The 45,605-nt window shown below is 72.0% G+C and carries 39 protein-coding genes and 2 riboswitches (1 of these 41 running past the window's edge); of the genes, 23 read left to right on the top strand and 16 right to left on the bottom strand.

Annotated elements, in window-relative coordinates; translation table 11 throughout:
* Positions 1–227 precede the first annotated feature (227 nt).
* Positions 228–902 carry a thiamine phosphate synthase gene (gene thiE / locus ACWD38_RS11940; RefSeq protein WP_184483391.1) on the bottom strand — a complete coding sequence of 225 codons (675 nt, stop codon included), beginning with the start codon at positions 900–902 and terminating at the stop codon, positions 228–230.
* Positions 903–977: 75 nt separating this feature from the next.
* A riboswitch (TPP riboswitch) is annotated at positions 978–1,087 on the top strand.
* Between thiE and thiO the strand changes: the two genes are divergently transcribed.
* The 3 genes from thiO (at position 1,077) to thiG (ending at position 3,161) form a co-directional block, all read left to right on the top strand.
* Positions 1,077–2,210: a glycine oxidase ThiO gene (thiO, locus tag ACWD38_RS11935; protein WP_450124044.1), complete on the top strand. Its 1,134-nt coding sequence runs from the start codon at positions 1,077–1,079 to the stop codon at positions 2,208–2,210. Its footprint overlaps the riboswitch before it by 11 nt.
* The gene (thiS, locus tag ACWD38_RS11930; protein WP_184483387.1) at positions 2,201–2,401 is read left to right on the top strand and encodes a sulfur carrier protein ThiS; all 201 of its coding nucleotides are present in this window, start codon (positions 2,201–2,203) and stop codon (positions 2,399–2,401) included. The genes thiO and thiS overlap by 10 nt, the downstream gene beginning before the upstream one ends.
* A 1-nt stretch (position 2,402) precedes the next feature.
* On the top strand, positions 2,403–3,161 hold the full coding sequence (gene thiG, locus ACWD38_RS11925) for a thiazole synthase (RefSeq protein ID WP_184483385.1): 759 nt from the start codon (positions 2,403–2,405) through the stop codon (positions 3,159–3,161).
* Between the two features lie 346 nt (positions 3,162–3,507).
* Here the strand turns inward: thiG and ACWD38_RS11920 are convergent, their stop codons facing one another.
* The 3 genes from ACWD38_RS11920 to thiC all read right to left on the bottom strand — a co-directional run bounded on the left by ACWD38_RS11920 (position 3,508) and on the right by thiC (position 8,477).
* Entirely contained in the window at positions 3,508–5,475 is a 1,968-nt protein-coding gene (locus ACWD38_RS11920; RefSeq protein WP_184483383.1) for an FUSC family protein, read from the bottom strand.
* Between the two features lie 254 nt (positions 5,476–5,729).
* Positions 5,730–6,593, bottom strand: a complete 864-nt coding sequence (gene thiD / locus ACWD38_RS11915) for a bifunctional hydroxymethylpyrimidine kinase/phosphomethylpyrimidine kinase (protein ID WP_450124043.1) — start codon at positions 6,591–6,593, stop codon at positions 5,730–5,732.
* A 234-nt stretch (positions 6,594–6,827) separates the two neighbouring features.
* A complete protein-coding gene (thiC, locus tag ACWD38_RS11910; protein ID WP_184483379.1) occupies positions 6,828–8,477 on the bottom strand; it encodes a phosphomethylpyrimidine synthase ThiC in 1,650 nt (549 codons plus the stop codon).
* Positions 8,471–8,596, bottom strand: a riboswitch (TPP riboswitch). (Overlaps the previous gene by 7 nt.)
* Positions 8,597–8,721: 125 nt before the next feature.
* Here thiC and ACWD38_RS11905 point away from each other — a divergent pair.
* Together ACWD38_RS11905 and ACWD38_RS11900 are read left to right on the top strand one after the other, a co-directional pair.
* The gene (locus ACWD38_RS11905) at positions 8,722–9,015 is read left to right on the top strand and encodes a hypothetical protein (RefSeq protein WP_450124048.1); all 294 of its coding nucleotides are present in this window, start codon (positions 8,722–8,724) and stop codon (positions 9,013–9,015) included.
* Positions 8,948–9,331 carry a Uma2 family endonuclease gene (locus ACWD38_RS11900; protein ID WP_450124042.1) on the top strand — a complete coding sequence of 128 codons (384 nt, stop codon included), beginning with the start codon at positions 8,948–8,950 and terminating at the stop codon, positions 9,329–9,331. The genes ACWD38_RS11905 and ACWD38_RS11900 overlap by 68 nt, the downstream gene beginning before the upstream one ends.
* Positions 9,332–9,334: 3 nt before the next feature.
* Here ACWD38_RS11900 and ACWD38_RS11895 read toward each other — a convergent pair whose 3' ends face one another.
* Complete coding sequence (locus tag ACWD38_RS11895) at positions 9,335–9,916, bottom strand: peptide deformylase (protein ID WP_450124041.1); 582 nt, start codon at positions 9,914–9,916, stop codon at positions 9,335–9,337.
* Between the two features lie 366 nt (positions 9,917–10,282).
* On the opposite strand from ACWD38_RS11895, the gene ACWD38_RS11890 reads away from it, so the two are divergent.
* Together ACWD38_RS11890 and ACWD38_RS11885 are read left to right on the top strand one after the other, a co-directional pair.
* On the top strand, positions 10,283–10,615 hold the full coding sequence (locus ACWD38_RS11890) for a DUF3263 domain-containing protein (protein ID WP_246458483.1): 333 nt from the start codon (positions 10,283–10,285) through the stop codon (positions 10,613–10,615).
* Complete coding sequence (locus tag ACWD38_RS11885; RefSeq protein ID WP_184483371.1) at positions 10,615–11,256, top strand: LytR C-terminal domain-containing protein; 642 nt, start codon at positions 10,615–10,617, stop codon at positions 11,254–11,256. The genes ACWD38_RS11890 and ACWD38_RS11885 overlap by 1 nt, the downstream gene beginning before the upstream one ends.
* A gap of 376 nt (positions 11,257–11,632) precedes the next feature.
* On the opposite strand, the gene ACWD38_RS11880 is transcribed toward ACWD38_RS11885, so the two are convergent.
* The 5 genes from ACWD38_RS11880 to moeA form a co-directional block, all read right to left on the bottom strand.
* Positions 11,633–13,855: an AAA family ATPase gene (locus ACWD38_RS11880; protein ID WP_184483369.1), complete on the bottom strand. Its 2,223-nt coding sequence runs from the start codon at positions 13,853–13,855 to the stop codon at positions 11,633–11,635.
* Positions 13,856–14,464: 609 nt separating this feature from the next.
* Positions 14,465–15,400 carry a CDP-diacylglycerol--serine O-phosphatidyltransferase gene (pssA, locus tag ACWD38_RS11875; RefSeq protein ID WP_184483367.1) on the bottom strand — a complete coding sequence of 312 codons (936 nt, stop codon included), beginning with the start codon at positions 15,398–15,400 and terminating at the stop codon, positions 14,465–14,467.
* Positions 15,397–16,134 (bottom strand): phosphatidylserine decarboxylase, encoded by a 738-nt coding sequence (locus ACWD38_RS11870; RefSeq protein WP_184483365.1) that lies wholly within the window; start codon positions 16,132–16,134, stop codon positions 15,397–15,399. Before ACWD38_RS11870 ends, pssA begins: the two co-directional genes overlap by 4 nt.
* Before the next feature lie 722 nt (positions 16,135–16,856).
* Positions 16,857–18,818: a M48 family metalloprotease gene (locus ACWD38_RS11865; protein WP_184483363.1), complete on the bottom strand. Its 1,962-nt coding sequence runs from the start codon at positions 18,816–18,818 to the stop codon at positions 16,857–16,859.
* Between the two features lie 104 nt (positions 18,819–18,922).
* Positions 18,923–20,167, bottom strand: coding sequence for a molybdopterin molybdotransferase MoeA (gene moeA, locus ACWD38_RS11860; protein WP_450124040.1), 1,245 nt, complete (start codon positions 20,165–20,167; stop codon positions 18,923–18,925).
* 99 nt (positions 20,168–20,266) lie between these two features.
* Between moeA and ACWD38_RS11855 the strand changes: the two genes are divergently transcribed.
* The 5 genes from ACWD38_RS11855 (at position 20,267) to ACWD38_RS11835 (ending at position 27,612) form a co-directional block, all read left to right on the top strand.
* Positions 20,267–20,935, top strand: coding sequence for a TIGR00266 family protein (locus ACWD38_RS11855; RefSeq protein ID WP_184483359.1), 669 nt, complete (start codon positions 20,267–20,269; stop codon positions 20,933–20,935).
* A gap of 283 nt (positions 20,936–21,218) precedes the next feature.
* Complete coding sequence (locus ACWD38_RS11850; protein WP_184483357.1) at positions 21,219–21,422, top strand: cold-shock protein; 204 nt, start codon at positions 21,219–21,221, stop codon at positions 21,420–21,422.
* A 135-nt stretch (positions 21,423–21,557) separates the two neighbouring features.
* Entirely contained in the window at positions 21,558–22,865 is a 1,308-nt protein-coding gene (locus ACWD38_RS11845; protein WP_184483356.1) for a protein kinase domain-containing protein, read from the top strand.
* Between the two features lie 301 nt (positions 22,866–23,166).
* Positions 23,167–24,804, top strand: coding sequence for a chaperonin GroEL (gene groL, locus ACWD38_RS11840; RefSeq protein WP_184483354.1), 1,638 nt, complete (start codon positions 23,167–23,169; stop codon positions 24,802–24,804).
* A gap of 783 nt (positions 24,805–25,587) precedes the next feature.
* Positions 25,588–27,612 (top strand): beta-N-acetylhexosaminidase family protein, encoded by a 2,025-nt coding sequence (locus tag ACWD38_RS11835; protein ID WP_184483352.1) that lies wholly within the window; start codon positions 25,588–25,590, stop codon positions 27,610–27,612.
* A 6-nt stretch (positions 27,613–27,618) separates the two neighbouring features.
* Here the strand turns inward: ACWD38_RS11835 and ACWD38_RS11830 are convergent, their stop codons facing one another.
* Positions 27,619–27,966, bottom strand: coding sequence for a PspC domain-containing protein (locus tag ACWD38_RS11830; protein WP_184483350.1), 348 nt, complete (start codon positions 27,964–27,966; stop codon positions 27,619–27,621).
* A 144-nt stretch (positions 27,967–28,110) separates the two neighbouring features.
* Here ACWD38_RS11830 and ACWD38_RS11825 point away from each other — a divergent pair, with 144 nt between their 5' ends.
* The 9 genes from ACWD38_RS11825 to ACWD38_RS11785 all read left to right on the top strand — a co-directional run bounded on the left by ACWD38_RS11825 (position 28,111) and on the right by ACWD38_RS11785 (position 38,067).
* The gene (locus ACWD38_RS11825; RefSeq protein WP_184483348.1) at positions 28,111–28,668 is read left to right on the top strand and encodes a suppressor of fused domain protein; all 558 of its coding nucleotides are present in this window, start codon (positions 28,111–28,113) and stop codon (positions 28,666–28,668) included.
* Positions 28,669–28,920: 252 nt separating this feature from the next.
* Positions 28,921–29,799 (top strand): AAA family ATPase, encoded by an 879-nt coding sequence (locus tag ACWD38_RS11820; RefSeq protein ID WP_184485828.1) that lies wholly within the window; start codon positions 28,921–28,923, stop codon positions 29,797–29,799.
* A 184-nt stretch (positions 29,800–29,983) separates the two neighbouring features.
* Positions 29,984–31,171, top strand: a complete 1,188-nt coding sequence (locus ACWD38_RS11815) for a vWA domain-containing protein (RefSeq protein ID WP_184483346.1) — start codon at positions 29,984–29,986, stop codon at positions 31,169–31,171.
* On the top strand, positions 31,164–32,276 hold the full coding sequence (locus tag ACWD38_RS11810; protein ID WP_184483344.1) for an XdhC family protein: 1,113 nt from the start codon (positions 31,164–31,166) through the stop codon (positions 32,274–32,276). The genes ACWD38_RS11815 and ACWD38_RS11810 overlap by 8 nt, the downstream gene beginning before the upstream one ends.
* Positions 32,277–32,389: 113 nt before the next feature.
* Positions 32,390–32,923, top strand: a complete 534-nt coding sequence (locus ACWD38_RS11805) for a DUF4232 domain-containing protein (protein ID WP_184483342.1) — start codon at positions 32,390–32,392, stop codon at positions 32,921–32,923.
* A gap of 197 nt (positions 32,924–33,120) precedes the next feature.
* The gene (locus ACWD38_RS11800) at positions 33,121–33,669 is read left to right on the top strand and encodes a (2Fe-2S)-binding protein (protein WP_184483340.1); all 549 of its coding nucleotides are present in this window, start codon (positions 33,121–33,123) and stop codon (positions 33,667–33,669) included.
* On the top strand, positions 33,666–36,095 hold the full coding sequence (locus ACWD38_RS11795; RefSeq protein ID WP_184483338.1) for a xanthine dehydrogenase family protein molybdopterin-binding subunit: 2,430 nt from the start codon (positions 33,666–33,668) through the stop codon (positions 36,093–36,095). The genes ACWD38_RS11800 and ACWD38_RS11795 overlap by 4 nt, the downstream gene beginning before the upstream one ends.
* The gene (locus ACWD38_RS11790; protein ID WP_450124039.1) at positions 36,092–36,946 is read left to right on the top strand and encodes an FAD binding domain-containing protein; all 855 of its coding nucleotides are present in this window, start codon (positions 36,092–36,094) and stop codon (positions 36,944–36,946) included. Before ACWD38_RS11795 ends, ACWD38_RS11790 begins: the two co-directional genes overlap by 4 nt.
* Before the next feature lie 179 nt (positions 36,947–37,125).
* On the top strand, positions 37,126–38,067 hold the full coding sequence (locus ACWD38_RS11785; RefSeq protein ID WP_184483334.1) for an SRPBCC domain-containing protein: 942 nt from the start codon (positions 37,126–37,128) through the stop codon (positions 38,065–38,067).
* A gap of 9 nt (positions 38,068–38,076) precedes the next feature.
* Here the strand turns inward: ACWD38_RS11785 and ACWD38_RS11780 are convergent, their stop codons facing one another.
* The 4 genes from ACWD38_RS11780 to ACWD38_RS11765 form a co-directional block, all read right to left on the bottom strand.
* Positions 38,077–38,754, bottom strand: a complete 678-nt coding sequence (locus tag ACWD38_RS11780) for a GNAT family N-acetyltransferase (protein ID WP_450124038.1) — start codon at positions 38,752–38,754, stop codon at positions 38,077–38,079.
* Positions 38,755–39,044: 290 nt separating this feature from the next.
* The gene (locus tag ACWD38_RS11775; RefSeq protein WP_184483330.1) at positions 39,045–40,040 is read right to left on the bottom strand and encodes an o-succinylbenzoate synthase; all 996 of its coding nucleotides are present in this window, start codon (positions 40,038–40,040) and stop codon (positions 39,045–39,047) included.
* Between the two features lie 193 nt (positions 40,041–40,233).
* Positions 40,234–40,827, bottom strand: a complete 594-nt coding sequence (locus ACWD38_RS11770; protein WP_184483328.1) for a suppressor of fused domain protein — start codon at positions 40,825–40,827, stop codon at positions 40,234–40,236.
* 161 nt (positions 40,828–40,988) lie between these two features.
* The gene (locus tag ACWD38_RS11765; RefSeq protein ID WP_450124037.1) at positions 40,989–42,650 is read right to left on the bottom strand and encodes a DNA repair helicase XPB; all 1,662 of its coding nucleotides are present in this window, start codon (positions 42,648–42,650) and stop codon (positions 40,989–40,991) included.
* A 555-nt stretch (positions 42,651–43,205) separates the two neighbouring features.
* Between ACWD38_RS11765 and ACWD38_RS11760 the strand changes: the two genes are divergently transcribed.
* Both ACWD38_RS11760 and mdlC read left to right on the top strand, forming a co-directional pair.
* Entirely contained in the window at positions 43,206–43,709 is a 504-nt protein-coding gene (locus ACWD38_RS11760; protein WP_450124036.1) for an LppU/SCO3897 family protein, read from the top strand.
* Between the two features lie 69 nt (positions 43,710–43,778).
* The gene (mdlC, locus tag ACWD38_RS11755) at positions 43,779–45,368 is read left to right on the top strand and encodes a benzoylformate decarboxylase (protein WP_450124035.1); all 1,590 of its coding nucleotides are present in this window, start codon (positions 43,779–43,781) and stop codon (positions 45,366–45,368) included.
* Positions 45,369–45,597: 229 nt separating this feature from the next.
* Here the strand turns inward: mdlC and ACWD38_RS11750 are convergent, their stop codons facing one another.
* A protein-coding gene (locus ACWD38_RS11750) for an ABC transporter substrate-binding protein (RefSeq protein WP_450124034.1) crosses the window boundary here: on the bottom strand, positions 45,598–45,605 show its end. The gene runs 1,000 nt beyond the window's last position; 8 of the gene's 1,008 nt are visible here — the last part of the coding sequence; its start codon lies off the right edge, out of view; it ends in the stop codon at positions 45,598–45,600.

Genomic DNA, 45,605 nt, shown 5'->3' with positions numbered 1-45,605 from the left:
GGTGGGGTGGCGGAACCTCAGCTGCTTGCTCGCTGCGGGATCTTTTTCCCGAGTGGCTCCGCCACGAGGGAAAAAGCTGTCCTCGCGAGCAAGCAGCTGAGAACCCGCGGCGGTGCCGGTGGGCAGGGTGGTCGCTGCTCAGCGGCTTCGCCGCTGACAGGACAACGACCACGCCTCGTGGCGGGGCCACTTCGGAAAGGGGGCCGAAGCTGGAAGAACGCTCGCCGTCAGGTCGGGAGGCCTGCTCGGAGTGATTCGGCGGCGGACTGGGGGTCTTCGGCTTCGGTGATCGCGCGGACCACGACGATTCGTTCCGCGCCTGCCGCGACCGCTTCGGCGAGGTTCGCGTGGTCCACGCCGCCGATCGCGAACCACGGCCTGCCGTGCCCGCGGTGCTCCGCGGCGTGGCGCACCAGCTCCAGCCCCGCCGCCTCGCGGCCCGGCTTCGTCGGCGTCGTCCACACCGGGCCGGTGCAGAAGTAGTCCACGCCCGGTTCCGTGGCCGCCGCGTCCGCCTGCACCACGTCGTGCGTGGAACGGCCGATCACCACCTCGTCGCCGACGATGCGCCGCGCCGCCGGCACCGGCAGGTCGTCCTGACCCAGGTGCAGCACGTCCGCCTCCGCGGTCAGCGCCACGTCCGCGCGGTCGTTCACCGCCAGCAGAGCGCCGTGCCGCACGCACGCCTCCGCCAGCACCTCCAGCGCGGCGAGCTCCTGGCGCGCCTCCAACGGCGCGCCGCCGGAGGTCTTGTCCCGCAGCTGGATGATGTCGACGCCGCCGGACAACGCGGCCTCGGCGAACTCGGCCAGATCACCCCGCTCCCCGCGCGCGTCGGTGCAGAGGTACAGCCGTGCGTCGGCGAGCCGCGTGCGGATGCCGTAACCGTCCAATCCGGGCATGCCCCCAGGGTATCCGCAGCGGGGGAGGGCACCGGCCGGATGCTGACCTCACCTGGCGGAGTGAGTACGGTGGGTGGTGGTCCGCACGGGAGTCCGGAGAAGAACCGGACTGAGAGGGGGCGACCGCCCCGACCGTCGAACCTGATCCGGGTCATGCCGGCGCAGGGAGCGTAGATGTCGCAGCAGTCAGCCGTCACCGTCGTGGGCGGCGGGATCATCGGTCTCGCCGTCGCGTGGAAAGCCGCGCGCGCGGGGCACCGCGTCCAGCTCGTCGACGCCGGTGAACGCGCCGCGTCGTGGGTCGCAGGTGGCATGCTCGCGCCCGTCGCCGAAGCGTCCCCCGGCGAGGAGGAACTGCTCGAACTCGGCTCCGACTCGCTGCGGCGCTGGCCCGAGTTCGCCACGGAACTGGCCGCGGACTCCGGCCTGCCCACCGGACTGCGCCGGGAAGGCACGCTCGTCGTCGGCGTCGACGGCGCCGACCGCGCCGAACTGGACATGCTCGCCGACCACCTCGCGTCCCGCGGGCGCAGCGTCACCCGGCTCACCGGCCGGGAACTGCGCCGCGCCGAACCGTCGCTCGGCCCAGCCGTGCGCCGCGGCCTGGAAGTGCCGGGCGACCTCGCCGTGGACAACCGGGTGGCGCTGGCCGCGCTGCGGAAGGCGGCGGCAGCGGCGGGCGTCGACTTCCGCGACGGGCGGGCGCTGCGGGTGCGGCCCGGCGCGGTGGAACTCGCCGACGGCACCGCGCACTGCGACGTCGCGGTGATCGCCGCCGGCGCCCGCTCCGGCGAGCTGCACCCCGGGCTGACCGGGCGAATCCGGCCCGTGAAGGGGGAGGTGCTGCGGCTGCGGGCGCGCGCCACGGCGCTGCCGCCCCCGACGCGGACCGTGCGCGGACCGGTGCACGGCAGGCAGGTCTACCTGGTGCCGCGCGACGACGGCGGACTCGTCGTCGGCGCCACCCAGTACGACGCGGGCTACGACCTCGACGTCACCGTCGGCGGAGTGCGGGACCTGCTCGCGGACGCGGAACGGCTGGTGCCGGGCCTCGCCGAGTACGCGCTGGTCGAAGCCATCGCCGGACACCGGCCCGGCACGCACGACAACCTGCCGCTGATCGGCGAGCTGGAACCCGGCGTGCTCGCCGCGACCGGGCACCACCGCAACGGTTTCCTGCTCGCACCGATCACCGCCGACGCGGTGCTCGCGGCGCTGTCCGGCGCGGAACCCCCCGCGACCGCCGCCGACCCCGGGCGAGGCGCGCGGCCCGTTTCCCACGACAGAGGAGGGCAACCGTGCAAGTAGTGATCAACGGATCGGCTCGGCCGGTGGACGAGGACGCCACGCTCGCCGCGGTGCTGGCCGAGTTCGGCGTGCCCGAACGAGGAGTCGCCGTCGCCATCGACGGAACCGTGGTGCCCAGGGCCTCCTGGGCGGCCACCGAACTGCACGACGGCGCCGCCGTCGAAGTGCTCACCGCGGTGCAAGGAGGCTGACGTGGACGATCCACTGGTGATCGCCGGGCGCGAGTTCGGCTCGCGGCTGATCACGGGAACCGGGGGCGCAGCGAACCTGTCCGTCCTGGAACGCGCGCTGCTGGCCTCCGGCACCGAGCTCACGACGGTCGCGATGCGCCGCGCCGACGCGGGCGGGCGCACCGGCGTGCTCGACCTGCTGCACCGGCTCGGCATCGAAGCGCTGCCCAACACCGCGGGCTGCCGCACCGCGGCGGAAGCGGTCCTCACCGCGCAACTGGCGCGGGAAGCCCTGGAGACGAACTGGGTGAAGCTGGAAGTCGTGGCCGACGACGACACCCTGCTGCCCGACCCGGTGGAACTGCTCGACGCCGCCGAACAGCTCGTCGACCAAGGATTCGTGGTGCTCGCCTACACCAACGACGACCCGGTGCTGGCGACCCGGCTCGCCGACGCCGGCTGCGCGGCCGTGATGCCGCTGGGCTCGCCGATCGGCACCGGCCTCGGCATCCGGAACCCGCACAACATCGAGATGATCGTGTCCCGCGCGACCGTGCCGATCGTGCTCGACGCCGGCATCGGCACCGCCTCCGACGCGGCGCTCGCGATGGAACTGGGCTGCGACGCGGTGCTGCTCGCCAGCGCCGTCACCCGCGCCCAAGACCCGGAACGGATGGCCGCCGCGATGCGGTCCGCCGTCGAGGCCGGTCGGCTCGCCGTCGGTGCGGGCCGGATTCCCCAACGCTTCTGGGCCACCGCCTCCAGCCCCGCACGTTCTTGAGGGGGAATTGCCCGCCCGGTCGTTTTGCTCGGGTGGTCGGGTGGCGGAACCTCAGCCGGTCTCTCGCTGCAGGATCTTTTTCCCAAGTGGCTCCGCCACGAGGGAAAAAGCCGTCCTCGCGAGAGACCGGCTGAGAACCCGCGGGTGGGCCACTTTTTTGACGTGGGCTATGTGCTTCGCACATACGGGCACGGCTTCGCCGCAAGGCAGGCGGGACTTCGTCCGCCCACTGCACGGCTTCGCCGCGAGGCACGGCCTTCGGCCGCGAAGCAGGCGTGCTTCGCCGCCCACGGCACGGCTTCGCCGCCCATGGCAGGGTTCGCTGGGAAGGCGGGGGCTTTCGGGGTCAGCGGATTCTGAGGCGTTCTGTTCGGACGAAGTTGATGGTGTAGCTCTTCCAGGGTTCGTTGCCGAGGGTCTGGTCGATGGCGGCGCGGGCGTGCAGCGCGTTCTCGACCAGCGAGCTGGCCAGCAGTTCCGTGGCGGGGGCGCCGGTGGACTGGATGTCCGGGATCTTCGCCGTGCTCCGCCCGCTGAGCAGCTGGTCCACCGCCTTGAGCGCGGGCACCGCGACCGCCCGCTCGTTCTCGGGGCGGAACGCCAGCGTGGCCACGTCCTGGCGCAGCGCGTCCAGCGCGGTCGCCGCCGCCCGCGTCGCGTCCTTGTCCTCGTCGGACTCGGGGTCGTCCAGCAGCGCGGGCATGCCCAGCAGGTCCTGGGTGCGGCGCAGCGCCAGCACGTGCGCGGAGCGCATCGCGGCGTGCACGTCGTGGCCCTGACCGGCGGCGCGCACGCTGCGCAGCAGCTCCGACACCGACCACACGGTGGAGCGGATGGCGCCGCGCACGTCGGGGACCATGCTGCTGGGCAGCACGATGAAGCTGATGTAGCCCACGCCGAGCGCGATGGCGGCGCCGACGGCGGTGTTCGAAGCGAAGCTGATCGCGATGTTCGCCAGCGGGCGGTCCAGCCGCATCGCCTGGTCGATCACGGTCACGACGATCAGCGAGCTCAGCAGCACCTGGTAGTCGGTGCGCAACCGTTCCACCCCGAGCAGCATGCCCGCGACCACCACCGGGACGAGCAGGTAGACGCCGGGCAGCACGGTGATCAGCACCGACAGCATGACCACGCCGAGCACGGCGCCGCCGGTGCGTTCCAGCGCGCCGTTCATGCTGTCCCGAGCGGCGGGCGCGAGCACCACGTACAGCCCGAGCAGCAGCGTCGAGGCCGACGGGTCGTGCAGCAGCAGCACGATGACCATGCCGACGCCGACGGCGAGCGTGCAGCGCAGCGCGTGCCGGAACAGCGAGGAGCGCAGCGACAGGTGCGCCTTGATCCCGCCGAGGGCCCGCTGGCGGCGGCCGCCGGGAGCGGGCGGGCTGGCCGCGGCCTCGGTGCGCTGCACGACGGCGCCGCGGATGCGGTCGAGTCCCTCGTTCATGCCGCGCACCGCTTCGGGCAGGTCCTGCCGCCCGCCTTCGGCGACGACGGCCTGCGCCGGGTCGACGCGCGCCATCGCGGGCAGTCCGCTGCACGCGCGGGAGCGCACGGCGCGGGCGAGTTCGGCGGCGACGAGGTCCGCTTCGACGACGATGCGGTGCAGGCGTTCCGCTTCGACCCGATCCGCCTGCTGCGCCTGGGCCAGCAGCGTTTCGCGGGCGGCGCGGAACCGGGCGGCACCGGCGAGCACCTGGCCGAGCCACGTGCTGGAGCCGTCCGCGCGCCACGCGCTCGCCGCGATCTCCAGCACGCCCGGACCGGGTTCGAGCAGGGTGCGGGACACGGCGTGCCGGGTGGCGCGGGTGGGGTCGCCGATCCCGATGAGCACGCGCAGGACCAGCGCGAACACCGCGCCCGCCGCGGTGGACAGGAACAGCATCCACGCGGGCTGCCCGGCGCCGATGCCGGTGGTGGTGGCGACGAGGGTGGCGGCGGCGAAGGTCTGGCCGCTGACCCGGTACTGCTCGCCGAGCGCGGGCAGCATGCCGGAGCCGAACACGACCGCCGCGACCAGCAGCCCGGCCAGCACCGGGATGCCGTCCAGCAGCGGCCCGACCGCCATCACCAGCACGAGCGCGGGCCCGAACCACGAGAACCGGTGCAGGTCCGAGCGCAGCGACTGGCCCCCGGCGGCGACCAGCGCGAACACGGCGGTGAGCCCGCCGATGAGCGCGGGCGTGCGCAGGTCGAGCAGCCAGCCGACGGCGGTCGCGGCCACCGCGGTGACCAGCACCGCCATTGCGTACTGGCGTTGTCTGAGGTCGGGGGCACCGGCCTCGGTGTTCAGCCCGGCGATCAGCCGGTTCTTCATGGTCGTCCACCCGGATGCTGCCACGGCGGTCGCTTCGCTCCTGACGTTCTCGTTGCGTGTGCGGGGGGCAGGCGCAGCGCGCGCGTCGCCGGTGCTCACCGGCGGGGGCTGCCGCATGCCTCACGCTTTATGTCGACGAAACCCGCCTTGTGAGTTACCCGTGGCGTTGAAAATCACCCGATCCGGTAACTCAAGTCTCGATTTCGGCCTGTTCCGTGGTCGAGCCCGTCTCAACTACGCGTCTGTCCGCCGGATCAGAGCGAGCGCGGGCTCACCCGCCAGAACGTCGACACCGGCCCCACGCCCGAGCCGAGCGGGTACGCGTGCTCCACGCTGCGCGTCACGAACCGCTTGCCGGCGGCGACGGCGTCCGGCATCGACGCGCCCTTCGCCAGCGCGGCCGTGATCGCCGAGGCGAACACGTCGCCCGCGCCGTGCGTGTGCTCCGTCGAATAGCGCGGGCCGGGCAGCGGGATCGCGTCGGTGCCGTTGAACAGCAGGTCCACGCACTCCGGGTCGTCGAGCAGGTGGCCGCTCTTGATCAGCACCCAGTCGGGGCCGAAGTCGTGGATCGCCTTCGCCGCGTCCAGCAGGTCGTCCCGGCTGCGCGCCTCCAGGCCGGTGAGCAGCCGGACCTCGTCGAGGTTCGGCGTCACCAGCGTGGCGCGCGGGAAGGCCTGGCAGCGCAGGGCGTCGAGGGCGTCCGGGCGCAGCAGCGGCTCACCGCTGCGGGACGCGGCGACGGGGTCGACGACGAACGGGGTGCGGCCGGTGCGCCCGATGCCGTGCTCGTCGCAGACCGCGACGACGGCTTCGATCGTCGCCGCCGACGACAGCACCCCGGTCTTCGCCGCGTCCACCCCGATGTCGGAGGCGACGGCGGCGATCTGCGCGGCGACGGTCTCCGGCGGGATCTCCACGAGCCCGGTGACGCCGACGGTGTTCTGCACGGTCACCGCGGTCACGGCCGTCATGCCGTGCACCCCGCAGGAGAAGAAGGCCCGGAGGTCGGCGTGCATGCCGGCGCTGCCGCCGGAGTCGGAACCGGCGATGGTCAGCGCCGTCGGCGGCGCCGTGTCGTGCGCCGGTTGTCGCAGGTGGGCGGGTGTCGCGTGCATCCGGCCCATGCTACGACCCCTTCCCGCCGACGATCCGGCCCGTGTGGAACCTGCCGATGCGAAACACCCGAGCACTGCCCGCCGTGCCCGGAAGCGAGTGAACGGACCGTTCGTCCGAACCCGTTGGGCAAGCGGTCCGTTCACCTCGAATCGGGAGCGCCGCCGCGGGTGCTCGGAAGCGGGTGAACGGACCGTTCGTCCAGCCGGATGGGACGAACGGTCCGTTCACTCCGGTCAGTTGACGATGGGGAGGTAGACCTCGCCGCCGGAGCCGGTGAACTCCTCGGACTTCTCCCGCATGCCTTCCTCGATCGCCTCGACGCTGGTGAGGCCGTGCTTCTCGGCGTAGTCGCGCACGTCCTGGGTGATCTTCATGGAGCAGAACTTCGGCCCGCACATCGAGCAGAAGTGCGCGGTCTTCGCGGGTTCCGCGGGCAGCGTCTGGTCGTGGTAGGCCTTCGCGGTGTCGGGGTCGAGCGCCAGGTGGAACTGGTCGGTCCAGCGGAACTCGAAGCGCGCCTTCGACAGCGCGTCGTCCCACTCCTGAGCGCGCGGATGCCCCTTGGCGAGGTCACCGGCGTGCGCGGCGATCTTGTAGGTGATCACCCCGGTCTTCACGTCGTCCCGGTCGGGCAGTCCGAGGTGCTCCTTCGGCGTGACGTAGCAGAGCATCGCCGTGCCGGCCTGCGCGATCATCGCCGCGCCGATCCCGGAGGTGATGTGGTCGTAGGCGGGCGCGATGTCGGTGGTCAGCGGCCCCAGCGTGTAGAACGGCGCCTCGTCGCACAGCTCCTCCTCGAGCCGCACGTTCTCCGCGATCTTGTGCATCGGCACGTGGCCGGGGCCTTCGATCATCACCTGCACGTCGTGTTCGCGGGCGATGCGGGTGAGCTCGCCGAGCGTCTCCAGTTCGGCGAACTGGGCGCGGTCGTTGGCGTCGGCGATGGAGCCGGGGCGCAGGCCGTCGCCGAGGGAGAAGGTGACGTCGTAGTCGCGCAGGATCTCGCACAGCTCGGAGAAGTGCGTGTAGAGGAAGCTCTCGCGGTGGTGCGCCAGGCACCACGCGGCCATGATCGAGCCGCCGCGGGAGACGATGCCGGTGACGCGCTGCGCGGTCAGCGGCACGTACCGCAGCAGCACTCCGGCGTGCACGGTCATGTAGTCGACGCCCTGCTCGCACTGTTCGATCACGGTGTCCCGGTAGATCTCCCAGGTCAGCCGGGCCGGGTCGCCGTTGACCTTCTCCAGCGCCTGGTAGATCGGCACGGTGCCGACCGGCACCGGCGAGTTGCGCAGGATGCGCTCGCGCGTCTCGTGGATGCGCTTGCCGGTGGACAGGTCCATGATCGTGTCGGCGCCCCAGCGGGCCGCCCACACCATCTTCTCGACCTCCTCCTCCACCGACGAGGTCACCGCCGAGTTGCCGATGTTCGCGTTGACCTTCACCAGGAACTTCTTCCCGATGATCATCGGTTCGCTCTCGGGGTGGCACCGGTTGGCGGGCAGCACCGCGCGACCGCGGGCGATCTCGTCGCGCACCAGCTCGGCGGGCAGGTCCTCGCGGGCGGCGACGAACTCCATCTCGCGGGTGATCACGCCCGCCTTCGCCCAGGCCAGCTGCGTCCGGTGCTCGGCGGACCAGCCGGCGCGGGTCTCCGGGAGTCCTTTGTGGACGTCGATGGTCGCGGTGTCGTCGGTGTAGGGCCCGGAGGTGTCGTAGACGTCGAGGTGCTCGCCGTTGCTGAGCTCGATCCGGCGGGCGGGCACCCGCAGGCCGCCGACCTCGCGGTGCACCTTGCGGGAACCGCTGATCGGCCCGGTGGTCACACCGGTCCCGGTGGCATTCGAGTCCGCAGTGGACAGAGGGGGACGCACGTCGGCCATGGCCGTTCACTCCCTACGCCGGCATTATCCGGTCAGGTTCAGGCGGTCGGCGGCCCCGGATCGGATGATCCAGCCGCCCTCTCAGCCCGCTTCCGGTGCGAGCTCCCGCGATCAGTTGTCGGCGCCGACGTTAGCCGCGCCGCCACGGTCTGCCAAGCCCCGATTCGGGTCGATGACGGCGCGGCGGATCAGGGATAGGCTGTCTAGCAGGGAAAACGAACTCTTGTCAGACCTGGAGGTTACAGTGCGCGACGACACCAGCACAGGAGGTGATCGCGCTGTGAGTGCTGCACCGGTGCTCCAGGAATCGTCCTGGGAGACGTTCGTCGAGGTCTGGAACCGCCTCGACCTTCCAGAAGGCTGGCGCGCGGAGATCATCGAGGAGAGGATCGTGATGTCCCCGCCGCCAGGTCAGAACCACAATCTCATCGGAAGCAGGGTCAACAAGGCTCTGGTCCGGGCGCTACCCGATGATTGGGAGGGTTCTGCAGACCCAAGGCATCGCAACGCCGTCTACCTCGCGAATCGTGGTGCCTGATCTGCTGGTGGCTTTGCGGGAGCGAATGACACCGGCGGTCGTGTTGCCGGGCGAAGACGCCCTGCTCGCCGTGGAGATCACGTCGAAGAGCGGTGCCGAGACCGACCGCGGCGCCAAGCACGAGGCGTACGCGCAGGCCGGAATTCCGCTGTACCTGCTCATCGACCGCTTCGCGCCGCGCTGGCCCACGGTCACGCTGTTCTCCGAACCCGATGGCGACGCCTACCGGGAATCGCACGCCGTCCCGTTCGGGAAGCCGATCGAGCTGCCGTCGCCGTTCGACGTCACGCTGGAAACGGAGGACTTCCCGCGGTGAGGTTCAGTCCTCGTCGTCGGCGAACGGGTCGCCTTCGACCGCCGGGTCCCAGGAGTGGCCGGGAACGCCCCAGCCGTTGCGCTTCACCGCTTTCTTCGCCGCGCGCGCGTTGCGCCCGATCAGCCGGTTCAAGTACAGGTAGCCGTCCAGATGGTCGGTCTCGTGCTGCAGGCAGCGGGCGAAGAACCCGGTGCCCTCGACCTCCACGGGCGAGCCGTCCACGTCGAACCCGGTGACCTTCGCCCAGCTCGCCCGCCCGGTCGGGAACGCCTCGCCGGGCACCGACAGGCAGCCTTCCCAGTCATCGTCCGGGTCCGGCATCGTCTCGGGGATCGCGCTCGTCTCCAGCGTCGGGTTGACCACCACGCCGCGGTGCCGCACGCCCTCGTCGTCGGGGCAGTCGTAGACGAAGACCCGCAGGTCGACGCCGATCTGGGTGGCTGCGAGCCCGGCACCGTTGGCGGCGGTGTTCGTCTCGAACATGTCGTCGACCAGGGTGCGCAGCGCCTCGTCGAAGTGCTCGACGGGGCGGGTGGGGTGGTGCAGAACCGGGTCGCCCACGATGCGGATCGGGTGAACAGCCATGCGGCGGAGGATATCGGTACGCCGCCGCGACCCGCCTCGGGCGTGGCCGTTCGCGCGGCGCGCGACGCCCATCGGAGTGATCTTCGTCGGGCGGTTCGCGGATCTCCGCCGAGGGCGTGTTGGCCGCGCACGGCCTTCGGGGACGCGTGATGTAATGGGGGCGGAATCACACGCGTGTGATTCCGGCGAACGCGGGGGTCCCCGGATCGCGACGCGAGGAGCCAGATGGACGCCGCCCAGATGCTGACCGTGCACGAGATCGCCCGGCAGTGCGAGGAATTGGCGCGTACCGACGGGCAGCGCGAAGCGGCTCCGGAACCGGTGCCCGGCAGGCACTTGCGGCCGGTCGACCCGCCCACCGAGCCGCTGCCGCGAGTTCCCGCCGAACCGTCCACATCGGACGATTCGGCGTTCGCGGAACGGGCGGCGGGTGCCTCGGCCGATCGGGAGCTCGGCGATCGCGAGCTGAGCATCCTCGCGTTCGAACGGCAGTGGTGGAAGGGCGCGGGCGGCAAGGAACGGGCCATCCGCGAGCTGTTCGACATGTCCGGCACGCGGTACTACCAGGTGCTGAACAACCTGTTGGACGACCCGGCGGCGGCCAGGGTGGATCCGATGCTGATCAAACGTTTGCGCAAGGTGCGGGCGAGTCGGCAGCGTGCCCGGCAGGCCCGCCGACTGGGAATCGAGTGGCACTGATGACTTCCGGGGAACCCCCGACCAGCCCGTCCGCCGCGAAGATCGGCGGTTACGCCCTCATCGGAGCGGGCGCGCTCTCGGCCGTGATCGGCCTGACGACCTTGGTCTCCGGCGGCTCGGATGACGCCGCGGCGCCGCCGGTCGATCAGCAGCAGACGGAGGCGCCGCTGCCGCCGTTGCCGCCGCTGCCCGCGAGTTCCGAGGAACCGCCGCCGTCCTCGTCGATCGCGCAGCCGCCGCCCGCCGCCGAGGAGCCGCCGCAGCTGCCGGATCCCGAGCCGCAGGCCCCGCCGGTGAACCAGCCGCGCCCGGAAGCGCCGGACGCCGAGCACGGCCGGCAGCACATCGTCGTGCGGGTCTACAACAACAGCACCATCAAGGGCTTGGCGCACCGGGCCGCCGACGACTTCCGCAGCGTCGGCTACGAGGTCCCGGAGGTCGGCAACTACGCGCGCGGCACGATCCCCACGACGACCGTCTACTACCGCCCCGGCACCGCCGAGGAGGCGCAGGCCAAGGAGGTCGCCGCCGCGTTCCAGGCCCGAGCGGAACCCCGCTTCGAAGGAGTCGGCGACGCGAGCCCCGGCGTAATAGCCATCATCACCAACGACTACAAGGGCCTAGGCAAGGGCGGCAAGTAACCCCCGCTCCAGCAAAGCCCCCGTCCCAACGAAACCGCGCCCCAGACAGGCAAACCCCCGCCTGCGTGCCTGGCGGCGAAGCCGTGCCTTGGACGAGCGAAGCGAAGTCTGCCTGGCGGCCGAAGGCCGTGCCTCGCGGCGTAGCCGTGCAGTAGGCGGGCGAAGCCACGCTTGCCTTGCGGCCGTAGGCCGTGCCTGTATGTGCGAAGCACATAGCCCACGTCGAAAAGCCGCTCACCCGCGGGTTCTCAGCCGGTCTCTCGCGAGGACGGCTTTTTCCCTCGTGGCGGAGCCACTTGGGAAAAAGATCCCGCAGCGAGAGACCGGCTGAGGTTCCGCCACCCGACCACCCGAGCAAAACGACCGGCTCAAACCCTCAACGACGTGAATCAGCGTAGGACTGCAGGGTTGCTAGTTGGTCGGGGTCCAGCGAGGGGCGGACTGCTCGGCGGGCGGCGTCGAGGTGCGCGGCGGAAACTTCGGCGGCGTCGAGGGATTCGCGCATCGCGGTGAGCGCGGCTTCGCGGACGAGGGCGGCGCAGTCGGCGGCGGAGTAGCCGTCGAGGTCGGCGGCCACCGCAGCCAGGTCCACGTCGGGGGTGAGCGGGGTGTTCTTCGCCGCGGAGCGCAGGATTTCCGCCCGCGCGTGCTGGTCCGGCGGCGGGACGTAGACCAGGCGTTCCAGTCTGCCGGGGCGCAGCAGGGCCGGGTCGACGAGTTCGGGGCGGTTGGTCGCGCCGAGCACCACCACGTCCCGCATGGGTTCGACGCCGTCGAGTTCGGTGAGCAGCGCCGCCACGACGCGGTCTCCGACGCCGGAGTCGCTGGATTGGCCGCGTCGCGGTGCGAGTGCGTCCACTTCGTCGAGGAAGATCAGGGTGGGGGCGGCGTTGGCGGCGCGCAGGAACAGTTCGCGCACGGCTCGTTCGGATTCGCCGACGAACTTGTCCATCAGTTCGGCGCCTTTGACGGACAGCACGTTGAGCCGTCCGCTGCCCGCGAGCGCCCGGATCAGGAACGTCTTGCCGCAGCCCGGTGGCCCGTACAGCAGCACGCCGCGCGGTGGTTCCACGCCGAGCCGGGTGAACGAGTCCGGGTAGCGCAGCGGCCACAGCACCGTTTCGGTGAGCGATTGCTTGACGTCGACCATGTTGCCCACGTCGTCCAGGGTGAGCCCGCCGGTGCGCAGGTCGTCCGATGTGGACATCGAGATGGGGCGCACGGAGGACAGCGCGGCGATGAGGTCGTGCTGGGAGAGGGTGGGTTCGGCCGCGTTGTCGCGGTGGCGCAGCGCGGCGCGCACCGCGGATTCCCGGCACAGCGCCACCAGGTCGGCCGCGGCGAAGCCCGGTGTCCGTTCGGCGAGTTCGCCGAGTTCCACGTCGGCGGCGAGCGGCGTGTTGCGCAGCAGCACGCGCAGCAGTTCCACGCGGGTCGCGGAGTCGGGGAGTCCGATGGTCAGTTCCCGGTCGATCCGGCCGGGTTCGCGCAGCCGGGGGTCGACGGATTGGGGTTGTGCGCTGGTGACGACGATGGCGACCCGCTCGGCGTTCATCGCGGCGGTGAGCGCGTCGAGCGCGACGGTCGCCAGGGGCGGCGGTTCGGTGGCGGGCAGCAGGCTGTCCACGTCGGTGAGCAGCAGCACGCAGTTCCGGCCGTTCGCGGCGATCTCCGTGGCGCGGTCCAGGGATTCTTGGAGGCGTCGGGCGGCGCCGCGGGATTCGAGGGCGGCGATGCTGGGCGCGGTGACTTCGACGAGTTCCGCGGACACGGAGGCCGCGACCGAGCGCACCAGGGTGGCTTTGCCGACACCGGACGGGCCGCTGACGAGCACGCCGAGCCGGGCGGTGGCGCCGAGCCGGTGCAGCAGTTCCGGTTGTTCGAACGACAACCGGAGCCATTCGGCGAGCCGGTTCGCGGTCTCGCGCGATCCGGCGAGGTCGCTGACGGGGACGGCGGGTTCGGTGGGCGCCACCGGGGAGGGAGGTGCGGCGGGGCCGACTTCCTCGGGTTCGGCGGGCGCGCTCGGGGCGGGTTCGGGGGAGCCGCGCCAAGTGACCACAGTGGACGGTTGCACGGTGGCGGGGCCGTCCGGATCGGTGGCGGCGATGGTGATCAGCTCGTTGGTCCAGGTCGTGCCGATCGACGCGGAGAGCCTGCTGCGGACCTGCCCGGCGTGGGCCGCCGTCGACGGGGCGAGGTCCTGCGGCAGCAGCGACACGGTGTCCCCCGGCCGGAAGACCTTGCCGGTCAGCGCCAGCCTGATCACTTCCGGCGGAGCCGCGGCGGTGGCGAGCCGGGAACCGGCCACCGTGACCCGCCGAGCGGGGGTCGCCCGCACCGGCGCGACGCCGACTTCGGCGCCTTCACCGAGTCCCAGGTTCATCAGGGCCACGTCGTCGACGAGCACCACGCCCGCCGGCCCGCCGCGGTCCGCGGCGGCGGCCAACGCCACCGTCACCCGAGCCCCGGTGAGCGCCACCGCGTCCCACGGCCGCAACCCCAACGCGTCGAGCACTTCCGGGTGCAACCGCACCACACCACGACGGGTGTCGGCAGCGGACGGCGACAAGCGAACGTTCAAGGTCAAGGACGGCACACCACCGACCCTAGCCGTCCCCGACCCCACCCCTCACCCGCAAACCCACCCCGAAGCCAGCGGGCACCCCTTACCGGCCCGAACCAACGCACCGAACGAAGGAAGCGAAGCCGAGCAGCAAGCGGACGAAGCCCACTTGCCTAGCGAAGGCCGTGCCTTGGGCGGCGAAGCGAGCCTGCCTTGCGGCCGTAGGCCGTGCTTCGCGGCATAGCCGTGCCTTGCGGCGGAGCCGTGCTCTGGGCGGCGAAGCAAGCCTGCTTTGCGGCCGTAGGCCGTGCCTTGCTCTGGGGCGGACGAAGTCACGCCTGCCCTTGCGGCGAAGCCGTGCCTTGCGGCGAAGCCGTGCCTTGCGGCGAAGCCGTGCCTTGCGGCGAAGCCGTGCCTTGGGCGGACGAAGTCACGCCTGCCTTGCGGCCATAGGCCGTGCCTGTATTCGCGCAGCGAATAGCCCACGCAAGCAAGCCGACCACCGGCGGGTTCTCAGCGTCCTTCTCGCGAGGACAGCTTTTTCCCTCGTGGCGGAGCCACTTGGGAAAAAGATCCCGCAGCGAGAAGGACGCTGAGGTTCCGCCACCCGGCCACCCAAGCAAAACGACCGGGCGGGCAGTCTCAGCGAGAACGATTCCCGCGGAGCCCGAGGCGGCGCCAGCTCAGGCGGGGGCCGTCCGGTCCGCGGTTGCGTCCCCGCCGCATCCGCTGCCGCGCGCCCGCGAGCGCGCGCCGGGGGTGCGGTGGGCGCAGTCCGAGGCGGCGCTGGGTGCGCCTGCGGATGGCGCGCCGTTCGCGGGGCGCGGCGGCCCACGCTTCGGGGTGCCGGACGAGCCAGCGGTGCCGGTACACGGCGTACGGGATGTGGATCAGGTACACCAGCAGCGCCACGGCCAGCGAGATCAGCGGGAACATGATGATCCCGGCGGCCAGCACGGCCACCAGCACCAGCAGCGGCGCCATCAGTCGCGGGGGGACCTTGACGGTCTTCAGCGACAGCGTGGGCACCCGGCTGACGGCGAGGGCGGCCACGGCCACCATCCACACCATCACGACGGGTTGCTGCGCCCACCAGCCGGCGTAGCCGAAGTGCGCGGTGAGCACGAGCGGCAGCAGGGCCAGGAGTCCCGCGGCGGGCGCGGGCACGCCGACGAAGAACTCCTTGCTGAACGCGGGCTGCTCGGTGTCGTCGAGCAGGGTGTTGAACCGCGCCAGCCGCAGGATCATGCACACCGCGAAGATCAGCGCCGCGATCCAGCCCGCCCGGTTGTCCTGCAGCTGCCACGCGTAGAGCGTCAGCGCCGGGGCCACGCCGAACGACATCGCGTCGGACAGCGAGTCGAGCTCGGCGCCCATCCGGGTGGAGGCGTCGAGCAGCCGGGCGATGCGGCCGTCGAGCCCGTCCAGCACGGCGGCGACGGCGACGGCGGCGATGGCCCCGGTGAGCTGGTGGTTCAGCGCGAACTGCACCGCGGAGAGCCCGGAGCACATCGCCAGCACGGTGATGGCGTTGGGCAGCAGGCGGATGCCGGGCGGGGCGAGGCGCGCGCCGTTCATGCCCGCTCGCCACCGGTGGGGAGTTCGGCGAGCACGGTTTCGCCGCCGACGGTGCGCTGGCCGGGTTCGACGAGGATCCGGCTGCCGGCCGGGACGTAGAGGTCCACGCGGGAGCCGAAGCGGATCAGCCCGTAGGTGCGTCCGGCTTCGGCGCGGTCTCCGTCGCCGACGCAGCACACGATGCGGCGGGCGACCAGGCCGGCGATCTGCACCACGGCGAGCTCGTGGCCGTCGTCGGTGCGCAGCAGCAGCGAGTTGCGTTCGTTGTCCTCGCTGGCCTTGTCGAGGTCGGCGGAGAGGAACTTGCCGGGCCGGTAGGCGGCGTGCACGATCTCGCCGGTCGCTGGGAGCCGCTGCACGTGCACGTCGAAGACGGTGAGGAACGCGCTGACCCTGGTCATGGGCCGGTCGCCGAGCCCGAGTTCGGGCGGTGGGGTGGCGGATTCCACGTGCGCGACGGTGCCGTCGGCGGGGGCGACGGCGATGCCGTCGCGGGCCGGGGTGACGCGCTGCGGTTCGCGGAAGAACCACGCGCACCAGGCGGTGGCGATGCCGCCGAGCACGCCCGCGGGCCGCCACGCGCGGCGCAGCAGCAGGGTGGCGACGGCGGCGCCGAGCACGAACGGCTTGCCCGCCGGGTGCATGGGGGGCACGGTGTCGCGGGCCAGCTTGGCGAGGTGCGCGAGCGGGTTGCCGCTGGCGGGGGACGTGCCGGGTTCTGTCTGGGTGCTCATCGAGCTGCTACACCCCTGCGTCGGAGGTCGTGACCGCGGCGCGTCTGCTGCGCTGCGGCCGTGTCGGTACAGCATCGCCGACGTGCCCTCGGCGGCTGCGCCAGGGGGCGGAGTCGATCATCGGTGGTCGCCTCGCGGTGCTGACGATGTCCTTGGCCGCCCGCGGCGTCGCGGGCAGGTGCGGAGCCTGTCACGTCGTGGACTTCGCGATGCGCGGTGGGGAGCGTTCCGGGGCGCTATGCCTGCTCTGAACGGGTGAGGCGGTGCGCGGGCGCTCCGGGAGGCCGCCCGCGGCGGGCTTCCGGCGGGTGGCGGACCGCTCGGCGGGCGCTCGCACGGAGGCGCGTCGCGGTGGGTCGCGAGCCCGGTGGCCGCGGGGCGGGCGGGCTCAGCCGCAGGTGAGCGGGGGTGGACGTAAAAGTGCCGGGGTGGCCCGGCGCCCCCGAAGCGCCGGTGCCACCCCGGCACCAACCGCAAGGCGCCTCCCCGTTGGCGCCAAACGGTCCCCGATGTGGGCCCGTGCACCCCCCGACGGCACACGGAGCCCGGTGTCCGCTCCCTCCCTGGTGAGAGGGGGCTGACGTCTAGTGAGACGGAGTCGATCGACAGGTTGTTACGCAGTTTCCAGTGTAATTGAGCTCACACGAACTACGTAGCCGCTATTGGAGGACATTGGGGGTCGAGATTTGTAACCGAGAGTGACATTTTCGCCGCCGCATCCCTCACTCGTCCGAGGGCTCCCGGTGGTCGTCGATCCGCATCCGAGCGCCCATCAGCTCGCCCAGACCGCCGTAGGGGTCGCCGCGCTCATCGGTGTCCGCGGTGCTGCCCACGACCAGCACGGCCACGTCGTCCTCGCCCTGCTCGACCGCGTCCGAGCGGACCGTCGAGGACGAGGCGTCGTCCAGGTACAGCTCCAGCTTCAACGACCAGCCGGACCGCTCCTGGGTCAACGTCGTCGCCGCCACGTCCCGGCTGTCCACCCACTGCGCGTCCTGCTTGCTCCGCAGCCGCTCCACCGGGGCCACCAGCAGCTCGTCGAGCTCGTCGAGCTCCGATTGCCGCACCCGCGCCGACGCCCCGGCCAGCAGCCGCCGCGCCGTGCTCGCCGAGCTCGGCAGGAACACCAGGCCCCGGTCGGTCACCAGCAGGTCGTATCGCTCACCCGCGTACTGCACCGGGCTGACGATCCCCGACACCGACGGCTCCGGCTCCGCGGCGGGCTCCCTGGCGTGCTGCAACGGCACGCCCAGGTCCACCAGCGCCCGGTGCAGGCCGGGGACGAGCCGCGGATCCGCCACCGCGGGCCGCACCAGCCGATCCGGGTCCAGCGGCCTGCCACCGCTGAGCCGCACCACCGAGTCGCCCGCCCAGTCCAGCTCGTGCTGCGCCCGGCCCGCGCACACCAGCGCGTCCACCACGGCACCGCCGAGCAGCTCCGTGAGCGTGTCCACCACGGCCTCGTCCACCCGATCCGGGTTCAACCCCGGGTTCAGCACCGGGTTGATCAGATCCGGGCCCTCGCCGCGGTGGATGGCGGCGAGCACGCCGCCGATCGCGGGCGGGCACTCCAGGCCGCTCTGCGCCACCGCGGAGCTCAGCAGCCCGGCCTGCCGGGCGACCTCCGCGGCCCCCGCCTTGCGGGCCAGGTCCGGCCACGGCAGCCGCGGGCCGAGCCCGTCGATCAGCAGCTTGTTCTCCAGCTCCGGCACGCTCTTGCGCGGTTCCCGCAGCAGCGCGAACGCCGGATGCTCCTCGGGTTCGCGGTCGCCGCCGCGCAGCCGCTTCATCGCCTCCACGCGGTCCCGCGTGGACGGGCGCACGTCGCGCTCCTCGGCGAGGGCCTGCTTGACCCGCTCCGCGAGCTGCGGCTTGCGCTCCGGGTGGTCCATGAACGCCCGGAACCCCAGCAGCAGGTCGGGGGTGTGCTCGACCTTGGTGGCCATGCTCAGGTACTGCTCGGCGTAGTCGCGCCAGCCGAGCTCGACCGCCTTCATCTTGCGCAGCGAGGTGACCGCCGCGCGCTTGCCGGCGGCCTTCACCGCGATGGTGTCCGCGCCGAACCACAGCTCGTCGCCGACACCGGAGGCCATCGCCGAGTAGGCGCGGGCGTAACCGGTGAACAGCCACTTCACCGGGCCGCTGGTGAGCCCGTTCGCGGTGCGCCGCACGCTGGTGTCGACCCGGTCGGCCAGCACGACCAGCTTGCTCGCGCCGACGGTGCGGCCCAGCTCGCGGGCGGTGACGGCGCGCAGTTCGCTGGTGGACAACCCGGCGATCAGGGGTAAGCCGACCTCCAGGTGCCGGGACCGGACCTTGAGGCCGAGCAGCGCGGTGTCCTCCCGCAGCCGGGCGGTGGGCTGCGAGGTCACCCGCACGTCGTCGGGCGAGGCGGCGCCCGACCCCGACGCGATCGAGTCGATCATCTTCCACACCTTCGGCTGCGCGGAGCGGGTCAGCTCCACGCCGCGCGGACGTTCCCGTCTGCGCAGCACCGTCCGCCAGCCGACGCCGATCAATGCGGCCACCAGGACCGCGGCGAGCCCGGCGCGCATGCCGCCGCCGAAGTCGAGGCGGACGGTGTACGCCGCTATCGCCAGCAGTCCCAGAACCAAACAGGCCGGGACGGCGAAGAAGCCGATGTGCAACGCCAGCGCCAGGGCGGCGCGCCAGGGGCCACGCACGGTGTTGAAACTCCTGAGTGAGGGGACGATTTTGCCCGCGATCCGGCTCCGTGAGCGGGAACACCGGAAGTGCGCTGGCAGTCTTAGCGGAAAACAGCCGGACGTCAATCCATCAGAAGTACGTCCACAGTGGAACCGGCTGGCAGTTCCGTGATCTCCTCCGGTATCTCGAGCAGGCAGTTCGCCGTGGCCATCGCGGACAGCAGGTGCGAACCGGGGCCGCCGTGCGGGGTCACCGTCCCGTCGGCCGCGTCGAACAGCGCCCTGCGGTACTGCCGCTTGCCGGCCGGGATCTCCAGCGGACGGGTCAGCGTCGCCTGCCGGGAGGGGCGTTCGGCGTCGCGGTGCCCCGCGGCCCGCCGCAGCGCGGGCCGCACGAAGATCTCGAACGACACCATGGCGCTGACCGGGTTGCCCGGCAGCGTCACCACGGCGGGTCCGCCGCGGTAGTGCCCGGCGCCCTGCGGCATGCCGGGCTGCATCGCGACCTTGGTGAACTCGACGCCGTTGCCCGACAGCGCGTCCTTGACCACTTCGTAGGCCCCGGCGCTGACCCCGCCGGAGGTGATGATCAGGTCCGTGGTCTCCAGGTGCGGAGCGAGCGCGGCGTGGAACGAGTCCACGTCATCGGGCACGAAGCGCAGCAGCTCCGGCTTCCCGCCCGCGTCGCGCACCGCGGCGGCCAGCATCAGGCCGTTCGACTCGTAGATCTGGCCGGTCCGCAGCGGCGAACCGGGCTCGACGAGCTCCGATCCGGTGGAGAGCACCAGCACCCGGATCGGCCTGCGCACCGGCAGCCGTGCGGCTCCGACGGCGGCGGCGATGCCCAGCTGGGTCGGGCCCAGCGAGGCGCGCGCCGCCAGCACCGCCGTGCCGACCTGCACGTCCTCCCCGGCGCGGCGCACGTGCGCGCCGGGTTGCGCGGAGGCCTGCACCTGCACTTCGGCGGTGCCGCCGTCGGTGCGTTCCACCGGCACGACCGCGTCCGCCCCGGACGGCACCTGGGCGCCGGTCATGATCCGGTGCGCGGTGCCGGGCAGCAGCGGTGGGCTGTCCAGCCGGCCCGCGGGCAGGTCCTCGCTCACCGGCAGCTGCACGGGGTGCTGCGGGCTCGCCTCGGTGACGTCGACGGACCGCACCGCGTACCCGTCCATCGCCGAGTTGTCGAACGGCGGCAGCGGGATCGCCGCGACCAGGTCCTCGGCCAGCGCCAGCCCGAGGCAGTCGGTCAGCGGCCGGGATTCCACGGGCGCCGGGGGCAGCAGCGTCGCGACCCGGGCCTGGTGCTCGCGCACCGGGGTCAGGCCGGAAGGTCCAGTTGCGTGGGGCACCGCACGATCATCGGTCATCGGGTACCGGGCTGTCGCCACCGGCGTGCGGAAAGTCGCCTCGGCGCGCGTGGCAGACTGCCAGCGATCGTGTGAGCGGGGCGGTGGAGGGGAGCTGCTGTGCAGGTACGGAACCGGCACACGCCGACGTTCGGAGTGGCCCGGTTGCTGCTCGCGCCGGGGGAGCCCGCCCGGATCGCCACCGGTTCGATGCTGGCCACCAGCTACGGGGTCGCGGTGGAAGCCCGCGGCGGCGGCCTGCTCAAGTCGCTGACCAGGAGCGGTTCTTCCGGCGGGGCCACGTGCACCGCGGGACAGCAGGGCGGCTGGGTCGACGTCGCCCCCGCGCTGCCGGGTGATCTGCACGTGCTGGAGCTCGACGGCCACGGCTGGTGCGTGGCGAGCGCGGCGTGGCTGGCTTCGGCGGCCGGGGTGCAGCTCGACGACCAGTGGGCCGGGTTCAAGAACCTCTTCGGCGGGGAGCGCGGATTCCTGCGCCACGCGAGCGGTCAGGGGCCGCTGGTGCTGGCCTGCTACGGCGCGCTGGACGTGATGACGTTGCAGCCGGGGGAGTTCCTCACCGTCGACACCGGGCACGTGGTGGCCTACGGCGAGAACGTGCAGACGCGGCTGCGGCAGCTGGGCCACGGGGTGGCGCAGTCGTTGAAGACCGGCGAGGGCCTCGTGTTCGATTTCGCCGGCCCGGGGCAGGTGCTGGTGCAGACGCGGGATCCGCGGTCGATGGCGACCTGGTTGCAGTCGCAGGGGTCGGGCTCGCCGCGTTCCTGACCGCCGCATTCGCCCGTTCGGCATGCCGCGGTGAAAGCGCGCGGCGGTTTTCCGAAGTCGAATACCGTGGAATATTCCAGGATTTTCCACTCCTCGATTCGGTGTAGTGGAATGCGGTCCACTACTCGCAGTCGCGGGTAAATCCACTCTTTTGGAGCAGTATTTAGCGGAAAAGTCGCAATGGTCGACAGCGGACGAATCGGTCCGGCTCCGGTAGCGTCATCCGTGCTCCATCGGCGCTTTATCGGGGCGCCGTGCGTCACATTTCAATGAGGAGGACGCCGTGGCGGTCGGCACGGTCAAATGGTTCAACTCGGAGAAGGGGTACGGCTTCATCGCCACCGATGGTGGTTCAGATGTGTTCGTGCACTACTCCGCGATCAACATGTCCGGTTTCCGCACCCTCGCCGAAGGTGACCGGGTCGAATTCGAAGTGAAGGCGGGGCGTGACGGCCGAAGCCAGGCTGACGGCGTCCGCAAGGTCTGAAGCTCGTCGCCCAGTGGCCCGCCCCCGTTTCGAGGGGCGGGCCACTGGGCGTTCCGGGCCGAGTCCGCATCGATGCGAGATCGGACTCGCGGAACCCGAAGACGGAGGTGATCGCGGGACGTTAGGCTGCTTCGCGTGTCGGAAGACCTCACCGGGCGCCGCCTCGGCCACTACAAGATCGACGGAGTCCTCGGCCGCGGCGGTATGAGCGTGATGTACCGCGCCACCGATACCCGGCTGGGCCGCAAGGTCGCGCTCAAGATCATGGGTGAGCACATCACCGGTGACGCCGAGTTCCGCGAGCGGTTCGTCGACGAAGCCCGCAACACCTCGGCCATCGACCACGCGAACATCGTGCCGCTGTACGACTTCGGCGAGGTCGACGGCATGCTCTACATCGCGATGCGGCTGGTCGACGGATCGGACCTGGCCAGCCTGATCAAGGACGGCCCGATCTCGCCGCCGCGCGCGCTGGAGCTGCTCAGCCAGGTCGCCGAGGCGCTCGACATGCTGCACGAGCGCGGTCTCGTGCACCTCGACCTGAAGCCGGCGAACGTGCTGGTGACCTCGCGGGAATCCTCCAGCGAGCACGTGTACCTCGCGGACTTCGGGCTCACCCGGCGCGGCGCCACCGGCCACCGCACCAGCTCCGGCGACTTCCTCGGTTCCCCGACCTACGCGGCACCGGAACACCTGCGCGGCGAGCCCGTCGACGGTCGCACCGACCTGTACGCGCTGTGCTGCATGCTGTTCGCCTGCCTCACCGGCCGCCCGCCCTTCCAGGGGCAGGTGCAGGAGGTCATCCAGGGGCACCTGAGCACCGCGCCGCCGTCGGCGCTGTCGCTGATGTCGCTGCCGGTCGGGCTGGACGAGGTGCTGCGCAAGGGCATGTCGAAGAAGCCCGACCAGCGCTACGACACCTGCAAGGAGCTGATGGCGGCGGCGAAGGCCGCGCTGAACGCGCCCCCGGACGCGCCGACGAAGAAGACGATGCCGACCGTCGGCCCGCCGTCCGGCCCGCAGTTCGCCCAGCAGTCCGGCCCGCTTCCGCAGCAGCAGCCCGCCCCGGCGCCGAACCCGGGCACCGGTCCGCAGCAGGCGCCGCCGCTGCCGCAGGGTCCGCGTCCGCCGAGTCCGTACGGGCCGCAGTACCAGCCGCCGCGCCCGCCGTCCGGTCCGGGCGGCGACCCGGTGCGGCTGCGCCCGCCGATGCCCGCGCAGTCCTCCTCGTTCGCCACGAACAAGGGCGGCGGCTCGGTGAAGTGGCTGGTGCCGCTGCTGATCGCCATCGCCGCGATCGTGCTCGTGATCGTGTTCATCGCGATGGCGTCCTCGGCGGGCGGCGGTTCCGGTGGCTCCGGCGGCGCCCCGCGCTCCGCGGAGAACTCCTCGTCCTACGATCCGGGCAGGCTGCCCACCGAGGTCCCGACCGTCACCGAGTGAGCATGGCGTTGGCCACCCGATGGATGGCCCGCCCGCGGCTCGAACGGGGGAAAAGCGGCTGGCCGGGGCGGTGCCCGACCTGAGCGGCTTGCACTCGCCGTGCGGGAGTGCTAAACCTGGATCTGGCACTCAGCGCAGTTGAGTGCCAGGTCGGGACGGTGAGGCCGTCCGCGCGTCGCCACACGACGGCTTCGCGTGACCGGTCGTCCGTCGCGGGCACCGAGCCTGGCCGAGCACAGAGTCCTGCCACGGGGTGTACCTGCCTTTCGTGGCGTCCAGATAGGTGGAGGACCACACCGCAATGGCCAAGATGATCGCGTTCGACGAGGAAGCCCGCCGTGGTCTTGAGCGCGGCATGAACACCCTCGCCGACGCCGTCAAGGTGACGCTCGGGCCGAGGGGCCGCAACGTCGTGCTCGAGAAAAAGTGGGGCGCGCCGACCATCACCAACGACGGCGTCTCCATCGCCAAGGAGATCGAGCTCGAGGACCCCTGGGAGAAGATCGGGGCCGAGCTCGTCAAGGAAGTGGCGAAGAAGACCGACGACGTCGCCGGTGACGGCACGACGACCGCCACCGTGCTGGCCCAGGCGCTGGTGCGCGAGGGTCTGCGCAACGTCGCCGCCGGTGCCAGCCCGATCGCCCTCAAGCGGGGCATCGAGAAGGCCACCGAGGCGATCGCCGAGCAGCTGCTCAAGAGCGCCAAGGAAATCGAGACCAAGGACCAGATCGCCTCCACCGCGGCGATCTCGGCCGGTGACCGTCAGATCGGCGAGCTCATCGCCGAGGCGATGGACAAGGTCGGCAAGGAAGGCGTCATCACCGTCGAGGAGAGCAACACCTTCGGGCTCGAGCTTGAGCTCACCGAAGGCATGCGCTTCGACAAGGGCTACATCTCGCCTTACTTCGTCACCGACACCGAGCGGATGGAGGCGTCGCTGGACGACCCCTACATCCTGCTGCTGAGCTCCAAGGTCTCCAACATCAAGGACCTGCTCCCGCTGCTCGAGAAGGTCATGCAGGCCAACAAGCCGCTGCTGATCATCTCCGAGGACGTCGAGGGCGAAGCGCTGTCCACCCTGGTGGTCAACAAGATCCGCGGCACCTTCAAGTCCGTCGCGGTCAAGGCCCCCGGCTTCGGCGACCGCCGCAAGGCGATGCTGCAGGACATGGCGATCCTGACCGGTGGTCAGGTCATCAGCGAAGAGGTCGGCCTCAAGCTGGAGACCGCTGACCTGCCGCTGCTGGGCCAGGCCCGCAAGGTCGTCGTCACCAAGGACGAGACCACCATCGTCGAAGGTGCGGGCGACGACGAGCAGATCGCCGGCCGGGTCAACGAGATCCGCGCCGAGATCGACCGCTCGGACTCCGACTACGACCGCGAGAAGCTGCAGGAGCGGCTGGCCAAGCTGGCCGGCGGCGTGGCCGTCATCAAGGCCGGCGCGGCGACCGAGGTCGAGCTCAAGGAGCGCAAGCACCGCATCGAAGACGCGGTCCGCAACGCCAAGGCCGCCGTCGAGGAGGGTGTCGTCGCCGGTGGCGGCGTGGCCCTGCTGCAGGCCGCCGTGTCCGCGTTCGACGGCCTCAAGCTCGAGGGCGACGAAGCGACCGGTGCCAACAGCGTCAAGCTGGCCGTCGAGGCCCCGCTGAAGCAGATCGCGATCAACGCCGGTCTCGAAGGCGGAGTCGTGGCCGAGAAGGTCAAGAACCTGCCCGTCGGACACGGCCTCAACGCCGCGACCGGCGAGTACGAGGACCTGCTGGCCGCCGGCGTGCCGGACCCGACCAAGGTCACCCGCTCGGCGCTGCAGAACGCCGCGTCGATCGCCGCGCTGTTCCTGACCACCGAAGCCGTGGTCGCGGACAAGCCGGAGAAGGAGTCCGCTGGCGCGGGCGCCGGCGGTGGCGACCCGATGGGTGGCATGGGCGGCATGATGTGACCCAAGCCGATACCCGGGATTCTTGAATCCCAGCTATCGCACGAAGAAGGGCCGTTCCTGCGGGGGCGGCCCTTCTTCGCGTCTAGGGGGCTTTGGAGTCTCCCTGGCTTGGCGTGGGGGTTGGGTTGTGGAGTCTCGCTCGGCTTGGCGTGGGGGGTCGGGTTTTAGAGCCTGCCCGGTTTGGGTGTGTGGCTGGGTTGTGGAGTCTCGCTCGGCTTGGCGTGTGGCGTCGGGTTTTAGAGCCTTCCCGGGTTTGGGCGTGTGGTTTCGGTGGTGCGTGGAAGGTCGGCTTTAGGGATTGCTTCCACGGCTGGTGTTGCTGGGGTGTCCGGGTAGCGGAACCTCAGCGTCCTTCTCGCTGCGGGATCTTTTTCCCTCGTGGCTCCGCCACGAGGGAAAAAGCTGTCCTCGCGAGAAGGACGCTGAGAACCCGCGGGTGGTCGGCTTGCTTGCGTGGGCTATTCGCTGCGCGAATACAGGCACGGCCTACGGCCGCAAGGCAGGCTGGCTTCGCCGCCCAGGCACGGCTTCGCCGCGAGGCAGGTGGGCTTTGTCGCGCATTGCGCGGCTTTGTCGGGGGAGGGGTGGTTTCGCTCGCTCGTGGCAGGGATTTGGTGAGGGACGGTGCTGGGTGTGGGGGTGTGGCGTCGAACGGGGGATTCCGGGGGTGGCGGTGGTGGGAATCGGTGGCGCAAGCCGGTCAGGTCACGGCGATCGCGGGGGCGGTGTGATCTCCTGAGTGCCGCGTGTTCCGGGTACTACGGGTTGAGGAGGTTCGGGCGGATGGCCAGTTCAGGTGCGTGGCGCCGGGTCGGTGGTGCGGCGGCGATGCTGCTCAGCGCCGCTCTGATCGCCGCGGGCTGCACCGATGCGGCGGCACCGCCTCCGCAGCAGCCCCCGACCGGCGGCGAATCGGGGCCGGCGTCCTACCCGGCCGAAGGAGTGCCGGAAGTGGTGCCGCAGCCGCAGAAGGCGGAACGGCTCGGCGACGACGTGGCGGTGCGCGGCAAGGTCGAACTCGTCGTCGACCCGTTCGTCGACCCGCAGACCCGGGACCTGGCGCAGCGCGTGCTGCGCGAAGCCGGTGCCTCCGACGTCGTCGTGCGCGAACCCGGCGCGGCCGCCGAAGACGCGACGCTGCTGGTCCGGATCGGTGACCGGATGGCCCCGGGGATCGTGAAGGGCCTGCAGGCCAACGGCTGGGGAGCCCCCGGTTCGCTGCCCGAAGAGGGCTACGTGTTCGCGGCCCGCGGCGGGCAGGACAGCGTGGTGCTCGGGGCGGACGACGCGACCGGCGCCTACTACGGCGTGCAGACGCTGCGCCAGCTCGCCTCGCCCGGCCGGATCGCCGGGGTCGGCGTCGTGGACCAGCCGAACATGCCGCTGCGCGGCTCGATCGAAGGCTTCTACGGCAGCCCGTGGACGCACGCCGAACGGATGGACCAGCTCGCGTTCTACGGCGACGTCAAGCTCAACACCTACATCTACGCGCCGAAGGACGACCCGTACCACCGGGAGCGCTGGCGCGAGCCGTACCCGGCGGACAAGCTCGACGAGGTCAAGCAGCTCATCGGCCAGGCCGGGGCGCACCACGTGAAGTTCACCTTCGCGCTCTCGCCGGGAACGTCGATCTGCTACAACGACCCCGCCGATTTCCAAGCGCTGCAAGCGAAGTTGCAGGCCGTGTACGACTCGGGGGTGCGGGACTTCTCCGTGCCGTTCGACGACATCTCCTACACCCGCTGGAACTGCGCCGAAGACCAGGAGCGCTACGGCGCACCGGGCGAAGCCGCCGCGGGCCGCGCGCAAGCCGAACTGCTCAGCCGGGTGCAGCGCGAATTCATCGACACCCATCCCGGCGCGCAGCCGCTGCAGACGGTGCCGACCGAGTACTCCGACTACGACGACTCGGCGTACAAGACGGCGCTGCGCGACGGGCTCGACCCGCGGGTCGTGGTGATGTGGACCGGGGACGGCGTGATCCCCGAGCAGATCACCGTCTCGGACGCGGAGAAGGCCGCGCAGGTGTGGGGCCGGAAGGTGTTCCTCTGGGACAACTACCCGGTCAACGACTTCAACAAGTCCGTCGGCCGGTTGCTGCTCGGGCCGTACGGGGAACGCGAACCGGGGTTGAGCGAACAGCTCGTCGGCGACGTGGTGAACCCGATGAACCAGGCCGCGGCCAGCAAGGTCGTCGAGGTCGGCGCCGCCGACTTCGCCTGGAACGACGACGATTTCGACGCGCAGCGCGCGCACCGCGCCGCGGCCCGCTACCTGGCGACGGACCCGTCGGCGGCGCTGCGGCCCGCGTCGGCGGCCGACCCGGAGACCACCCGGGCGCTGCTGGTGTTCTTCGACCTCAACAGCATGTCGCCGCTGGCCAACGGTTCCCCGTGGCAGCCGCCCGCGCCGGAGCTGGAACGTCGGCTGGAGGAGTTCCGCGGCGAGTGGGACGGGGGCGATCGGGCGAAGGCCCTCGCCGGGCTGCGCGACTACGCCCAGCAGATCGCGCAGGCGCCCGAACGGATCCGGTCCTCGGCGCCGAAGGACTTCGCCGCCGACTCCGAGCCGTGGCTGCAGGCCACCGACCTGTGGGGCGACGCGCTCGTGACCACGGTGGACGGACTGCAGGCGCGCCAGGACGGCAACCAGGCGGTCGCCGACGAGCGGTTCGCCGCCGCCGCGGAGCTGGGCCGCCGGGCCGAACAGGTGCAGACGGTGCCGGGGGAGACCCGGCCGCAGGGCGCCGTCCGGCTCGCCGACGGGGTGCTCGACGTCTTCGTCCGGGAGGCGCCGCAGCTGCCCTGATCTCCTTCAGTCCTGCGGGACGAGGACCCAGCAGACCAGGTAGAGCAGGATTCCCGAACCGAAGCCGAGGATGGTGGCGGCGACCAGGCCCACCCGGACCAGGGTGGCGTCCACGCCCAGCAGGTCGCCCACGCCGCCGCACACCCCGGCGATCAGCCCGTCGCGCCGCCGCCGGAACCGCCGATACGCGGGTTCCGCGGCGGCGCCGTTCGTGGTGCCGGTGGTCTGATCGCGGCCGGTGGACTCGGCTCCCGGCACGTGCTCCGCGCCGGGAGCCGCCGTCGCGGTGCTCGCGGACGGGGCATCGACCTGGGCGGTGGTCTCGTCGAAGCGGTGGTTCGTCGTCTCGGTCATGGTCGCCAGCTTGCCGGGCGAGCGGCCCGCGAACCTCCGGGACGCCCCCGGTCGAACCCCGACCTCGCCCACCGCGCGGGCTCAGGGCGCCCCGGGCTCCGCGCGGGCGCGTGACATGATCGGCTCGACGGAAGGGGTGGCGGCATGAGCCGGTTCAGCGGGTTTCCCGCGCACGTCGAGAAGTACGTCGGCACCGTGCGCGGAGCCGACAGCCGGGACACCGAGGGGCGCGAACGCGACTACCACCTCGTGTACTGCGACCACCACTCCGGCCCGTACGTGTCGCTGCTGACCAGCGGCCTGCGCGAGCACACCGCGGGCGCGCCGCTGCCGCAAGAGGTGCTGTGCACGGTGCACGCCGACCAGGAGCGGTACGGGCGGCACCTGACCTCGGTGATCGCCGAGCTGCTCACCGAGTCGAACAGCCGGGTCGGCTACGGCGCGCTGATCATGAACGATCGGGCGCTGCTGCCCGGCACGGAGGTCGCGGGCGCGCTCGCCGCGCCGCACCCCTACCTCGCCGACGAGTTCGACGTGCTGCTCGACGAGGACGGCACGCCGGTGCTGCAGCTGATCACGCTGCTGCCGATCACCCGCGCCGAGTCGCAGCTGGTGGCCCGCTACGGCAGGGACGCCCTCTACGACCGCTGGGAGCAGCGCAACGTGGACCTCACCGACATCACCCGTCCCTCCGCCGCCTGACGCCCCCGGCGTGTCGGATTTCGCGCGATTTCGCGAGAAATCGAAATAGGTTCGCACGCGAACGGCCTCGATCTCGACCCGAGCGCGGTGTCGTGGCCAGGGGGGATCGTCGGTCGGAGGGGAGCACGCCGGGATGGGTCGTCCTTCGACTTCTCGCGAAATTGGCGGAGGTTGAACAACGTTCGGCGGGATGGTGGAAGTGAGCGGGGGCTCGCTTACGCTCGTGGTGTGGGTGATGACGGTGAGGTGGGGATGTGGTCCCCGAGCGCGGTGGCCGCGGCGTTGGACGATGCGGGGTACCTGCCGAACGCGGGGATCGCGACCGCCGCGTTCCTCGCCCTGAGCATGCGGCGCCCGCTGCTGTGCGAAGGGGAGCCGGGGACCGGCAAGACCGCGCTCGCGCAGGCGCTGGCCAAGGCGCTGGGCGTGGACCTGATCCGGTTGCAGTGCCACGAGGGCATCGACGCGTCGCAGGCCCTCTACGACTGGGACTTCCCGCGGCAGCTGCTGCACCTGCGGACCCTGGAGGCCGCCACCGAGGGCGCGCTGGACGCGGATGCCGCCGAATCCTCGCTCTACACCGAACGATTCCTGCTGGCTCGCCCGCTGCTGCGCGCGCTGCGGGAAGCGCCGTGCGTGCTGCTGGTCGACGAGATCGACCGCGCCGACGACGAGTTCGAGGCGTTCCTGCTGGAGGTGCTGTCCGAATACGCGGTGAGCATCCCCGAGTTCGGCGAGGTCCGCGCCACCGTCCCGCCGGTGGTGGTGCTGACGTCGAACCGCACCCGCGAAGTCCACGACGCGCTCAAGCGCCGCTGCCTCTACCACTGGCTGGAGCACCCGGACCTGGAGCGCGAGGTGGGCATCCTGCGCCGCAGGTTGCCGGACCTGCGCCCGCGGCTGGCCGGGCAGGTGGCGGAAGCGGTGCAGCGGATGCGGGAACTGGACCTGGTGAAACCACCGGGCGTCGCCGAGGCGCTGGACTGGGCGCAGGCGTTGCAGGCCCTGGACGACGACACCTTCGACGCGGACTCGGCCGCCGCCACGCTGGGGGCCGTCCTGAAGTACCGCGAGGACACCGACCGGGTCCGCGCCTCGGGAATCCTCGGCGAACCGGACGATCGGGACTGAGGTTTTTCCGCGCCGGTGGGCCATGACTCGCCGAACGGGGTCCTGACCTGCGCGCTCGTCGCGGCGAGCGGGACGGCCGAGGGCGTCGGCGTTCGAGCGCTCCGCCGGTGCCGGGCGAGCGCGACTCCGCCCGTCCTGCCGATCAGGCGTCCTCCGGACGCGTTTTTCGCGGCACAATGGGGGAATGGACACGCTCACCGGTCTGGTCGGGTTCGCCCGGTCGCTGCGGTACTCCGGCATGGCGTGCGGGCCCGACCGGGTGCAGGCGTTCCTCGCCGCGACCGAGCACACCGGCCTCGCCGAGCGGTCCGCGGTGTACTGGGCGGGCCGGTTGACGTTGTGCTCCGACCCGGAGGACCTCGCCCGCTACGACGCGGCGTTCACCTCGTGGTTCGACGCGGCACCGCCGCCCGCCGCCGAGGTGCCGAGCGCGCCGCGCCGGACGCGGATCGCGGCGCTCGCCTCCGGGGAGGCCGACGAGGACGCCGCCGACGACGACCCGATCAAGGCGGCGGCCAGCGCCGACGAGGTGCTGCGCCACCGCGACCTGGCCGATCTCGGCGCGGCCGAACGGGAACACCTGCGGCGCCTGTTCGCGCGGTTGCGCCCGGACCCGCCGAGCCGTCCCGCCGTGCGGTGGAGCCGTTCGCGACGCGGACCGCTGGATTCCCGCGCGACGCTGCGGACGATGCTGCGCACCGGTGGCGAACCGCTGCGCCTCGTCCGGCACCGCCGGGCCCGCAGGCCGCGCCGGGTGGTGCTGCTGATCGACGTGTCCGGCTCGATGAGCCCGTACGCGGACGCGCTGCTGCGCTTCGCGCACGTGGTGACCCGCCGCGCCCCGGCGAGCACCGAGGTGTTCACGCTGGGCACCCGGATGACCCGCGTGACCCGGCAGCTGCGCCAGCGGGACCCGGAGCACGCGCTGCGCGCGGCGTCGAAGGCGGTGCCGGACTTCTCCGGCGGCACCCGGCTCGGCGAAACGCTGCGGGCCTTCCTGGACCGGTGGGGGCAGCGCGGGGTCGCCAGGGGAGCGGTGATCGTGGTGTTCTCCGACGGCTGGGAGCGCGGCGACGTGAGCCTGCTCGACGAGCAGCTGCGCAGGTTGCGGCGGCTGGCCCGCGCCGTGGTGTGGGCGAACCCGCACGCCGGGCACGAGGGGTACGCGCCGGTGCAGTCCGGGATCGTGGCGGCGCTGCCGCACCTGGACGGGCTCGTCGCCGGGCACAGCCTCGATTCGTTGCAACGGGTGTGGTCGTGGGTGCTGCGCCTCGGGAATGCGACGGGGGTCACCGGCGCTGAGAAGTCCATGGCTGGGGAAAGGCCGGAAACCCGGGAAAGGCCGGGAACAGCGGAGGTGGCTCGTGCGTGACGTGCTCGATGAGGTGGCCAAGCGGTGGGAGTCCGGTGAGGCGGTCGGCCTCGGCACCGTGGTGGCGACCTTCCGGTCCGCACCGCGCCCGCCGGGCGCATCGATGCTGGTGACCCAGGCCGGGGAGGCCGTCGGCAGCGTCTCCGGCGGCTGCGTGGAAGGCGCCGTGTACGAACGCGCCACCGCGGCGCTCGACGGGGAACCGGCCGCGTTGCAGCGCTACGGCGTCAGCGACGACGACGCGTTCGCCGTGGGGCTGACCTGCGGCGGCATCCTCGACGTGTTCGTGGAGCGGGTGGATCGCGCCTCGTTCCCCGATTTCGACGCGGTGACCGAATCGGTGCGCGCGGAGGAGCCGGTGGCGGTCGCGACCGTCGTCGACCACCCCGACGCCGCCCGGATCGGGGCGCACCTGCTGGTGTGGAACGACCGCACCCGCGGCGGCCTCGGGGAGCGACGCGTCGACGACGCGGTGGCCGACGACGCGCGGGGCATGCTCGCCAGCGGGCGCAGCGGAGTCCTGGAGTACGGGCCGGAGGGGCAGCGGCGCGGCGAGGGCATGCGGGTGTTCGTGAACTCCTTCGAACCGCCGCCGCGGATGCTGGTGTTCGGCGCGATCGACTTCGCCGCCGCGATGGCGCGCATCGGCTCGTTCCTCGGCTACCGGGTGACCGTGTGCGACGCGCGGCCCGTGTTCGCCACCCGCAGCCGGTTCCCCGGCGTGGACGACGTGGTCGTGGACTGGCCGCACCGGTACCTCGCCGCGGAGGCCGAGGCGGGCCGGCTGGACGCGCGGACGGCGGTGATGGTCCTGACGCACGACCCGAAGTTCGACGTGCCGGTGCTGGAACTCGCGCTCCGGCAGCGGATCGGCTACGTCGGCGCGATGGGGTCGCGGCGGACCCACGACGACCGGATGCAGCGGCTGCGCGAGAACGGTGTGTCCGAGTCGGACCTGGCCCGGCTGTCCTCGCCGATCGGCCTGGACCTGGGGGCTCGAACTCCGGAGGAGACCGCGGTCTCGATCGCGGCGGAGCTGATCGCGCTGCGCTGGGGCGGCCAGGGCGCCCGCCTCGCCGAGACCGAAGGCCCGATCCACCGCTGACCACCGGCGGCCGGGCCTGGTTGTTCCCGCCCCCTTGCGGGAGCAACCGCAGCGGATTCCGCGCGTCCCTCGGAAGGAATGCACGCGAAAGACTTCCGAGAGGGGACGGACGAATGCGGAGCTTCACCACCGCTGCCCTGGCACTGTGCGCCGGGGCGCTGCTGACCACGGGGACCGGTCAGGCCGCCGCGACCGCAACGGTGGACCCTGCTCCGCGGGACGTTTCCGCGTCGAACTGCTCGGGTGAGGACTTCGCGGTCACCTTGCGGGCCCAGGCCGATCCCGGCTCGTTCCTGCTGGAACTGCGCAACACCTCCGAGGAGCGCTGCCTGCTCGGCGGCTGGGTGCGCTTGACGCCCGTGACGGCGAAGGGCACGCCGATCGAGGTGCCGACCGGCTACGTCGAAGTCCCCGCCCCGCCGGTGGCCGACCAGCAGCTCGAACCGGGCGGGACCGCCTACTCCGGGGTGCGCGTCGAGTACGGCGACACCGATTTCACCGCCGTCGGCTTCGATGCGACTCCGGCGGACATGACCGGGAAGTCGCCGACCACGGTCGAAGGTGCCGGTGATCCCTACCCGCGCCTGCCGGTCCGGAGCCTCCGGGTTGGCACCCTCCAGCCGACGCCGGAGAACGTTCTCTTCTGACGGGTTCGCCGAGGTCGGCGGATCAACGGCCGGTGCGCGCGTCGGGATCTCGGCGAACGGGGATCACCCGGCCATGGGAACCGGGTTGCCTGCGGCGGGGCGGCGTAGCAGGCTCGGGGACGTGACGCCCGTCACTCGAACGGGGTCATCGTGTTCCCGAACGCCCGCGCTCCCGCGGCCCGTCCTCTGGAGGCCCGATGCCGCGCATCACCGTCAACGTCGACGGCACCGACTACACCGACGACGTCGAACCCCGCACCCTGCTCGTCCAGCACCTCCGCGAACGGCTCGGCAAGGTCGGCACCGTCGTCGGCTGCGACACCAGCAACTGCGGAGCCTGCACCGTCCACATGGACGGGCACAGCGTCAAATCCTGTTCCGTGCTGGCGGTCCAAGCCGACGGCCACGACATCACCACGATCGAAGGGCTCGCCCGCGACGGCGAGCTGCACCCGATGCAGCAGGCGTTCCACGACAACCACGCGCTGCAATGCGGGTTCTGCACGCCCGGCATGATCATGCAGTCGCTGGACCTGCTCGCCGAAACACCGGACCCGGACGACCAGCAGGTCCGCGAAGGACTCGAAGGCAACCTCTGCCGCTGCACCGGCTACCAGAACATCGTCCGGGCCGTCCGCGACGCGGCGCAGCGGATGCAGCCGGGAGCCGGACCACCGATGGAGCACACCGACGACACCCCGCGGCAGCGCACCGGCGAGCAGCAGGCGGAGGTGACGCGCCCATGACCGCCACTGCGGAGCCGGAACTCGGCCGCCCCCGCAAGCGCAAGGAGGACGCCCGGCTGATCACCGGTCGCACTCGCTGGACCGACAACATGGTGCTGCCGGGCATGCTGCACCTCGCCGTGCTGCGCAGCCCCGCAGCGCACGCCCGGATCGCCTCGATCGACACCGAACGCGCCCGCCGGATGCCCGGAGTCCGCGCCGTCCTCACCGGCCGGGACCTCGCCGACGAGCAGGGCAGCCTGCCGTGCGCGTGGCCCATCACCGAGGACATGCTGGCCCCGCAGGCACCGTCGCTGGCGGTCGACGCGGTGCACTTCGCCGGTGAGGCCGTCGCCGTCGTCGCCGCCCGCAGCGCAGCGGAGGCGCGCGACGCGCTGGACGCGATCGACGTGGACTACGACGACCTGCCCGTCGTCCTCGACATCACCGCCGCCGCTGCTGCGGATTCCCCGCTGGTGCACGAAGAACTCGGCACGAACCGCAGCGCCACCTGGACCTTCGACTCCGCCGAGGCGGGCACCGGTGGCGACGTGGAACGCGCGCTGGCCGACGCGGAAGTGCGGGTGGACCGCACGTTCCGCCAGCAGCGGCTGATCCCCGCGTTCATGGAACCCCGCTCGGTCGTGGTGGACCCGACCGGTGAGCAGTTCACGATGTGGTCGGCCACCCAGGTGCCGCACATCCTGCGGCTGATGCTGGCGATGACGCTGGGCGTCCCGGAGCACCAGGTCCGCGTCATCGCGCCCGACGTGGGCGGTGGGTTCGGCGGCAAGCTCCAGGTGACGCCGGAGGAGATCATCGCGTTCCTGCTGGCCCGCAGGCTCGGCGTGCCGGTGAAGTGGACGGAGACGCGCTCCGAGACGATGGTCGCCGCCCACCACGGCCGCGACCAGGTGCAGCGGCTGTCGCTGTCGGCCCGCCGGGACGGCACCGTCACCGGGCTGAAGGTGGAGCTGCTGGCCGACATGGGCGCCTACCTGCGGCTCGTCACGCCCGGCGTGCCGATCCTGGGCGCGTTCATGTTCAACGGGATCTACAAGTTCCCCGCCTACCGCTTCAGCTGCACGAACGTGTTCACCAACAAGACCCCCACCGACGCCTACCGCGGCGCGGGACGGCCGGAGGCCACGTTCGGCATCGAGCGGATGATGGACGAGCTCGCCGCCGAACTCGGCATGGACCCGATGGAGCTGCGCCGCAAGAACTGGATCGAGCGCGACGAGTTCCCGTTCGACACGGTCTCCGGGCTCACCTACGACTCGGGCGACTACGCGGCGGCCACCGACAAGGCGATGCGGCTGCTGGGCTACGACGAGCTGCGCGCGGAGCAGGCGGAACGCGCGCGGCGCGGCGCGACGGTGCGGCTGGGCATCGGGATCTCCACGTTCACCGAGATGTGCGGGCTCGCCCCGTCCCGCGTGCTCGGTTCGCTGTCCTACGGCGCGGGCGGCTGGGAGCACGCGGCGATCCGGGTGCTGCCCACCGGCAAGGTCGAGGTCGTCACCGGCGTCTCACCGCACGGCCAAGGCCACGAGACGGCGTGGAGCCAGATCGTCGCCGACCGGATGGGCGTTCCGTTCGAGGACGTCGCGGTGCTGCACGGCGACACGCAGAGCTCGCCGAAGGGCCTGGACACCTACGGTTCGCGGTCGCTGGCCGTCGGCGGCATGGCGGTGGTCGCCGCCGCCGACAAGGTGATCGACAAGGCCCGCAAGATCGCCGCGCACCTGATGGAGTGCGCCGAGGACGACGTCGAGTTCACCGAGGGCCGGTTCGGCGTGCGCGGCACCGACCGGGCCACGGCGCTGGGCGAGGTGGCGCTGGCCGCGTTCGCAGCCCACGACCTCCCGGAGGGCGTGGAGCCCAGCTTGGACGCCGACGCGACCTTCGACCCGGAGAACTTCTCGTTCCCGCACGGCACCCACCTGTGCGCGGTCGAAGTGGACACCGAGACCGGTCGGGTGCGGATCCGGAAGTACGCGTGCGTGGACGACGTGGGCGCGGTCGTGAACCCGCTCATCGTGGAGGGCCAGGTGCACGGCGGGCTCGCGCAGGGCATCGCGCAGGCGCTGTTCGAAGAAGCCGTCCACGACGAGGGCGGCACGCTCACCACGGCGACGCTCGCGGACTACCTGGTGCCGTCCGCGGTGGACCTGCCGGAGTACGCCACCGACCGCACCGAGACGCGGGCGACGTCGAACGCGCTGGGCGTGAAGGGCGTCGGGGAGGCGGGCACGATCGCCTCCACCCCGGCGGTGGTCAACGCGGTGGTGGACGCGCTGCGGCCGTTCGGCGTGACCGACGTGGAGATGCCCTGCTCGCCGCAGCGGGTGTGGCGGGCGATCACCGGGGCGCGCGCTTCCGGTGCCACCGCGCCGGAATCCGGTGGCGGCATGGGTTCGATGACTCAGGGAGGGACCCGATGATCTCGGCGGCATTCGACTACGTCGCACCGTCCACAGTGGAAGAGGCGGTGCTGGCGCTGCAGCAGGCCGGTGACGAGGCCAAGGTGCTCGGCGGCGGGCAGAGCCTGCTGCCGGTGCTGCGGATGCGGCTCGCCGACCCGCAGCTCGTCGTCGACGTGGGCAAGATCCCGGAGCTGCGCGGCGTCCGCGCCGACGGCGACCGCATCGCCATCGGCGCCATGACCACCCACCACGAGATCACCCGCGACCCGCTGGTCCACGAGCACCTGCCGCTGCTCGAACTGGCCACCCGCACCGTCGCCGACCCGCAGGTGCGCCACCGCGGCACGTTCGGCGGGTCGCTCGCGCACGCGGACCCGGCCGGGGACCTGCCCGCGCCCGCGCTGGTGCTGGACGCCGAGATGGTGCTCGCCGGACCCGGCGGGCGCCGCGCGGTGCCCGCCGCCGAGTTCTTCGTGGACTTCTTCACCACCGCCCTCGAACCGGACGAACTGCTGGTGGAGGTGCGGCTGCCGAAGTGGACGGGCTGGTCGGCGCACTACGAGAAGTTCAACCGGGTCGCCCAGGCCTGGTCGATGGTCGGTGTCGCCGCCGCCGTCCGAGTCGACGGCGGCACCATCGCCGAGGCGCGCGTCGGGCTCACCAACATGGCCGCCACCCCGATCCGCGCTTCCGGCGTGGAACGGGCGCTGGTCGGAGCCCCGGCCACCGCGGACGCGATCAGGCAGGCAGCCCGGCACGCCGCCGACGGCACCAGCCCCACCGCCGACGCGAGCGCCGACGTGGACTACCGGGAGCACCTCGCCGAGGTGCTCACCGGGCGCGCGGTGTCCGCCGCCGCCGGGGTGTAGGAATGGACGGGTCGGTGCGTCCTGCGGCGCACCGGCCTCCCTGGTGCACGGCGGCGTGCGCGGGGAGACTGGCGCGGGTGGTCGCCGGTCGGGGCCACGTCGCCGTGCGCATCCGGCGCGCACGCCCGCGGAGCTTCGCCCCGCACACCGTGCGGCGATCTACCAGGAGGACTTGTCCCGTGCAGATGCAGCACCACTTCACCGTTCCGGTCCCGGTCGACGTGGCGTGGCCGGCGATCATCGACCCCGAGCGGGTCGCCCCGTGCATGCCCGGCGCCACCCTCAGCAGCGCCGAGGGCAACGACTTCGCCGGTTCGGTGAAGGTGAAGCTGGGCCCGATCTCCTTGCTGTACAAGGGGACCGGCTCGTTCAAGGAGGTCGACGAGGCGGGGCGCCGGGTCGTCATCGACGCCAGCGGCAAGGACTCCCGCGGCAACGGCACCGCGGCGGCCACCGTCACCGTCACGCTCACCGCGGACGGGGACAGCACCTCGGCGCAGGTCGACACGGATCTGAAGGTGACGGGCAAACCGGCTCAGCTCGGGCGCGGGCTGATGTCCGAGGTGGGCGGCAAGATCCTGAACCAGTTCGCGGGCAACCTGGCCCGGAGCCTCACCGGCGAGGACACCGGCGCCGCGGGCGCGACCGGGTCGGGTCCGGCGGCGAAGTCCGGCACGACCGGCGGCGCCGCGAAGCCGGGCGAGACCGCGAAGTCCGGTGAAGCGGCCAAGTCCGGTGAGGCGGCCGGTGACGCGAAGGACGCCACGTCCGCGAAGTCCACCGCCGGGCAGCCGACGAACGGCGAGCACCCGACCGCGGCGGCCGAGGCGTCCGCCGCGGCGAAGGCCGCGCGGGTCGGCCGCACTCCCGCGTGGCGGGTCACTTCGCCCGCCTCGGAGCGGGCCGGATCCGCCGACGCGGTGGCCTCCTCCACCACCGCCGCCCAGCGCCCCGCCGAGCGCGCCGACTCGGTGATCACCGGTGGCACCGTGCCGAACGACGAGGCCATCGACCTGCTGGGCGCCGCGGGCACCCCGGTGCTCAAGCGCGCGCTGCCCGTCGCCGCCGCCGTGCTCGTCGTGGGACTCCTGCTGCGCCGCCTCCGCCGCCGTCGCGCGTGAGGCGCGGGGTCACCTGCGGGGTTCGCGCGTGCCCGCGCTGACGACTCCCGCGCGGTTCGCCCAGCCCAGCGCCGTGTAGAGGTGTCGGCCCTGCCTGCTGGCGGTGAGCAGGCCCGTTTCCGCTCCGAGTCCGATCGCCGCGCGCACGAGCGAGCTCATCACCGCGCCGCCGAGGCCGCGCCGCCGGTGCGTGCGGTAGGTGGCGATGTTGTGCGCCACGGCCACCCCGTCCAGCACCACCATGACGCCGTGGGCGGCGGGGCGGTCGTGCTCGTCGACGACCCGGATGTCGAGGATCGGCCCGTCCCGGTCCAGCGACACCGCGTACGGGGCGGCGACCGGGAGGTCCGGGTGTTCGCGCAGGTCGATCGTCATGAAGTGCTCCTGCTCGGCGGCGAGCCGGAGCCCTTCCTCGCCCAGCACCTCCGCCACCTCGCGCGGCGCCGTCGTCGGCACCGTCAGCCAGTCCGGGTGCGGTGAACCGGCGACCTGCGCGGCGAGCGCGCGCAGCGCCCCGGGGTCCCCGTCGGCGTCGAGCACGAGGCTCTCCAGGTGGCGGCCCGGCTTGCCGGACAGCACGTGCAGCGCCCCGTCCGCCTCATCCGCCGGAGCCAGGCCGCACGCCACGCCCCAGCCGCGCTGCCAGCAGCGGACCAGGTGGGGCAGGGACTGCGCGGAGCCGGTCATGCCCCCACCCAACCATCCCGCCCACCACCCCGACCCGAAGGGAGTGAACGGACCGTTCGTCCAACGGGTTCGGACAGATGGTCCGTTCACTCGGTGAACCACTGCTCCCAGGGGCGTAGCGCTCGCGAGGCGGGTTCGAGTGAACGGACCGTTCGTCCAACGGGATTGGGCAGATGGTCCGTTCACTTCATCTGGGTCGACTGCTCGCCGGTCGAGTGGGGTGGTTGCGTGAGCGGACTGTTCGTCCAACGGGATTGGACGAACGGTCCGCTCACTTCGAACCGGGTGGGTCAGCGGGTGGTGAGGAGGGTGTGCACGCGGACCAGGCGGTCTAGCCAGCGGCGCTGGTCCTCGGCGCCGGGGGTGGCGGCGGCGACCCGCGCCGGGTCCGGCAGCGGAGCGCGCCGCGGCACCGGCAGCACGCCCGCGCGCGGCACCAGCGAGTCGCTGACCACGTCCCCGTCCAGCAGCGACATGGTCCCCAGCCCGCACGCGAAGGGCAGCTCCGGCAGCGCCCCGGCCAGCGCGAGCTGCGCGGCGAGACCCACGCTGGTCTCCACGGCGGAGGACACCACGCACGGCAGCCCGCACGCCTCCGCGACTCGCAGCGCGCGCCGCACCCCGCCCAGCGGGGCCGCCTTGAGCACGGCGACGTCGGCGGCCTCGGCGACGGCGACCTTCAGCGGGTCCTCGGCGCGGCGGATGGACTCGTCGGCGGCGATGCGCACCTGCACCTTGCGGCGCACCGCGGCGAGGTCCTCGATGGTCGGGCTGGGCTGCTCCACGTATTCGAGGCCGCCCGCGGCCCGGTCCAGCTCGGCGATGCGGGCGATGGCGGTGTCCACGTCCCAGGCGGCGTTCGCGTCCACCCGGATCGCCCCGGTCGGCCCCAGCGCGTCCCGGACGGCGGCGACGCGTTCGACGTCGTCGGCGGGGGTCTGGGAGCGTTCGGCGACCTTGACCTTCGCCGTGGTGCAGCCGGAGGCGGCGACGATCGCGTGCGCCTTCGCGGCGTCCACGGCGGGCACCGTGCAGTTCACCGGCACCTGGTCGCGCACCGGTTCCGGCCAGTCACCGGCGCAGGCTTCCAGCGCCGCGGCCAGCCAGGGCACGGACGCGGCGTCGTCGTAGTCCTCGAACGGGCAGAACTCGCCCCACCCGGCCGGGCCGCCGAGCAGCACGCCCTGCCTGCGGGTGATGCCGCGGAACCGGGTGCGCATGGGTAGGCCGTACACGCGGACCGCGTCGAGCTCGGCCAAGCTGATCGTCGACCCGTTCGCGGTCATGTCTGGTCCTTCCGGCTCGGCCGTCACCACGGCGTTCCTCCCGAACTCGGGTGCCCGCGTCATCGTCTCGCCAGAGCGGCCTTCCCGCGGACCCGAGCGGACGCGGGAGGTGCGTGCCAGGACGTCGTGGGGCGCACGACGCGAAGCGCCGGCCCCCGCGCGGGAGGCCGGTGCGATCGGGTTCCGCGCGGCGTCAGGCGACGCTGGGGCGGCCCAGGTCGAACACGTCGACCTCGAAGCGGGCCCACTGCTGGCGCAGCGCGGTCACCCCGTTGTCGAGGATGTAGTTCAGCTCGCCCAGGGTCACCGGCAGCAGCGTGTACACCTGCAGCTGCTCGGTGCCGTCGGGATCGGTGAACCGGGTGAACTCCGGTGGGAACAGCGGGTGGCCGCTGGCCAGGACGCCGTAGAACTCGGTGTCCGGCAGCAGCGGGTTCTCGTTCGGCACGATCTGGTCCGGCACGAGGTGCGTGCCGCTCTGCACCAGCAGTTCGGACGTCACGTCCACCAGGTGCCGGGCCGCTTCCGCCTGCTCCTTGTAGACGGTGCACGCCAGCTCCTGCGCCGGGTCCGCGCCCAGCGGCTGGAACCGCAGACCCGAGCTGATCACGGTGCTCAGGTGGTACTGCTCCAAGTGGAAGAACACCAGCCCGTAGCCGCGGTTCTCGCCGCGCACGTTGGGCGGCTCCGCGGCCGTGGGGGTGCCCGCGTGACGTTCGAGGTTCTCCGCCAGCCCGATGAACCGGTGTGCACCACCCATCGCGGTGTTGTGCTTCTCGGTGGTCATCCGATCTCCAGTGCTGCGTGTGCTGTCGCAACGGTAACCGGTGCCGTCTGAGGCACGGGTGGTTTCACCGACGACCACGAAAATACGACCTCGCTCCTGCGTCGTGGCGGCGGGTGCCGCAACCGAATTCGGGTCCCGCGTCGCGCGGGCGCGGGTGCGGCTCAGCCGACATCGGGCAGGGCCGGTCCGAGCAGGTCGTCGGCGTCCACGATGCGGTAGGCGTAGCCCTGCTCGGCGAGGAACCGCTGCCGGTGCGCCGCGTAGTCGGTGTCCAGTGTGTCGCGGGAGACGACCGAGTAGAAGTGCGCCTGCTTGCGTTCGGTCTTCGGCCGCAGCAACCGGCCCAGCCGCTGCGCCTCCTCCTGGCGGGATCCGAAGGTGCCGGAGACCTGCACCGCCACCGACGCCTCCGGCAGGTCGATGGAGAAGTTCGCCACCTTCGACACGACGAGCCTGCTGATCTCGCCGTTGCGGAAGGCGTCGAACAGCTTCTCGCGTTCCTTGTTCTTCGTCGAGCCCTCGATGATCGGGGCGTCGAGCGCTTCGCCGAGCTCGTGCAGCTGCTCCAGGTAGGCGCCGATGACCAGCGCCGGCTCACCGGGGTGCTGGTCGAGGATGGCGCGCACGACCGGGGCCTTGGTGCGCGCGGTGGAGCACACCTTGTAGCGCTCCTCGGCTTCGGAGGTCGCGTACTGGAGGCGTTCGTTCTCGGTGAGCGTGACCCGGACCTCGACGCAGTCGGCGGGGGCGATCCAGCCCTGGGACTCGATGTCCTTCCACGGCGCGTCGAAGCGCTTCGGGCCGATCAGCGAGAACACGTCGCCTTCGCGGCCGTCCTCGCGCACCAGGGTGGCGGTGAGGCCGAGGCGGCGGCGGGACTGGAGGTCGGCGGTCATCCGGAACACGGGGGCGGGCAGCAGGTGCACTTCGTCGTAGACGACGAGGCCCCAGTCGCGGGAGTCGAACAGCTCCAGGTGCTTGTACTCGCCCTTCGACTTGCGGGTGATCACCTGGTAGGTGGCGATGGTGACCGGGCGGATCTCCTTCTTCTCGCCGGAGTACTCGCCGATCTCCTCCTCGGTGAGCGAGGTGCGTTCGATCAGCTCCCGCTTCCACTGCCTGCCCGCGACGGTGTTGGTGACGAGGATCAGCGTGGTCGCGCCCGCTTCGGCCATCGCGGCGGCGCCGACGAGGGTCTTGCCCGCGCCGCAGGGCAGCACGACCACGCCGGAGCCGCCCGCCCAGAACGACTGCACGGCTTGGCGCTGGTAGTCGCGCAGGCTCCAGCCGTCCTCGGCGAGTTCGATGGGGTGCGCCTCGCCGTCGACGTAGCCCGCGAGGTCCTCGGCGGGCCAGCCGATCTTGAGCAGCAGCTGCTTGAGCCTGCCGCGCTCGCTGGGGTGCACGGCCACCGTGTCGTCGTCGATGCGGGCGCCGAGCATCGGGATGATCTTCTTGTTGCGCAGGATCTCTTCGAGCACCGCCCGGTCCAGCGAGATCAGCACCAGCCCGTGCGCCGGGTCCTGGGCGAGCTGCAGCCGGCCGAACCGGCCCATCGTCTCGACGATGTCCACCAGCAGCGGCTGCGGCACGGGGTAGCGGGAGAAGCGGACGAGGCCGTCCACGACCTGCTCGGCGTCGTGCCCCGCGGCGCGCGCGTTCCACAGCGCCAGCGGGGTGATCCGGTAGGTGTGCACGTGTTCGGGGGCGCGTTCCAGCTCGGCGAACGGCGCGATGGAGCTGCGGGCCTCGTCGGCCTGGGCGTGGTCGACTTCGAGCAGCAGGGTCTTGTCGGACTGGACGATGAGCGGTCCGTCGGTCACGGGTGCGGCTCCTCGGGCTGGACGACTCTTTGCGCAGGTGATCGGCGTGCGGAACAACGGCCGGACCGTCCTCCAGTATTCCACTGGTCGCGTTCGGTCCGACCGTGCTCCCGCTGAGTGGCCACCCGGTGGCGGAACGGGGTGGTTCTGGGAACGATTCGCGGGTTTCCGGACTGGCCGAGGTGGCGGTCGGCTAGGTTTCCCGCTCGGCACGTAGATCATTTAGGAGATGCCGTGAGCGTTCCGCCGCAAGGTCAGTACCCACCGGGGCATCCTCGGCAGTCGCCGGGGCGGCCGACGCGGTGGGGGCCGCCGGCGGGACTCCCGGCAGCGCCGTCGCAGGGGTCGTTCCCGCTGGGCACGCCGCGGCAACCGGGCCACGGCCAGCTGGGGTACCAGCGGGTGGCCGCCGGGCAGCTCGGAGTGCAGCCGGGGGAGCAGGCCCCGAGCTATCCACAAGTGGACCACGGACAGCAGAGTTGTCCACAGGGTTATCCCCAGGCAGACCCCGTTGGTCCACAACTGCCTGCTCAGCCGCCGAAGAAGAGGCGCAGGGTGCTCGGCGGGATGCTCGGCTGCGCCGGGTTCCTCCTCATCGGCGTCCTGCTCACCGTCGGCCGGTCCTTCGCGGGCATGAGCGGCGGCATCCCGGAGGTCGGCGAGTGCGTGGCCATCACCGACGACTCCCAGGACGACCTCGCGTTCGAGACCACCGCCTGCGGAACCGCGGACTCCGACCACCGGGTCGTCCAGGCGAAGCGGAACCACGACAGCTGCGACGGCGACTACTCCGAGATCACCCAGGGCTCCACCAGGCTGTGCCTGATCCCGGACGTGACCACCGGCGACTGCCAGAAGGTCCCGGGCGCGAACAGCGCGGGCATCTCGATCCCGATGGGCATCGACACCAAGGTCCCGTGCGGCGATCCGGCGGCCACCGTCGAGATCGTCGTGGCCGCCGACAGCACCGCCGGCGAAGCGGTCTGCCCGGCCGACGCCGAGAACTACGCCGTGTTCGACGACCCGCCGAAGACGTTCTGCTTCGAGCTGCTGCGGTGATCTCGTCCGGTGGACCGGCGCGTGCGGGGTGTGCTGGGGTGATCCGGGAGTCGATTCGGGAGGTCGGTAATGGGTGAGCGGACGGTCCGGGACGTCACGCGGGAACTGCTGCGCGGGCTGGGGCTGACCACCGTGTTCGGCAATCCCGGCACCACCGAGGTCCCCTTCCTCACCGACTGGCCGGACGACTTCCGCTACGTGCTGGGCCTGCAGGAGTCCGTGGTGGTCGCGATGGCCGACGGGTACGCGCAGGTGCGGCGGGCCCCGGTGCTGGTGAACCTGCACTCGGCGGGCGGGGTCGGGCACGCCCTGGGCGCCGTGTTCACCGCCTACCGCAACCGCACCCCGATGATCGTCACTGCCGGGCAGCAGACCCGGACGCTGGTGTTCGACGAGCCGTTCCTCGGCGCGACGGACGCGGCGACCTTCCCGAAGCCGTACGTGAAGTTCAGCTACGAGCCGGCGAGCGCGGCCGACGTGCCCGCCGCGATCGCCCGCGCGCACCAGGTGGCGATGACCCCGCCGCAGGGCCCGGTGTTCGTCTCCATCCCCGCCGACGACTGGGACCGGCCGGCCTCCGACGTCCCGCCGCGCCCGGTCACCCCCGGTCCCGCGCCGGATCCGGACGCGGTCGCGGAGCTGGCCGCCGCGCTGGACGGCAGCGAGCGCCCGGCCTTCGTCGTCGGACCGGCCGTCGACCACGACGGGGTGGTGCCGGAGCTGGTGGAGCTCGCCGAGCGCACCCGGGCCGCGGTGTGGACGGCGCCGCTGTCGCCGCGCTGCTCGTTCCCCGAGGACCACCCGCGGTTCGCCGGTTTCCTGCAGCCGGAGCGGCGCCTGCTGGCCGCCGAGCTCGCGGCCCACGACCTCGTCGTGGTGTGGGGTGCGCCCGCGTTCACCTACCACGTCTACCGGGGCGAGGCGGAGGCCGAACTGCCGGAGATGTTCCTCGTGCACGACGATCCCGAGGTGCTCGCCCGCGCCCGGCGCGGCAGGGGAGTGCTGGGCACCGTGGCGCACGCGGTCCGCGGCGTCGCCGAACTCGTCGGCCCCGGCTCACCGGGAGAGCGCGTCGAGCCCGCGCGGGCGGCCGGGCCGCCGCGCCCGGCGGCGAGCACGCCGCTGAGCGCCGCCTACGTGCTCGCCGAGCTCCGCGCGGCGTGGCCCGCCGACGCGGTGGTGGTCGAGGAGGCGCCGAGCCACCGCAACGACCTGCACGACCACTTCCCGATCACCTCGCGGGACGGCGGTTTCTTCGCCTGCGCCTCCGGGGCGCTGGGCTACGGCATCGGCGCCGCGGTCGGGGCGGCGATCGGCGGTTCGTCGCGGCCGGTGCTGGCGCTGCTCGGCGACGGCTCCAGCATGTACAGCATCCAGGCCGTGTGGTCGGCGGTGCGCGAGCAGGCCCCGGTCACGTTCGCGATCCTGGACAACGCCCGCTACGCGGCGGTCGCCGTGCTCGGCGAGGCCGGCGGCGGGCGCAAGCTGCCCGGCGTCGAGCTGGGCGGCACGGACTTCGCCGCCCTCGCCCGCAGCCTCGGCTGCCCCGCCACCACGATCAGCACCCCCGCGGAGCTAACCGAGGCCCTGACCACGCTCACCCAAGGCCCCCACCTGCTCCACATCAAGGTAGGAGCAGAACAACGCCACCTCTACTGACGACGTACCCCCCGCAGCCGCCGCCCAGCCGCTCAGACGACCATCGTCCTGTCAGCGGCGAAGCCGCTGAGCAGTGACCCAGCACGCAACCGGCACCGCCGCGGGTTCTCCGTCGTCTTCTCGCGAGGACAGCTTTTTCCCTCGTGGCGGAGCCACTTGGGAAAAAGATCCCGCAGCGAGAAGACGACGGAGGTTCCGCCACCCAACCCCTACGCAGAACGAGCAGCCATCAAGCCC

It is taken from the genome of Saccharopolyspora sp. NPDC002578 (genome assembly GCF_053592695.1).
This window is presented reverse-complemented; position numbering and strand designations above follow the sequence as displayed.

Coding starts and splice junctions, on each gene's coding strand:
- ACWD38_RS11780 (WP_450124038.1), bottom strand. CDS start 38,754: ATGACCGGCTCCGCGCAGTCCCTGCCCCACCTGGTCCGCTGCTGGCAG.
- ACWD38_RS11800 (WP_184483340.1), top strand. CDS start 33,121: ATGCCGCGCATCACCGTCAACGTCGACGGCACCGACTACACCGACGAC.
- ACWD38_RS11795 (WP_184483338.1), top strand. CDS start 33,666: ATGACCGCCACTGCGGAGCCGGAACTCGGCCGCCCCCGCAAGCGCAAG.
- ACWD38_RS11835 (WP_184483352.1), top strand. CDS start 25,588: ATGGCCAGTTCAGGTGCGTGGCGCCGGGTCGGTGGTGCGGCGGCGATG.
- pssA (WP_184483367.1), bottom strand. CDS start 15,400: ATGAACGGCGCGCGCCTCGCCCCGCCCGGCATCCGCCTGCTGCCCAAC.
- thiC (WP_184483379.1), bottom strand. CDS start 8,477: ATGGCCGACGTGCGTCCCCCTCTGTCCACTGCGGACTCGAATGCCACC.
- ACWD38_RS11820 (WP_184485828.1), top strand. CDS start 28,921: ATGTGGTCCCCGAGCGCGGTGGCCGCGGCGTTGGACGATGCGGGGTAC.
- thiO (WP_450124044.1), top strand. CDS start 1,077: ATGTCGCAGCAGTCAGCCGTCACCGTCGTGGGCGGCGGGATCATCGGT.
- groL (WP_184483354.1), top strand. CDS start 23,167: ATGGCCAAGATGATCGCGTTCGACGAGGAAGCCCGCCGTGGTCTTGAG.
- moeA (WP_450124040.1), bottom strand. CDS start 20,167: ATGACCGATGATCGTGCGGTGCCCCACGCAACTGGACCTTCCGGCCTG.
- ACWD38_RS11900 (WP_450124042.1), top strand. CDS start 8,948: ATGATTGGGAGGGTTCTGCAGACCCAAGGCATCGCAACGCCGTCTACC.
- ACWD38_RS11790 (WP_450124039.1), top strand. CDS start 36,092: ATGATCTCGGCGGCATTCGACTACGTCGCACCGTCCACAGTGGAAGAG.
- ACWD38_RS11825 (WP_184483348.1), top strand. CDS start 28,111: ATGAGCCGGTTCAGCGGGTTTCCCGCGCACGTCGAGAAGTACGTCGGC.
- ACWD38_RS11870 (WP_184483365.1), bottom strand. CDS start 16,134: ATGAGCACCCAGACAGAACCCGGCACGTCCCCCGCCAGCGGCAACCCG.
- ACWD38_RS11830 (WP_184483350.1), bottom strand. CDS start 27,966: ATGACCGAGACGACGAACCACCGCTTCGACGAGACCACCGCCCAGGTC.
- ACWD38_RS11920 (WP_184483383.1), bottom strand. CDS start 5,475: ATGAAGAACCGGCTGATCGCCGGGCTGAACACCGAGGCCGGTGCCCCC.
- mdlC (WP_450124035.1), top strand. CDS start 43,779: ATGGGTGAGCGGACGGTCCGGGACGTCACGCGGGAACTGCTGCGCGGG.
- thiE (WP_184483391.1), bottom strand. CDS start 902: ATGCCCGGATTGGACGGTTACGGCATCCGCACGCGGCTCGCCGACGCA.
- ACWD38_RS11885 (WP_184483371.1), top strand. CDS start 10,615: ATGACTTCCGGGGAACCCCCGACCAGCCCGTCCGCCGCGAAGATCGGC.
- thiD (WP_450124043.1), bottom strand. CDS start 6,593: ATGCACGCGACACCCGCCCACCTGCGACAACCGGCGCACGACACGGCG.
- ACWD38_RS11775 (WP_184483330.1), bottom strand. CDS start 40,040: ATGACCGCGAACGGGTCGACGATCAGCTTGGCCGAGCTCGACGCGGTC.
- ACWD38_RS11815 (WP_184483346.1), top strand. CDS start 29,984: ATGGACACGCTCACCGGTCTGGTCGGGTTCGCCCGGTCGCTGCGGTAC.
- ACWD38_RS11895 (WP_450124041.1), bottom strand. CDS start 9,916: ATGGCTGTTCACCCGATCCGCATCGTGGGCGACCCGGTTCTGCACCAC.
- ACWD38_RS11805 (WP_184483342.1), top strand. CDS start 32,390: ATGCGGAGCTTCACCACCGCTGCCCTGGCACTGTGCGCCGGGGCGCTG.
- ACWD38_RS11770 (WP_184483328.1), bottom strand. CDS start 40,827: ATGACCACCGAGAAGCACAACACCGCGATGGGTGGTGCACACCGGTTC.